The sequence below is a fragment of the Aeromonas sp. R10-2 genome (assembly GCF_040908445.1).
GTDB lineage: Bacteria > Pseudomonadota > Gammaproteobacteria > Enterobacterales > Aeromonadaceae > Aeromonas > Aeromonas veronii.
Genome location: NZ_JBFODS010000042.1, coordinates 1 through 46,241 on the forward strand (window position 1 = coordinate 1; position 46,241 = coordinate 46,241).

Sequence of the window (46,241 nt, forward strand, 5' to 3'; positions counted from 1 at the left end):
ATGATCAAACTCTTCAATTTAAGTTTGGTTGCTTCGAAAAGCGGCTCAATGAATTGCTGAAATAAACTGTTCGACTTCTTATTGCTAAGAAATCGTCTTGGTCACTTCACCAGACATTGAAAATCAAAAATTGTTTTTGATGTTCGATGCTGTGAGTGCCCACACAGATTGCTTGATTCAAATTGTTAAAGAGCGATGCAACAGTGTGTTGCTGCGGGAGTGGCATTCTACTCAACCGCCTTCTCGAGTCAAGCCTTATTTGCAAAGGCTTTTCGAGGTTATCGACGAGGTTGTTTGCGTTGCCGCTTGCTCTGTCGATAGAGGCGCATTATAGGGAACAGATTCTTTCTGGCAACCCCTTATCTGCAATAAAATTGCAAAAAAGGGCACTTTTTTAGTTATTCATATCCAACCACAGCTTTTATACAAACTTATCCACAGAAACACCCTTCTGGTTGCTAGAATGGCCGAAAACAAGGAGGCCAAGATGGACTTGCGACTGAGACCCTATAAGGGAACACGCCCGCAACTGGGCAAACGGGTGTATGTAGATCCCTGCGCGACACTGGTGGGCGATATCGAACTGGCCGATGATGCCAGCATCTGGCCCATGGTGGCGGCACGGGGGGATGTGAACCATATCCGCATCGGCGCCCGCAGCAATATTCAGGACGGCACTGTGCTGCACCTGACTCGCAAGAGCGCCAGCAACCCGACCGGCTATCCGCTGCTGATCGGTGAGGATGTCACGGTCGGTCACAAGGCGATGCTGCACGGCTGCACCATCGGCAACCGGGTGCTGGTCGGTATGGGTGCCATTCTGCTTGATGGCGTCGTGGTTGAAGATGATGTGATGATCGGCGCAGGTTCGCTGGTACCACCGGGCAAGCGACTCGAATCGGGCTTTCTATATATAGGTAATCCCGTCAAACAGGCTCGTCCGCTCAAACCCGCCGAGGTCGCCTTCCTCAAAACCTCGGCGGACAACTATGTCCTGCTCAAGGATGAGTATCTGCAAGAGACCTGATAGAGCTGCCAGAAACAGGAAGCCCGGCATGATACCGGGCTTCGCTTCTTATATAGCTATATAGCAGTGCAAAACGGCTGACCGGAGATCAGTGGGCCTGATCCCAGTTGTCGCCGGTGCCCGCCTCCACCACCAGCGGCACATCCAGTTCAGCTGCGGCAGACATCTTCTCCTTGATGATGGCGATGTACTCCTCCAGCTTCTCTTCGCGGATCTCGAACACCAGTTCATCGTGTACCTGCATCAGCATGCGGATCGACTCATCTTCAATCCCGCGGATCCAGCTGTCCACGTTGATCATAGCGCGCTTGATGATATCGGCAGCCGAACCCTGCATGGGCGCGTTGATGGCGGCCCGTTCGGCAGCCTTGCGCAGACCGGCGTTACGCGACTTGATATCCGGCAGATATAAACGACGGCCAAACAGGGTTTCGACATAACCCTGAGCTTCCGCCTGCTGGCGGGTACGCTCCATATACTCCAGCACGCCCGGGTAGCGTTCGAAGTAGAGATCCATGTACTTCTGCGCCTCGGCACGGCCGATACCCAACTGCTTGGCCAGACCAAAGGCACTCATGCCGTAGATGAGGCCAAAGTTGATCGCCTTGGCGCTGCGGCGCATGTCGCTGGTGACCGCATCGAGCGCTACACCGAACACCTCGGCGGCGGTCGCCTTGTGGATGTCCTTGCCCTCGGCGAAGGCAGTCAGCAGACCCTTGTCACCGGAGAGATGCGCCATGATACGCAGCTCGATCTGGGAGTAGTCCGCCGCCACCAGCTTGTAACCGGCGCACGGGATGAAGGCCTGCCGAATGCGGCGCCCCTGTTCGTTGCGTACCGGGATGTTCTGCAGGTTGGGATCGGTGGAGGAGAGCCGACCGGTCGCCGCCACCGCCTGATGATAGGAGGTGTGCACCCGTCCGGTCTGCGGCTTGATCATCAGCGGCAGCTTGTCGGTGTAGGTGGACTTGAGCTTGGCCAACCCACGGTGCTCCATCAGGAGGCGCGGCAGCTCATAGGTCTCAGCCAGCTCGGCCAGCACCTCTTCCGCAGTGGATGGCGCACCCTTGGGGGTCTTTTTGATGATCGGCAGCCCCAGCTTGGTGAAGAGGATCTCCCCCAGTTGCTTGGGCGAGGAGAGATTGAACTCCTGCCCGGCCAGCTCGTGAGCCTGTTTTTCCAGCTCTGCCAGACGCACTTCGATCTCCTGACTCTGCTGATGCAGCAGCTTGGGCTCGATGGTGGTGCCGAGCAACTCCATCCGCGCCAGCACTGGCAGCAGGGGCAGTTCGATCTCGCTGAATACCTTGGCGAGACCCGGCACGGCCTCCAGCTGACCCCACAGGGTCTGGTGCAGACGTAGGGTGATGTCGGCATCTTCCGCCGCATAGGGGGCCGCCTGCTCCAGCTCGATCTGGTTGAAGGTGAGCTGTTTCACCCCTTTGCCCGCGATATCTTCAAACGAGATGGTCTCGACTCCGAGATAACGCTTGGCCAGCGAATCCATATCGTGACGGCTGGCGGTGGAGTTGAGCACATAGGACTCGAGCATAGTGTCGTAGGCAATGCCCTGCAGGTCGATGTCATGGTTAAGCAGCACGTTGCGGTCGTACTTGAGGTTCTGCCCCACCTTGAGACGGGTCGGATCTTCCAGCAGCGGCTTGAGCTTGCCCAACACCACGGCCTCGCTCAGCTGTACCGGTGCCCCCAGATAGTCGTGGCCAAACGGCACATAAGCAGCCTTGCCCGGCTCAACCGCGAAGGAGACGCCAACAATCCGTGCCTCCATATAGTCGAGACTGGTGGTTTCGGTATCGAAGGCAAACAACGGTGCCGCTTTCAGCTGTTCCAGCCAACCGTCAAGCTCGGCTTCGTCCAGAATGCAGCGGTAATCGGTTTCGATGGCGGCAACCGGAGCTGCGCTCTCATCGCCAGCTTCATCCTGTCCGGCGCTCTCGCTGCCCTCTTCACCACCGGACTCCAGCTCCTTGATCAGGTTGCGCAGCTCGTATTCGCGATAGACCGCCAGCAGGGACTCCTTGTCGACCGGCTTGAGCAACAACTCTTCCAGACTCTGTTCCAGCTCGACATCGGTCTTGATGGTCGCCAGTCGATAGGAGAGACGAACCTGCTCCTCCTGCTCGCGGAACTTGTCGGCGAACGCCTTGGAGCCACGGAAGCCGAGCGCAGCTACCTTGTCGAGGTTGGCGGCAATCTCGTCGATACTGCCAATCCCCTGCAGCAAGGCCAGTGCAGTCTTTTCACCGACGCCGGTCATGCCGGGAATGTTGTCGACCTTGTCCCCCATCAGAGCCAGATAGTCGATGATGAGCTCAGGCGGTACGCCAAACTTCTCGATCACCCCTTCCCGATCGGTCTTCACATCTTTCATGGTGTCGATCAGGGTGACATGGTCGGAGACCAGCTGCGCCATATCCTTGTCACCGGTGCTGATCAGTACCGGCAGCTGCTTCTCGGTCGCCTGGCGTGCCAGGGTGCCGATCACGTCGTCGGCTTCAACCCCTTCCACCATCAGGAAGGGGAAGCCCATCGCCTTGATCATCTGGTGGATTGGAGCGACCTGGCTGCGCAGATCGTCCGGCATGCTGGCGCGGGTCGCCTTGTACTCGGGATAGATGTCGTCGCGGAAGGTCTTGCCCTTGGCATCAAACACCACGGCCACATGACAGTCAGGATATTGCTTGCGCAGGCTGCGCATCATGTTGGCCATGACACGGACGGCGCCGCTCGGCAAACCGGTCGATGTGCGCAGATCAGCCTGCTGGGAGGCGAAGAAGGCGCGGTAAAGATAAGAGGAGCCGTCGACCAGAATAAGGGGGTTGCTAGGGGCCATGAAATCGTCCTGCCAGAGATAAACAGCCGCTAGGATGCCACAGGGCCCCCCTCACACCAAGGGGCGCAGCAACAGCACACAGCGCCTGATAAAGGGACTCAATCTGTGGATAACTCTGTGTTCAAAAATGGGGCGCATCAGAGCGCACAGTGATAAAACTGTGCATAAGAATATAAAAACTCATTAAAAACAATGTATTGAGATCGTAAAAACCGATCGCAAGACAGTTGAAATGATCTCGATCAATGTGGAAAAAGATTTAAGGGAGTAGGTACGGCAGGATCCAAAACGAAACAATCCTAGCACAGCAAGATGACTTGACCAGCGGAGGGCGAGCGATAACCATACAAAAGTACAACAATCCATCCTGGCTCACATTTTCAACAACGAGGAGTTTGCCATGAAAAAAGTGGCCGTGATTTTGAGTGGCTGCGGTGTCTTTGACGGGGCCGAAATCCACGAGGCCGTCATCAGCCTGCTGGCGTTGGCCCGTCAGGGATCCGCCGTCCAGTGCTTCGCCCCGAACGTGGCGCAGCTCCATGTCATCAACCACCTGACCGGTGAAGTGAGCGAGGGAGAGAGCCGCAATGTGCTGGTCGAAGCGGCCCGCATCTGTCGTGGCCAGATAAAGGATGTGGCCGAGCTGGATGCGGCCGATTACGACGCGCTGCTGGTGCCCGGCGGCTTTGGCGCGGCCAAAAACCTGTGCGACTTCGCTATCAAAGGAGCCGAGTGCCAGATCCAGCCCGATGTGCTGAAAGCGTGCCAGAGCTTTGCCAACGCCAACAAACCGGCCGCCTATATCTGCATCGCACCCGCCATGATCCCGCTGATCTATGGTGCCGGGACGCTGGCGACCATCGGCCATGACGAGGGTACCGCCAACGCCATCGAGGCGATGGGGGGCAGCCATCTCAACTGCCCGGTCAACGAATTCGTGGTGGATCAGGAGCGCAAGGTGATCTCCACCCCCGCCTACATGCTGGCCAACAACATAGTCGAAGCGGCAAACGGCATCGAGAAGACAGTCAAGCAACTGCTGGCGCTGTAATTCCCATCCCGCCAAAAACAGACGGGCCGCTCATGGAGCGGCCCGTTTTCAATTCTGCCTGAAGGCGATGAATTAGATGGTTTCGCCCATCTGATCCATTTTACCCAGCAGGGCACGCAGACGCTCCTGCCATGCAGTGTGCTCGTTGCGCAGCTGATGGTTCTCGTCTTGCAGCTTGCTGTTCTGCTCTTTCAGCTCGTCCAGCTCCATCTTCAGCAGGGAGATGTTGTCGACGGCGGATTGTACTTTGGATTCGAGTTGCTCAAGGACTTCTAGTGACATATGCATACCTGTTTGTTCAATTGCGATGCCCCACAGAGGGCGATTCAAGCGCGTGAAGCCAGCATACCCCGAGCGCATCGGCACAAACAAGCCAGTGCGCTGTAAAATGCGCCTTCCATAGATGTATTGTCTAAATATGCGTCTATTTTTCTCGCATCCTGCGCCCGAGCCGCGACAACACACTGAACCGTGCGTAAAAGACCCCGCCGCCCGCGCATCATTTGCACCCTCTCGACGGAATCGCCGTTATCCATGCAAGGCGATATAAGCCCCCAGCAACAGACAGGCGACCACATACATCAGCAGGCCGTAGAGCAGGTTCCAGCGCAGGATCAGCCCGGCACTGAGGTTGTAGCGGGAGGCCAGCGCCAGATTGGATCCGGAGAGCGGACTGGTGCCAGTAGCAAGCCCCCATCCCAGCAGGAAACACATGCCGAGCAGGCTGGGATCCGGCGCCAGCGGCCAGAGCAGTGGCGCCAGCCCGGAGATACTGATGAGCGGATGCACCCCGACGATGGCTACCAGTAGTATCAGCAGCAGAGTGAGGGATGCTTCGAGCCAGCCAAAGTGATTGAACAGCGGCAGGCCGTGACCGGCACCGAGATCGATGACCGACAGCGCACTGTTGATACCTGCCGCCAGCAAACCGGCCCCCAGAAACAGCACCAGCTGACCGCCGATGGCGGGAAAGCGTTCCACCACCTGCCGTTTGAGGGCCGCCTTGCGCCCGGCCCTCGGCATAAAGAGCAGCGCCAGCAGCGGGGCCACCAGCGCGATCACCGCCAGAATGCCGAGCTGGGGCCAGATCTGCTTGATGAGCAGTACCAGCAGCGCCAGCGTGACCGGCAACCCTAGGGTCTGCAGCCGCAGCGGATAACCGGCAAAGTCGGCTACCCCGATCCGCTCCACCTGCCAGGCAGTCAACCCCATCGCCAGCAAGGCGGCGAGGATCCCGAACGGCAGAATATGGGAGAGCTGCAAGCCCGGCGCATAGGTGAGCGCCACCGCCATGGCGACAAAGAAGGGTGACCAGAAGGCGGCGGCACAGAAGATCCGGCTCAGCACCATCACCTGACGCCGCTCCAGGGTACCATTGCGCTCCAGCCGATCGCCGATGATAAAGAGTACCGAGAGGTTGATGACCGCCCCCAGCAGATTGAGGCTGGCCATGGTGCTCCACAGCCCCTTTCGCCCGGTCCAGGAGGTGGTGCCGGTCAAGAGACCCGAGGTGGCGAGGTTGAGGGTGCTCACCGCGGCAAACATGGTGAGCATATTGATGTTGGGCAGCAGCCAGTCACCGGCGGTGAGGGTCGCTCCCCGCCACCAGGAGAAGAAGAGCAGCAACAGCGCCGCGCCATACAAGGCCAGCGCCTGCCGCTTGGCGGCCCCCACCAGCCAGGGCCAGGTGAGCAGTGACGCCCCCCAGGCCGCAATGGCCGCAGGCCAGGGGGAGAGTCCCAGATAGAGATGAAGCAGGTTGAGCAGCCACATCCCCAAAATCAGATAACCCGACCAACGTTTGGCCATCGACTACTCCGGCCGGGAGATCAGAGACACTGATCCATATCCAGTGAAGGCTTGTCGCACTCCGGACGGCCGACGATCTTGGCGGGTACGCCAGCGACCGTGGTATGAGGCGGCACCGGGTTGATCACCACGCTGCCCGCACCGATTTTGGCACCCACGCCCACTTCGATATTGCCGAGCACCTTGGCGCCCGCCCCTATCATCACCCCTTCGCGGATCTTGGGATGGCGATCGCCGCTCTCCTTGCCGGTACCGCCGAGGGTCACGCTCTGCAGGATGGAGACATCATCTTCAATTACCGCCGTCTCGCCGACCACTATGCCGGTAGCGTGGTCAAACATGATCCCCTTGCCGATACGGGCGGCCGGGTGCACATCCACCCCGAACACCACCGAGATCTGGTTTTGCAGATAGAGGGCCAGCGAGCGGCGCCCTTGGCGCCACAGCCAGTTGGCGACCCGATAGCCCTGCAGGGCATGGAACCCCTTGAGATAGAGCAGCGGAGTGGAGAAGAGGTCGACCGCCGGATCGCGCTCCTGCACGGCGCAGATGTCGGCCGCCACTACCGCCAGCAGCTCGGGCTCGCTGCGCAGGGCCAGCTCGATCACCTCGCGCAGGGCGATGGCGGGCATGGTGGCGCTGTCGAGTTTGTTGGCCAGCTGGAAGCTGAGGGCCGAACGCAGATTCTTGTGATTTAGAATGGTGGAGTGGAAGAAGCTGGCCAGCATCGGCTCCTGGGCCGCCATGCACTCCGCTTCTTGCTGAATTTTGTGCCAGGTTTTGGCAACCAGTTCATCCATGTTGCAGCCTACTGTTGTTCTGGGTGAGGGCTCTGTTGTTCTTTTGTCAGCACCGAGATGGGGTCCATATGGATGATGACATCCATCCGCTCGAATGCCTGGCGGACCGCCAGTTCGGCTTCATCGGCGATCTGATGGGCCTTGACCAGGGGGATCTGATCATCCAGTTCCAGATGCAACTGTACGAATCGGGTCGGCCCGGATTGACGGGTGCGCAGGTCATGTACGCCGTGTACACCTTCTACGGCACAGCAGAGCGCCATTATTCTCGCTTGTTCTTCCGCTGGCAACTGACGATCGAGCAGGGCCTGCACCGACTCGTAGCCGATGTGTCCCGCCCCCCACAACAGGAATAGCCCGATCAGGATGGCAAACAGGCCGTCGGCCCAGTACCACCCCTGCCCCGCCAGCACCAGCGCCAGCAAGACACCGGCATTGAGCAGCAGATCGGAACGGTAGTGCAGCATGTCGGCCTTGATGGCCACACTGTTGGTCTTGCGAATAACGAAACTCTGGAAGCTGACCAGCAGCAGGGTCAGCACGATGGATCCGCCGCTGACCCAGAGACCCGCTTCCAGCCGCAGGATAGGCGCCTGATTGAGCAGGGATGAAATTCCGTGCATCACCAGCAGCAGGGCGGAGCCGGAGATAAAGGCCGACTGGATGAGGCCCGCCAGCGACTCCGCCTTGCCGTGACCGAAACGGTGTTCGTCATCGGCTGGGGCCAGCGCATAGCGAATGGCCAGCAGGTTGATGATGGAGGCACTCACATCCATGAAGGAGTCGGTCAGCGACGCCAGCAGGGTCGACGAATCGGTCATCAGCCAGGCGATCAGTTTGCCGATGATCAGCAAGGTAGCGGTGGTGACCGCCGCTATGCTGGCAAAGGTCACCCAACGAGAATATTGTTGATGGCTCAAAACCGGCTTTCCTCTGGCGATGAAAAACTTATTATACCCTGACCCCGGCGTCAGTTTGGCGCGAAAATCTGCGGAATAACACCAGATGAACAGAATACTCCTGGTCGACGACGATCTTGAATTGACCCAACTGCTCACCGAAATTCTGACCCTGGAGGGATTTCAGGTCACGGTCGCCGAGGATGGTGAAGAGGGGCTGCAACGGCTGGCGGAGCAGAGCTTCAATCTGGTGCTGCTCGATGTGATGATGCCCAAGCTCAACGGCTTCGCCATGCTGGCCAAGCTGCGCAAGACCCATGAAACACCGGTACTGATGCTGACCGCCCGTGGCGACAGCCAGGATCGGGTCAACGGTCTTGAGGCGGGGGCCGACGACTATCTGGCCAAACCGTTCGATGATCGGGAGCTGCTGGCCCGGGTACGCGCCATCCTGCGCCGTACCCAGAGCGCCCCGCCCCAGCGTGGCAACTCCTCCGACGAAGTCAGCTTTATGGACATAGTGCTGCAACCCGGCCTGCAGCAGGCACGCTGCGGTGAGCAGCTGCTGGAGCTGACCGCCACCGAGTTCGGCCTGCTGGAGTGCCTGCTGCGCAATCCCGGCCAGATCGTCAGCAAGAGTCACCTCTCCGAGCAGGTGCTCGGCAAGAAGCTGGAACCCTTCGATCGGGCCATCGACATGCACCTGAGCAACCTGCGCAAGAAGCTGCCGGACCGCACCGATGGCCAGCCACGCTTCAAAACCGTACGGGGGCGCGGGTACCTGTGGCTAGAGCAAGAATAGAGCGCATCAACTCCCTCAACGGGATCTCGACCCACATCTTCCTCTGGTTCTGGTTCATGCTGCTGGTGATGCTGGCCGCCGTGATCAGCCTGCCGACCCTGGATCCCCGTAACCAGATCCCGCTGCCGACCCACGAAGTCGCGCGGATGCAGAACAACGTGCAGGCCCTGCTCAACGCCGCCGAGCCGGATCAGGATTTCGATCTGGCCAAGGCGATGGACAAGATCGCCATGCTGCCGGTGGACAACGTCTACCTGCGCGACGAGAAGGGGCAGATCCAGTCCACCACCCATCCGCGCAAGTTCGTGGTGCGCTTTATGGTGGATGCAGATGACCCGGCCAATCCCATGCTGGGCAACGAGGATCGCAAGGCGATCGCCGGCCCCTTCCTGATGGAGCACCACGGTCATCGCTATCACGTCTATTTCGGCCTCAATGCCGAGAACCCCTATCTGTTCCTGTTCATTCAGGTGCTGGATCACCCGATCCGCATTCTGGGCATCTCGATGCTGGTCAGCACCCCGCTCTGCCTGCTGCTCGCCTGGCGGCTGACCCGCCCCATCCTGCAGTTGCAAAAATCGGTCTCCCAACTGGCGGCTGGCAATCTGGAGGTACAGATCCCCAACCTGGGACGGGGCGACGAGATTGGCCAGCTGGCGGATAACGTCAGCCGCATGGTGGAGACGCTCAAGAGCATGATCCAGAAGCAGAAACAGCTGCTTTCCGATATCTCCCACGAACTGCGCAGCCCCCTCACCCGGATGCAACTGGCGCAGGCGCTGATCCGCCGCAAACAGGGTGACAGCGCCGAGCTGGCGCGGATCGAATCGGAGATCGGACGGCTGGACAAGCTGATCGGCGATCTGCTGGATCTGTCGCGAGTACAGCAGCATGTTGAGGCCCCCATCGTGCAGCCGCTGGCCGACCTGCTGGAGCCCATCCTCGAAGATGCCATGTTCGAGGCAAACCAGAGCGGCAAGCAGCTCAGACTGCCGCCACTGCCCGCAGAGTCGATCCAGATGTGGCCCGAGCTGTTGGCCCGGGCGGTGGAGAACCCCCTGCGCAACGCCCTCAAATATGCCCGCGAGTTCATCAAGGTGGACTGGTATCGGGAGGGACTGGAGTGGGTGATGACCATTCGGGATGACGGCCCCGGGGTGCCAGACGAGCAGCAGGCGCTGCTGTTCCAGCCCTTCTTCCGGGTCGATGACGCCCGTAACGCCAAAACTGGCGGCACCGGGCTGGGGCTGGCCATCGCCTCGGAGGCGATCCAGCGCCACGGCGGTACCATTGCGGCCAGCAACAATCACCCGACCGGGCTGACCATCACCATCCGCTTGCCCATCGCCTGATCCTTTTCATCCGGACGGGCGCTGGGTATGCTGGCGCCCCTTCTTGGCTTTACATCTCTTTGCAGGAGCTCGTCATGCTCGATATCGTCCTCTACCAGCCGGAAATTCCGCCCAACACCGGCAATATCATCCGGCTCTGCGCCAATACCGGTTACCGGCTCCATCTAATCGAGCCGCTGGGATTTGAGTGGGATGACAAGCGGGTAAAGCGGGCGGGACTCGACTATCACGAATTTGCCGAGGTGAAGCGCTGGCCGAGCTATGAGGCTTTTCTGGCTGCCGTGGCACCCAAGCGGGTGTTTGCCTGCACCACCAAGGGGCGCACCGCGCACTCGGCAGCACAATATGCCCTTGGCGACGCCCTGCTGTTTGGCCCGGAGAGTCGCGGCCTGCCCATCGAGATCATCGAGAGCCTGCCATTCGAGCAACGGCTGCGCATCCCTATGGTGCCCCAGAGCCGCAGCATGAACCTATCCAACGCGGTGTCTGTCTTTGTCTACGAGAGCTGGCGCCAGCTCGGCTACGACGGTGCCATGTAAGTGCCACCGATGATCAGTGGCGGGCGTCGAGCAGATGCCCGCTGCGCTCCAGCCGCCAGCAAGTGACCCCCAGCGACAGACCGCGCCCCACCATCAGCGCCGCCATCGCCGCCCATAGCGCGGCCACGCCCCACGACTGACAGAGCCACCAGATCGGGAAGAAGCCGCCAAACGCGGCCAGCAACATGCTGTTGCGCATCTCCCGCGCCCGGGTCGCCCCGATAAATACGCCATCCAGCAGGAAGCACCAGACCGCCAGCAAGGGCATGGCGATCAGCCAGGGAAGCTGACGATTTGCCTCCGCCACCACAACCGGAATGTCGGTGATATAGCCGATAAGGTGGGCACCAAAGAGGGCAAACACCAGGGTAAAACCACTGGCGATGAGGGCGGCCCAGCCCAGATTGAGCACAATGGCCTCCCGCAGTTTCTGCCGATCCTGCTGACCGATGGCTCGTCCTACCATGGCCTCCACCGCATAGGCAAAACCATCGAGCCCGTAGGAGATGAGCATCAGGAAGTTGAGCAACACCGCATTGGCGGCCACCGCCACATCCCCCAGTCGTGCCCCTTGCAGAGTCATGAAGGCGAAACAGAGCTGCAAACAGAGGGAGCGCAGGAAGATATCGCGGTTGAGGCCGAGCAACCGCACCATGGGCGCAAGCTGCCGCCAGCGCTGCCAACCATCCTGCCACACCGTCGGTGCCAGTTGCCGCAGTTGACGGCGTACCAGCCAGATGCCGACTGCCAGCGCGCAGTAGTCCGCCATGACCGAGGCCGCCGCCACACCCCGTACCTGCCAGCCGAGCCCCAGCACAAACAGGGCATCGAGCGCCATGTTGACCAGATTGGTGAGGATCAACATCACCATGGGGCTGCGGGCATCCTGCATCCCCAACAGCCAGCCCATGACCACCAGATTGCAGAGCGCCGCCGGGGCGCTCCAGATCCGCACCGCCACATATTGGCCCGCATAAAGCTGCACCTCGGGCGAGCCGCCACTCAGGGCGATCAGTCGTGGCAACAGGGGGAAGAGCAACAACAGCAGCGCCAGGCCAAGAACAATAGCCAGCCCCAGTGCCCGCAGCAGGGTATCAAGCTGGGCACGACCGTCGGCGGCGCCGTGCGCCTGCGCCGTCAGGCCGGTGGTCGACATCCGCAAGAAGCCGAGCAGCCAGAAAATGAGGTTGATCAGGGTTGCACCGACCGAGACGCCCCCCAGAAACCAGGCCTGACCGAGATGACCGATCACCCAGGTGTCCACCAGCCCCAGCAAGGGGGTGGTGATATTGGAGAAAACCATGGGCAGGGCGAGCGCAAAGACAGCGCGGTGGCGAGAGGGATCTCGCCACCAGGGGGCAACAGCTGGGGTCACGCTCAGTGACCTGCCAACTTCAGGATGCGGGCGAAGTCAGAGAGCATGGTGGCCATCTGCACCCGGGGCACCTGACCCGGCGCCACCTGCGGGCGGAATACCGCCTGCAGCTTGCCCTTGGGATTGATGAGCACGATGGAGGCGGAGTGATCGATCAGGTAATCCTTCTCCCCCTGATTGGCGATGGAGTAGATCAGCCCCAGATTGCGCACGAACGGGAACAGCTTGTCGTGGGGGGCAGTGGCCGCCTTGAACTCGGGATTGAAGAAGGCGGTATAGGTCTTGAGACGTGGAATATCATCACGCTGGGGATCCGCCGAGATAAACACCACCTGACTGTCGGGCGCAATCTTCTTCAGTTGGTCATAGACGGAACGCATATCTGCCAGGGTGGTGGGGCAAATATCGGGGCAGAAGGTGTAACCGACAAACAGGAAGGTCCAGTGCCCCTTAAGGTTGGCAGGAGTGAACGGCTGGTTGTCCGCATCGGTAAAGGCGAAATCATTGATGTCCCGCCCCGCCGGATAATAATCGGCCTGTTCCGGCTGCTCTGGCTGCGTGGCGTAGAACACCAGGATCAGGCAGGCTGTCAGCAGCAGAAAGAGCAGGGGATAGCGGAGCTTCATCATAACAAGAGACCCTTTCAGTTCGAGGCAGATGGCCAGCAGTGACCGGACAAGAGGGGGGCATTGTACCCCAGCGAGCCGCCAAGGTGGTTCAACCTTGTGCAACGCCCTGTCAGGAGTCGACCATTTGGCATAATTAATCGCCAATCTCAGCCATAAAAAAACCGGCCCCCTCGGGTGCCGGTTATGGGTGGATTTTTTTGTCTCTTCTGCTCAGGGGCGAGCGTTACGCCCCTGCTGCAACATCTTGCCGATGGCCCGCACGCCGATGGGAATCACGGGGGCCAGCCAGCCCTCTTCCCCCTGGCGATCGCCGTGACCCCGTTTGAACAGCAATACCAGACGCACCACCTTCTCTTTCGGACATCCCAGCCAGAGCGTCCAGTGCGAACCACGATGGTGCAGCCAGAGACCGTAAAACCAGGTCATCCGGCTACCTTTGACAAAACGGGTGATTGACGATTCCGCTGGCGCAGCCCCAGCCTCTGAATCCCATGGCGATCTTGATGCCATACCAGTCCTCCTTGACCGACAGGTCATGTTGCTTCGTCGGCCTGAACTGGGAACAGGCCCGTCACGACTATCTGCAACCATTACGAGTGGTCCCCTTTGCCTGACAAGGCTCGGGATCTCCCCACTCCCCCTTCATATCCCGTGAAGGTGTACTGCCCGATTCTCGTTGTTACCGGCCCTCCCGTCCTGCGCATTGCGATGGTCAGAGGGAGGCGCCAAGCCCTGTCTCGGCGACAGGGCACTGATCTGAGCATATATCTGAAATGGATGATTGGTAGCCGGTCGCGCAGGACAAAAATGCCGCCACCGATGATCTGTTTGATATGACAAGGAAAGTGCGCCAGAAACAGCACGGCCTCCCGAAGGAGGCCGTGTGGCAAACGCAGTTGGCGGGGATGATTACATCCAGTCGGCGTTGCGGATCACGCCGACGGCCAAACCCTCGATAGTAAGGTGCTGGCTGGAGAGATCCACCTCGATGGGGGAGAGCTCTTCGTTTTCCGGCAGTAGCCACACCTGGCTGCCCTTGCGCTGGAAGCGCTTTACGGTGACATCCTCATCGAGGCGAGCCACCACCACCTGACCGTTGCGCACCTCCTGAGTCTTGTGCACCGCCAGCAGGTCGCCATCCAGGATGCCGATGTTCTTCATGCTCATCCCCTGCACCCGTAGCAGAAAATCTGCCCGCGGATGGAACAGGGCGGGATCCACCTGGTAGTGGCTCTCGATATGCTCCTGCGCCAGGATAGGTTCACCGGCAGCCACCTTGCCAATCAGGGGCAGGCCGCTCTCTTCCAGCACCTCTTCCTCCTCTTCAAGCAGCAGGCGGATGCCGCGGGACGTGCCCGGCATGATCTCGATGACCCCTTTTTTGGCCAGGGCCTTCAGATGTTCTTCGGCCGCATTGGCCGACTTGAAACCAAGCTTCTGGGCAATCTCGGCGCGAGTCGGCGGCATGCCGGTTTCGCTCATATTCGCCTTGATCAACTCCAGCACTTCGGCCTGGCGGGGAGTAAGGGGTTTCATAGAATGGGTACCTGTCTTTTTATACAGCACACTGGCAGTATATACAGTGCAGTGACCAAGGCAAGGCAGAGCTGACATTTGTCGCGACAAACCGCTCATTTATCGCTGTTTTGATCCTGCGCAGCTGACTCATCGTACCTCTCGGCGACAAGGGGCCGCCGATTTGCTATGCTCACGCCGCATTTTTTTGGAGAGCAGACGCACATGTCCCTAGGACAGAAGATTTCCAGAGCCATCTTGCAATGGCCGGTCAGCGGCTTGGTCAATCACAAGAGCCTGCCGGAAAATCCCATCACAGAACTCAATCTGGATCCGGCCAGACCCATCGTCTACGCCCTGAAGACCAGTTCGATCACTGACCTGATGACCCTGCAGCAGTGCTGTGAGGATCTCGGTCTGCCCGGCCCCTTCACCCCGCTGGAGCTTAACGGCCAGCTGCTGCCGCGCTATGTCTGTCTGGATCGTCCGCCTCCCCTGTTTGGCAAACGCAGCAAACCGCTCCCCTTCCTGCAGGAGTTCCACCAGCTGCTGGATCTGCACAAGCAGGATCCCGAGCTGGATATCCAGGTGGTGCCCGTCACCCTGTTCTGGGGCCGCGCCCCGGGTCGGGAAGGCGAAGAGGCATCCGGCCTCAACATCATCAGCAGTCTGGCGCCGAACCGGCTGAAGAAAGCGCTCATCGTGATCCTCAAAGGTCGCGAGAATCTGGTGCGCTTCTCGCCGCCGCTCTCCCTGCGCTACATGGCGGACAAACATGGCACCGACGAAGGGATCGCCCACAAACTGGCGCGGGTGGCTCGTACCCATTTCAGCCGCCAGCAGCTGGCCGCCACCGGCCCGAAACTGCCGAACCGCCACCTGCTGTTCAAACAGCTGCTCGACTCCGAAGTGATCCAGCAGGCGATTGAAGAGGAGGCCCAGCGCGAAGGGATCAGCCTCGAGAAAGCCAAGAAGCGGGCTCACGGCTATATGGACGAGATCGCCTCCGACTTCTCCTACCGGCTGATCCGCCTTGGCGAGAGTTTCCTCGGCTGGCTGTGGAACAAGCTCTACCGCGGGCTCTCCGTCAACGGCGCCGAGAAGGTACGCCAGCTGGCACAGGAGGGGCACGAGATCGTCTACGTTCCCTGCCACCGCAGCCACATGGACTACCTGCTGCTCTCCTACGTCATCTATCACCAGGGGATGGTACCGCCCCATATCGCGGCGGGCATCAACCTCAACTTCTGGCCGGCTGGCCCGATTTTCCGCCACGGCGGCGCCTTCTTCATCCGCCGCACCTTCAAGGGCAACCCGCTCTACAGCACGGTATTTCGTGAATACCTCAACCTGCTGTTCGCCAAGGGTTACTCGGTGGAGTTCTTCACCGAGGGTGGCCGCTCCCGTACCGGTCGCCTGCTGCCACCCAAGACCGGCATGCTGGCGATGACCCTGCAGGCGATGATGCGCGGGCTGGACAGACCGGTCACTCTGGTGCCCGTCTATCTGGGTTACGAGCACGTGATGGAGGTGAACACCTACCACAACGAGCTCAAGGGCAGCCGCAAGGAGAAAGAGAGCTTCCTGCAAGTGCTCGGCATCCTGCGCAAGCTGCGCAACTACGGCCGCGGTTTCGTCAACTTCGGCGAACCGCTGACCCTCAACAGCTACCTGAGCGAGCATATTCCCGACTGGAAACAGCACATCGGGGAAGAGGAGCGTCCGGAGTGGATGGCGGGCACCGTCAACGAGCTGGCCGAGCTGCTGATGACTCGCATCAACGGCGCTGCCGCGGTCAATGGCCTGACCCTGAGCGCGCTGGCACTGCTGGCCGCCGAGCGTCACGCCCTGACCCGCGACGAACTGCAGGCCCAGCTCAACACCTATCTGGATCTGCTCAAGCAGGTGCCCTACAGCCCGCACAGCACCATGCCGGCCGAAGATGCCGCCACCCTGCTGGATCAGGCGATGGAGCTCAACAAGTTCGAGGTGAGCGAGGACAAGCTGGGCCAGATCATCAGTCTGGATCGCTATCAGGCGATCCTGCTGACCTACTACCGCAACAACATCCTCCACCTGTTCGCCATGCCCTCGCTGGTTGCGGCCCTGATCGAGCGCTGCGAAGGGATCTCCCACAGCGAGCTGCTGGCCCGTTGCATCGACATCTATCCGCTGCTCAAGACCGAGCTGTTCCTGCGCTACGAAGAGGATGAGCTGCCGGAGCTGGTCGATGCCCTGCTGGCAGAGCTGCAACGTCAGCAGCTGATCGAAGCGCGCGATGGCGGCTACTGGGTCAACCCGGCCAACCAGATGCGCCTGCTGCTGCTGGCGGAGAGCATTCAGGAGACCCTGCAGCGCTACGCCATCGTGCTGACCCGGGTGCTGGCCCAGCCCCATATCGAGGCGGAGCAGCTGGAAGCGGACGGCCTGATGATGGCAGAGCGCCTCGGCACTTTGCACGGCATCAACGCCCCCGAGTTCTTCGACCAGAAGCTGTTCAGCACCCTGATCCACACCCTGCGCAAGGAGGGTTACTTCTCCTCCGACTGCAAGCCGGATCTCGGCCGCTTCCTGGCTCTGGCCGATAACATAGTGCCGCTGCTGAGCAACAAGATCCGCCGTACCATTCAGGCGGGCAACCAGCTCTGATCTGCAACGCAAACAAAGAAGGCCGCATCATGCGGCCTTCTTTTTTATCTGAGTTTGCGCGGGAACAGGTCACGCCAGCAGGTAATCGAGCACCACGCCGATGAAGATCAGCGCCCCAACATAGTTGTTGTTGAGAAACGCCTTGAAGCAGGCTTCGCGTTCGCGCTCGCGGATCAGCCGCTGCTGGTAGACGAAGAGCACGCCAGCCCCCAGCAATCCCCAGTAATACCAGCCCCCCAGCGCCATCAGCTGGCCAACCACCAGCATGATCAGCAGGGTGCCCAGTTGCAACGCCCCGATGATCCGCTTGTCGTTGCGGCCAAACAGGATGGCGCTCGATTTGAGGCCGAGCTTGAGGTCATCGTCCCTATCCACCATGGCGTACTGGGTGTCATAGGCGATGGTCCAGAGCAGGTTGGCCAGGAAGAGCAGCCAGGCAACGAGGGGCAGAGCATTGGCCTGCGCCGCATAAGCCATGGGGATCGACCAGGAGAAGGCCAGCCCGAGCACAAACTGCGGGTTGGAGATGAGCCGCTTCATGAAGGGGTAGCAGACCGCCAGCAACAGAGCGATAAACGACAGGCTGATGGTGAGCGGGTTCATGGTCAGTACCAGGGCAAACGAGATGAGCGCCAGCACAAAGAAGAGCGCCAGCGCCTCGCGCGGATCGACCCTGCCGGTCGGCAGCGGACGCCCGGAGGTGCGTTTGACATGGCCATCGAAGTCGCGATCCGCATAGTCGTTGATGACGCAACCAGCCGAGCGCATCAGAAAAACGCCCACGGCAAAGACGATGAGGTTCCAGAGATTGGGGACACCCCCTGCCGCCAGCCAGAGCGCCCAGAGGGTGGGCCACAGCAGCAGCAGGGTACCGATGGGTTTGTCGATGCGAGCCAACTGCATATAGGCCAGCCCTCGCTCCTTGGTCAACAGATTCACTCCAGCTCCTTGTTACAAACGAGAGAAGGCAGAAACAGCTCGTGCACCAGCAGTGGCCACGGCCCCAGAAACAGGCGGGAGCGGCGCCCCCAGACCACGGCTGCCGGACAGCGGGGATTGGCGGCGATCTCGAAGCGCGCCACTTGCAGATGATCGCGCCGCGCCGGCTCGTGGCCGAATATCCGTTCGCCGAGCGGCTGCTCGCCAAGATCGGCCAGCCCGCTTCCCTCCAGCGCCACATCGGCAAACAGGGTCCAGCCCAGAACCGCCGGCCCCCGATCGCCGTGCAGGATCACCTCGCGGCAGATCCCGGCCGGGGTGGGCGCATCCACCAGCCACTGCTCATCGGCAGTGAGAGAGACCTGATGATTGCCAAGCCACTCGACCGAGAAGTGGCTGTTGTGCTGACGCAGCCGCCGGGTCATGGAGCCCGGCTCCAGCAACCAGGGGCGCAGCGAGGCCGGTAATTCACAACTTTCCGGAGCCAGCCAGCTACCCGAGAGCGTGAGGGGAACAGTCAACTCGGACTTCACAGCTTCACCATCCAGAGATTTCCGTGTTCAGGTTAAAATCCGGTTTATTATCCGTAAATCAATCGCGAAATGTAAGAACATCCGTGCTTGACGGCCCCGATGGCAGCATCAAAAATGGGGTATCTCTTGCTGATGAGCCATCTATATGAAGATCTTCAAAATTCTGCTGGTGTTGTTACTGAGCTGTGGCGCCCTGCAGCAGCAAGCTCTTGCTGAAGATGAGCCGCCCGCTGAGGGCGCAGAGGGGGCTGCCAAGCCTGGTTTCTCCTACCACGCGCTCGATCCCGACATCATCACCAACTACCTGAGTGATAGCAAAACCCTCGGTTATATCCGGGTCACGGTAGAGCTGATGGCGGAAAACGAAGCCGACCTCAAGTTGCTGGAGCAGCATGACCCGCTGATCCGCGATGCCATCATCCGTCTGATTGGCAGCAAAAATGCCGATCAAGTGAAGTCCCTGACCAACCGAGAAGAGCTGCGCAAGGAGTGCGAGACAACCGTCAACGAACTGCTGGTGAAAGAGACCGGCAAGAAAGCGGTGCGCGAGCTCATCTTCACCAAGTTCCTCTACCAGTAATCCCTCCCGAAACAATCGCTTATTGGCATATCGGCCAATAAGCGAGCTTTGCCGGTTTATTCGAAATGAAAATCGATTACAATACGGCCGTCAAGTCGTAGAGGTAGTCGTTATGGGCAGCAAAACCCTTTGTGAATGGCGCCGTCACGAGATCCCCACCGATCTCAAGGCGTTGCGCAAGATAGTCCGCAAACCCAAGTTTGTCTGCAGCAAGTGTGCCCGCAGTGCCAATGACAAGGGTTACCTCTGCCAGCCGCTGCGTTTGAAAGAGGAGTAACGCCCCTCCCTGTCAGGGCGTTATTGATCGGTCCACCCCTGACGCCCCTGTTCGAACAATCTGCGCGCCTGGGTATCATTCGGGCAAACGCCGCGATACTCCTCGCCTGAGCGGCCAGCCAGATAGAGGTGCTCGGGGCGGCAATACCATGCCAATCCCTTCTGATGTCCCTGCTTCCACAGTTCGGCATCTACCTTCTTGCCACACTGACCCTGATGGAACTCGACCCGCTCGGTGGTGAAGCCCAGCTTGCCATCCGCCTCCCCCACCTCACTCCACACCTTCTCGCAGGGATCATCGTTGGAGACACAGCCACCCAGCAGGGCAGCCAACAATATGATGGTGAGTCGCATAGTCATCCTTGAGCGTCATTTGGGCAGTTCATTCTACCCAGCGGCCCGCCCCTGACCAAGGACGAACGCTCAGCCGTGTGAGCGCGGCAAAAAAATCAGGCGGGCCCAAAGCCCGCCTGTTCGTTCAATGCCGTGGTTCACTGGTCATCGAAAGTGTCATCATCCTGCCAGCTTTCATCTTCCCACTGATCCAGCTCTTCTTCCCAGGAATCCGGCTCCCAATCATCATCAGAGGAGTCGTAATCCGGCTTGTGTCCACCCATCTTCACTCTCCTTGGATAGTTCACCCGCACTCCAATTTTATCCGGAATTGTCGGGCTCGCCAGTCAGAGAGAGTTCAAAGTTTGACCAGGGTGCGACCAGCGATCTGGCCTTGCGTGATGGCCTCGGCGGCCTCCACTACCTGCTCCAGCCCAATCTCGGTGACCACCTGTTCAAAGAAGCTGGCGGGCAGATCCCGTACCAATCGCTGCCACGCCAGTTGACGACGTTCAAACGGGCACATCACCGAATCGACCCCCTGCAACCGCACATTGCGCAGGATAAAGGGCATCACACTGGTAGGCAGATCAAAGCCGCCCGCCAACCCGCAGGCCGCCACAGCGCCGCCATAGTTCATCTGAGCCAGCAGCTTGGCCAGCACCTGACTGCCAACGGTATCGATGGCCCCGGCCCACAGCTGCTTCTCCAGCGGTTTGGCGGGCACCAGCAGTTCGCTGCGCGGCACGATGCGGCTGGCACCCAGTGCGGTCAGCATGGCGCCCTGCTCTTCGGGACGACCGGTCAGCGCCGCCACCTGATAGCCAAGGGCTGCCAGCAGGGCAACCGAGGTGGCCCCCACACCGCCTGCTGCACCAGTGACCAGCACCTCGCCGCTTGCGGGAGTAATACCCGCCTCTTCCAGTGCCAGCACGCAGAGCATGGCGGTGAGACCGGCGGTACCGATGCACATGGCCTGCCGTTCATCCAGCCCGGCGGGCAACGGCACCAGCCAGTCCCCTTTGACCCGCGCCTGTTCGGCCATGCCGCCCCAGTGCCCTTCGCCCACGCCCCAACCGGTCAGCACCACCTTGTCGCCGGGCTGATAGCGGCTGTCGGCAGATTCGAGCACTGTACCGGCGAAGTCGATACCGGGCACCAGTGGCCACTGGCGCACTATCTTGCCCTTGCCGGTGATGGCCAGCCCATCCTTGTAGTTGATCGAGCTGTAAGCGACCGCCACCCGCACTTCACCTTCCGGCAACTGGCTCTCGGCCAGCCGGGTCAGAGTCGGTACAGTCTTGCCGCCTTGGTTTTCCAGTAACAGAGCCTTGAACATGGTTGCCTCTTTGATGATGTGTGAAACGGGGATCAGCTGCTTTGACGCTTTTGCAGTTGAAAATCGAGAGCCAGAGTAGTGCCCATCACGGGCTCCCCGGCCAGTTGGCGCAGGATCAGCTCGGCAGCCTCCTGCCCCATTTTGCGATAGGGGATCCTGACCGAAGTAAGGGTCGGATAACAGGCGCGCGCCACATCCAGATCGTCAAATCCGGCGATGGCGAGTTTGCCCGGCACATTCAAATGGCGGCGCTGGCACTCGAACAGCACCCCGGCCGCCAGTTCGTCGTTAACGCAGATCAGCGCGTCCAGCTCGGGCCAGCGCAGCAGAAATTCACCCAGCATGGTGGCGCCGGTGCTGAAGCTGGGCCGCTCCGAGGTGTTGATGATGGCATCGGGGGAGAAGTAGTTGTCGAGCAGCGCCTTCTGCCAGCCCTGCATCCGCTGTTGCAGCATCCACTGCTCCTGACGGGCACAGAGAAAACCGATATTGCGGTAGCCCCGCTCGATCAGGTGGCGGGTGAGCTGATAACCGGCATCGAAGTTGGAGACCCCCACGTTCATGTCGATGGGGCTGCGGGCCATGGCACCCACTTCCACCACCGGCAGGCGGGAGGCTTTCAGGCGGGTACGGATCGTCTCGCCGGGATCGCCACCAAACAGCACCACCGCCGCCGGATTGTGCTGCAAAAAGCTGGTCAGCAGGCTCTCTTCCTGCTGTTTCAGATGCTGGGCATCCCCCAGCATGATCTGGTAACCCTCGTCGAGCAGGGTCTGTTGCAGGCCCGCGATCATCTCGCCACAGCCCGCTTCCGCCAGACTGGGGACGATCACTACGATGGTCTGGGAAGTCGCAGAGGCCAGCGCCCCGGCGGCCCGATTGGGGATATAGCCGAGCTCTTCCACCGCAGCTTCGATGCGCTCGCGCATTCTGTCGGAGACCATCTCCGGCGTGCGCAGGGCACGGGAAACCGTCATGGCCCCCACACCAGCCAGCTGGGCCACATCGTTGAGGGTCACCCGACCCGTGCTACGGCGCTTCTTTGCTTCTGACATCCATCCCATCCTCGACTTGCGGCTGCTCACTTTAAGGCAAAAGAGTGCCACTGACCATTTGCTCAAGGCCGATTCTACCCTCTTTCCCGGATCATGGGGGCAAGATGACTCCCGTTAATGGGTGAAGTGATAGCGCTATCACAGTTTGATGTTAGCGCTATCTGATAGCGCTAACTTTCGCGATCACCCTCACAGTTTCACCACCGCAAGATCGATAGATTGGCGCCATCTTAACTAGCCGGATCACCACCATGCTGACTCAACTGCTGACCGAGGATGTCATCCGCATCGAACCCGCAGCCCGCGACTGGCGCCAAGCCATCGAACTGGCGACGGCGCCCCTGCTGGCCAATGGCACCATCGAGCCCTCCTACGTGGCAGCACTGTTTAGCTCTCATGAAGAGCTCGGCCCCTACTACGTGCTGGGCCCCGGTCTGGCGATGCCCCATGCCCGCCCCGAAGACGGCGTCAACCGGCTGGGTCTGGGGCTGACCGTCATCAAGCAGGGGGTCAACTTCGATTCCGAGGGCAACGACCCGATCCGGCTGCTGATCACCCTGGCCGCCAGCGACAGCGACTCCCACGTGGAGACCATCGCCCAGCTGGCCGAGCTGTTTATGAATGAAGAGGACGTGGCGGCCATCATCGCGGCCGACACCAAAGACGACATCCTGCGCATTCTGGCGCGCTACTGATCTGCGCCACGGCGCACCTGACAGAGGAAGAGACAATGAAAATTCTGGTTGTATGCGGTCACGGTCTGGGCACCAGCCTGATGATGGAGATGAGCATCAAGAGCATCCTGAAAGAGCTGGCGGTCACCGCCGAAGTGGATCACCGCGATCTGGCCTCCGCCGGTAGTGAAAGCGCCGAGATCTTTGTCGCCACCCGCGACATCGCCGAGCAGTTACAGAGCATGGGCGTCAACGGCCGTCTGGTGGCCCTCGACAACATGGTCGACAAGGCCGCGATGAAAGAGAAGCTCGCCACCGCACTGCGCGAACTGGGCGCCCTCTAAGGATCCTCCATGCGGCCTGCGGGCCGCATCTTCCGTTGCCAGGAGCTGACCATGGAATTTTTCAACTTTCTGATGTTTGACGTGCTGTCCGAGCCCGCCGTGCTGGTCGGCCTGATCGCGCTTATCGGCCTGATTGCCCAGAAGAAACCGGTGACCGAGTGCATCAAGGGCACGGTCAAGACCATCATGGGTTTCGTCATTCTGGGGGCCGGTGCCACTCTGGTGATCAACTCGCTGGGTGACTTTGCCGTCATCTTCCAGCACGCCTTCGGCATCAAGGGGGTCGTCCCCAACAACGAAGCCATCGTCTCCATCGCCCAGACCTCGTTTGGCAAGGAGATGGCGATGATCATGTTCTTCGCCATGCTGGTGAATATCCTGATCGCCCGTCTGACCCCGTGGAAATTCATCTTCCTGACCGGTCACCACACCCTGTTCATGTCGATGATGGTAGCCGTAATCCTCTCCGCCGGTGGCATGAGCGGCGTGCCGCTGATCGCGGTGGGCAGTCTGGTGGTCGGTGTCGCCATGGTCTTCTTCCCGGCCATCGCCCACCCCTTCATGAAGCAGATCACCGGCTCCGATGACGTGGCGCTGGGCCACTTCTCCACCTGCTCCTACGTGCTCTCCGCCCTGATCGGCGCCAAGTTCGGCAACAAGGCCCACAGCTGCGAAGATGTGCAGGTACCGAAGAGCTTGCTGTTCCTGCGCGATACCCCGGTGGCCATCTCCTTCACCATGGGCATCATCTTCCTGGTGACCTCCGCCTTCGCCGGCCCAGAGTTTGTCTCCAGCGTCGCCAAGGGCAAGCACTGGTTCATGTTCTCCCTGATGCAGTCCATCACCTTCGCCGCCGGTGTCTACGTCATCCTGCAGGGTGTGCGGATGGTCATCGCCGAGATCGTACCGGCCTTCAAGGGGATCTCCGACAAGCTGGTGCCGAACGCCAAGCCGGCACTCGACTGCCCAATCGTCTTCCCCTATGCCCCCAACGCCGTGCTGATCGGCTTCCTGTCGAGCTTTGCCGCCGGTCTGGTGGGGATGGCGCTGCTCTACGCCATGGGCCTGACCGTCATCATCCCGGGCGTGGTACCGCACTTCTTCGTCGGCGCCGCTGCCGGGGTCTTCGGCAACGCCACCGGTGGTCGTCGCGGCGCGATTTTGGGCTCCTTCGCCAACGGCCTGCTGCTGCTCACCATTCTGCCGGTGTTCTTGCTGCCGGTGCTGGGCGACCTCGGCTTCGCCAACACCACCTTCAGCGACTCCGACTTCGGTGTGGTCGGCATCCTGCTGGGGCTGATCGTTCGCTAATCCCGGCCACCGCCAAAAACAAAACGGAGCGCATCGCGCTCCGTTTTTTTATGGTAGGCCATCGATGATGGATGGCGGGCTGTATGAAAGGCTGACACTCAGTCGTTCTCCAGCGCAGCCAGGCTGTGAGAGAGGGTGCGCGCCAGCGCACCCTGATTGCGCAGCACCACGGCGCGGGCCTGCTCGCCCATCTCGCGGCGGGTGCTCTCGTCGGCAAACAGCTGGCTCACCTGCTCGCCCAGCTCGGCGGCATCGGCCACGATGGCGGCGCCCCCCTGAGCCACCAGCTGGCGGGTAATGTCGCTGAAGTTGAAATAGGCGGGCCCCGTCAGGCAGGGCTTGCCGAGGGCTGCCGGTTCCAGCAGGTTGTGACCGCCGATCTTCACCAGACTGCCGCCGACAAAGGCCACATCGGCCGCCGCCAGCATCAGCGGCAGCTCGCCCATGGTATCGCCGAGATAGACCTTATCCCCGGCACTCACCGCAGCACCATCAGTGCGCCGCACGCAGCCATAAGGGGCGCACAGCTCGGCCACCCGATCGAACCGCTCGGGGTGGCGCGGCACCAGAATGAGCAGCGCGTCGGGATGGCGTTTGAGCAGCAGATCGAAGGCGGCCAGCACCTGCTCGTCCTCACCCAGATGGGTGCTGGCGGCGATCCAGACCGGCCGCTCGGCGCCCAGCAGCTGGCGCAGGGCACGCCCCTTGGTCTGCACCTCGGCACCAAACTGGATATCGAACTTGATGGAGCCGGTCACCGCCAGCCGCGAACGATCGATGCCGAGGCGGGCGAAGCGGTCGGCATCATCCTGATGCTGACAGAGCAGATGGGTCAGCGGCCGGCTCAGGGCGTCGAAGGCGCCGTGGAAGCGGGCATAACGCTGGCAAGAACGCTCGGAAAGGCGGGCGTTGATGATGGTCACCGGCAGATGGCGCGCCTCGCAGGCCGCCAGCCAGTTCGGCCACAACTCGGTCTCCATCACCCAGAGCGCGCGCGGCTTGAAGGTGTCGAGAAAGGCGGCAATGGCCCAGGGATAGTCGAGCGGCGCGTAGCGATGGATCACCAGATCCCCCAGCTTGGCAGCCTGATCGGCGCCGGTGCGGGTGGTAGTGGTGAGCAGGATCGGTAGATCGGGCCGCTCCGCCTTGAGGGCGCGAATGAGCGGCGTGATGGCCAGCGTCTCCCCCACGCTCACCGCATGGATCCAGAGCGGCGCCTCCTGTCCGGTGGCGGGCAGCCGCCCGAGATGCTCGGCCCAGCGCTTGCCAAAGCCGGGCTTGCCTTTCTTAGGCTTGTAGAGGGCCAGCAGCGCCAGCGGCAATCCCAGATGGATCAGCAGGTTGTAGAGCAGGCGGTAGGGCATCTTACTGACTCTGCTCCAGCTTCTTGCAGGCATCGACCACCTGCTCCGGCGCCAGGTCGATCAGGCACTTGAGATGGCCGAACTTGCAGGTGCGCTTGAAGCAGGGGCGACACTCGATGTCGGTGTGAACGATCTCGACCCGATCCGCCAGCGGCGGGGTGTAGAGCGGCGAAGTGGAGCCATAGACGCCCACCAGCGGCCGGTTGAGGGCGGCGGCGATGTGCATCAGGCCGGAGTCGTTGGAGATGACCCGGCTGGCCAGCGCCATCAGATCGATCGCCTCGTGCAGGCTGGTCTTGCCCGCCAGCACGTGGCAGTTGGGGCGAGTCAGCAGATTGACCCGATCCCGGATGGTATTGGCCACCGGCACATCCTTGTTGGAACCGAAGATCCACACCTGCCACCCCTCGTCCAGATGCTGCTGGGCCACCACGGCGTAGTGCCCTTCAGGCCAGCGCTTGGCCGGGCCAAACTCGGCACCGGGGCAGAGCACCAGCACCGGGCGGGCGCGATCCAGCCCCAGCCGCTCCAGCGCCTTGCTCTGGTTGACCAGATCGACGTGCAGAGAGGGGTGCGGAATGGTCGGAATATCGGCCCGGCTCTTCATCTGCACCTTGGGATAAGCGAGCGCCAGATAGCCCTCCACCATCAGCGGGAAGGCGGATTTGTTGCTGCGCATATCGTTGAGCAGGCCGAAGCGGTGCTCCCCTTTCCAGCCGGTACGCACCGGAATGCGGGCAAACCAGGGGATCAGCGCCGACTTCATGGAGTTGGGTTGAACGATGGCCTGATCGTACTTCTCGGCCGCCAGTTGTTTGCCGAGGCGGCGGCGCGCCACCAGCTTGAAGTCACCGTGGCCGAGGGGCATGGTGATCGCCTTGTCCACCTCCGGCATCCGCTCCAGCAGGGCGCAGCACCAGGCGGGGGCCATCACGTGCAGTTCGCTCTCGGGATGGTTGGCCTTGATCGCCTTGTAGAGACTCTGGGACATCACCATATCGCCGACCCAGGAGGGGCCGATCACCAATATTTTCATTACGCGTCTTCTCTCGGGTCTGGCCCGGCGGTTAATCATCACTGGGCGAGATTATGCCCCAAGAATGGTCGGATAAATAACAGAAGATCCTTGGCAAACGCTGCCGTCACCCCATTTTTCCAGCAGTGCCCCGCTTCCAACCGGACGAGACGAGACAGGCAAACAGCTGATAGAAACGGGCAATGGCGGCTCTCTCTTTGACCCGTTTTTCCGTTAGAATGGCCCATCAATACGCATTCGACCCGCCAGCCGGGCAATAACCGTGAGCCCACATTCGTGAAAAAACCGACTCTGGCTGCCGTTCTGATCGTCAAGAATGAAGCCGACAACCTGCGCAAGTGCCTCGCCTCCCTCGACGGACTGGTGGACGAGATCGTCATTCTGGACTCCGGCAGTCAGGACGAGACCCCGGCCATCGCCGCCGAGTTTGGCGCACGCTTCTTCGTCAACGCCAAGTGGCCGGGCTTTGGCAAACAGCGCCGACTGGCCCAGTCCCACGTGCAGTCCGACTGGGTGCTGTGGCTGGATGCCGACGAGCGGCTCACCCCCGAGCTGAAAACCGCCATCGCCAACGTGATGGCCAATCCGGCCAGCGATACCATCTACTCGATCCCGCGCCTCTCCTGGGTGTTTGGCCGCTTTATCCGCCACAGCGGCTGGTATCCGGATCGGGTGCTGCGTCTCTATCCCAAGGCGCTCACCAGCTACAACGAGGCGCTGGTTCACGAAAAGGTAGAAGTGCGGGCCAACATGAAGATCGTCAACATTCATGGCGACCTGCTCCACTTCACCTATCGGGATCTGGAGCACTATCTGGTGAAATCGGCCGGTTATGCCCGCGCCTGGGCCGATCAGCGCACCGCCCGCGGCAAGAAGGGCTCCCTCAGTCAGGGGCTGATTCACGCGGTCGGCTGCTTCCTCAAGATGTACCTGCTCAAAGCGGGCTTCCTCGACGGCAAGCAGGGGCTGCTGCTGGCGATCCTCTCCGCCCACTCCACCTTCGTCAAATACGCCGACCTCTGGGTGCGCCAGCAGCCGCAGCAGCCGGAATAACCGTCATACGAAACAGGGCCCCGCGGGGCCCTGTTTACATTGCTGCATGGGTTACTTGCGCCAGAAGGGCGCCGCCCAGCGGGCCATCACCGGCACCATGGTCTTGGGATCGAGCTGGCTCATATCCTCAGGATGGTCGCTATCCTCCGGCGGGCTGAAGGCGAGGTGACGCCCTTCGCTGTTAAGGGGCTTCCAGCGCAGCGGAGTAGCGGAGCGGCGCATCGGGAAGAAACCGATAGTCGGCACATCGAGCGCACCGGCGATATGGAGCGGGCCGGTACTGCCAGCGATAAACAGGGCTGCGTTGGCCAGCACCTGACAGAACATCGGCAGACCATCGCTGGAGCGGTAGATCCAGCCGTTGCCACCGTGGGCCAGCAACTCGGCCGCCAGCTGTTCGGCCATCTTCTCCTCGCCCGGGCCGGCGGTCAGCACGCACTGCAGCTCGGGGCAGGCCTGATTGAGCTTGATGATGATGCGGGCATACTGCTCGATGGAGAGGTTGTTGGCAGACCCACCGCTACCGGCATGCACCATCAGCCAGGGGCGGCTGGCATCGAGCTTGAGCTTGAGTGCCAACTGCTCGCGCACCTGTAGCAGGGTCTCGTCATCGAACTGCAGGAAGGGGGTCTTGGGCTCCACCACGGCCACCTGCTGATCGGCCAGGAAGCGGCGGATCAGCTCCAGATTGTACTCGGATTCCGGCTTCTGGGAGCGGGAGCGGCGCTGCACCAGACGCTGGTTGTAGAGCACCTGCGCCAGCTTGGTCGCCGGGGCCAGCCGGTAAGGGATATGCGCCTTCCACACCAGCATGGCGTTGCGGGAGTTGGAGAAGAGGCAGATGGACGCGTCGAACGCCGCCGCCTTGATCCGCGCCAGCAGCGCTCGCTGTTGCTCCTTGTCGGCCCGCACGCCCGGATCGATGATAACCTCGTCAATCCAGGGGCAGAGCCGGGCCAGCGGCGCCGTGTAGGCCGGAACCAGGGCAGTCACATGACACTCCATGGAGCCTTTGAGCATGGCGAAGCTAGGCCACGCCAGCATGAAGTCACCAATCTTGTCATTGCGAACGACCAGAATACGTTTCATAAAAAATCCCTTTGCTCCCTGTCACCAATGCAAGGAGGCTTGATGCGCGATGGCGTATTCTTGCCTGATGCACTGCTATTCTCAAGCGACGACCTTATAATGCGACCAAATTTCCAGGTTGCAGGACCGCAAAGATGACTACCAGGGTAATTTATCCCGGGACTTTTGATCCCGTTACCAATGGCCACGCCGATCTCATCGGCCGGGCCGCCAAGCTGTTTGACGAGGTGGTGGTCGGTGTCGCCAACAGCCCGAGCAAGCGCCCGCTGTTCGATCTGGCAGAACGTGTCCAGCTTGTCCAGCAAGTGACCAGCCAGCTTCCCAACGTCAAGGTGGTGGGCTTCTCCGGTCTGCTGGTCGATTTTGCCAAAGAGCATCAGGCTAACGTGCTGATCCGCGGCCTGCGCGCCGTCTCCGACTTCGAGTACGAGTTCCAGCTGGCCAACATGAACCGCCGCCTGATGCCCACGCTTGAGAGCGTCTTCCTCACCCCGGCGGAGGAGAACTCCTTTATCTCCTCCACTCTGGTGAAAGAGGTGGCGCTGCACGGTGGCGACATTCGTCAGTTTGTCGATCCCGTGGTGGCCCAAGCCATCGCAGCCAAACAGCAACAGCGCTAATTCCTCCCCTGATGGCAGAAACGACAAGGGCTACCCACGGGTAGCCCTTGTCGTATCTCTATCGCATGGAGAGGTCAGCCTGCTTGCCGGTTACTGACGGGAAAACCGCTCATTCATCTCCTGCACCAGCAGATCGAGCCACTCGTAGCGGCGCCGATACATGGCCCGCTTCTTGGAGGCGATCTCCTCCAGCGGCTTGCGCGGCTGGGCTTGCAGAGCGACGAAGTTGGCATCCACATCCCGGGCGTCGAACTCCTGCCACAACTCGTCGTAATCGGCCTGCAGGTTGGCTTTCTGCTTGCTGCTGTAGCGCTTGGCCTGAAACACATGGGCCCGCTTGCGAACCGCCAGCACCTCTGCCGCCCCCATGCTCTGCGCCAGTTGCAGCACCAGTTGCACCAGCAGGGATTTGGGCCGCAGGCCATGTCCCTCTTTGGTCAGCTCGCGCACCCGATCCTGGGCATTGTCGACCGCAGGCTCCGGCCCCTGCATGGAGCCGATCATCAGAATCAAACGATCCACGCTGCCCGCCAGCGAAAAGGCGCAGCTGTAGAGGCGCTGTCCCTCGCCGTTGACGATGGAGAGCGCCAGCTCGGCCTCGCGGCGGAAGGTGCCATCGTGACGCAACAGAATGCGGCAGCCGCTCTGGGGATAGTGCCCAAGTTCGATCCCCTCGCCCAGATAGAGGGGGTCGATCAGCTGCGGGTAGCACTCCAGCAGCAAACGGTAGTGATTTTCCAGCATCTCGGCCCGCTCACGGGCGCTGGCACAGGCGAAGCGATAGGGGCGCATCGGCTTGTCGAGCAGCTCGGGATAGACCGCTGGCAGCGCCTTGAGCGAGTCGCACTGAAACAGGCTGAAGACCCGGCTCAGCGACTTGCGATAGAGCAGGCTGCGCAACACGAACTTGCCGCGATTGAAGGTTTTCCGGTCACATCCCTCGGGGTAGAGGAAGCGGGCCATGGATTTTGCGCAATAGCGCTCCTGCCGGGATAAATATTCCCAGTCTATTGATTTAACTGTCATTTTTATATTCTCAAACCGCCTGAACGGTCGGGATACTAGTGACAGCTGTGCAAATCTTCAACAGAGTGGAAATACGCTGTTACAACTTCCCCCGGATCGGGGCAAAAAGTGCGCTCAGCGCTGGCAATGACTGCAAAAAACCGTGGTGCGCTGGCCCATTCTTGTCTCGGTCAGCAGGGTATGACAGTGGAAACAGGGCTGACCGCCACGGCCATAAACCTGCAACTGCTGCACGAAATAGCCCGGCTTGCCATCGGCACTGGTGAAATCCTTGAGAGTGGTGCCGCCCTGGCGAATCGCCTCGGCCAACACCCGCTTGATCTCGGCCACCAGGGTTCCCAGCCGCTCGGCGCTGATATTACCCGCCGCCCGTTTGGGGTGAATGCCGGCAGCATAGAGCGCCTCGTTGGCGTAGATGTTGCCCACCCCGACCACCACCTGATTGTCCATCAGGAACTGTTTGATGGCGGTGCTGCGTCCCTTGGCACGCTCACGCAGGTAATCAGCACTGAAGGCATCGGTGAGCGGCTCGGGCCCCAGCTTGGCGAGCAGCGCATGGGCTTCGGCCGGTTCCCGGGTCCAAAGCAGGGCGCCGAAGCGGCGCGGATCGTTGAGCCGCAGCAGCTTGCCATTCTCCAGCTCGATATCCACGTGGTCGTGCTTCTCGGCCGGGGTGCCGATATCCAGTACACGCAGGCTGCCGGACATCCCCAGATGAAGGATGGCGGTGCCGAAATCGGTCTCCAGCAGCAGGTATTTGGCACGGCGACGCACCCGATGGATGGTGAGGTCCACCAGCTCCTGAATCTCACCGGGGATCGGCCAGCGCAGGCGGCCATCCCGCACCACCACGCGCGTCACCTTGATACCGGTAAGCCAGGGGGAGATCCCCTGACGACTGACTTCAACTTCTGGCAATTCGGGCATTGGCACCTCGCAAGGAAAAGGAACTCAGGGGGCAGGACGCAGCAGATCGCGATACTGTTCGGCAGTGAGGGCGAGCCAGAGACCGGACGGCAGCTGGGCGCCATATTGGCCGCTGTTCTGATAGAGGCCGATCTCGACCGGATCGCTCTGGCCGGCAATCCACACCTTGATGGTCACCGGGGTACCGCGCACCATCTCGCCGGGGGGCAGCAACCAGCTCTGCCAGCGTGCCAGACGGGCATCCAGCTGAGCAGTGTCGAGCCCCAAATCCGGCACGCTGCGCCAGCCCTGACCGATCCGCTCAATCTGCCAACTAGGCCCCTGCCAAGTGAGCACCACGGCCGCATCCGGCAACAAGGGGCGAGCCCGCTTGGCGCTGTTCTCCTGCTGGGCAGTCTCCATACGATGCAACAGGGTGATCACGATCAGCACCACCACAATGATCACGTTATTCCAGCCTTTGCGGCTCAATTTGAACATGGCAAGCCTCCCTTTGAACCGGCAGTGTACTGAATTCGGCGCATAAAAAAACCCGGCACGAAGCCGGGTTTTTGGGAATGCAGCATCAAGTAATTACTTGATTTTGCCTTCCTTGTAGATCACATGCTGACGAACAACGGGATCAAACTTTTTGATCTCCATTTTTTCGGGCATGGTGCGCTTGTTTTTGGTAGTGGTATAGAAGTGACCAGTACCGGCGCTGGAGTTCAGGCGAATTTTCTCGCGAATACCTTTAGCCATGATCTAATTCCTTATACCTTAACACCGCTGGCGCGCAGTTCAGCCAGAACCACTTCAACGCCACGCTTGTCGATGATACGCATGCCTTTTGCGGATACGCGCAGGCTTACGAAGCGTTTTTCACTCTCAACCCAGAAACGGTGAGTGTGCAGGTTCGGCAGGAAACGACGCTTGGTGGCGTTGTTAGCGTGCGAACGGTTGTTACCAACTGCCGGGCGCTTGCCGGTTACTTGGCATACTCTAGACATGTCAGTCTCTCCAAATCTTACTTCATTGCTCGAGCAAATATCTGCCCCGCTGGCCTTCGATTGCGGGGCAAACAGAAGGCGGCATTTTATACAGCATCCGTGATCAAAGATCAACTAATACGGTGCCAGAGCACAGTTATAGCCAACCGCGCTCGGCAAAAGAAACCGTGATGCCATCACCGATCACCAAGTGATCCAGCACTCTGATATCGATCAGGGCCAAAGCGGCCGTGATCCGATCCGTGATCTGGCGGTCGGCCCTGCTGGGCTCGGCGACGCCGGACGGGTGATTATGCGCCAGAATCACCGCGGCTGCATTATGTTTGAGCGCGATCTGCACGATTTCTCTTGGCCAGACGCTCGCCGAATCGATTGTGCCGAAAAAAAGCTCAACAAATTGAATGACTCTGTGCTGATTGTCGAGCAACAGCAGGGCAAACACCTCGCGCGGCCGATCCCGCAACTGGGCCTGCAGATAGTCGCGGGTCAGCTGGGGCGAGGTGAGGGCATCGCCCCGTTGCAACTGCTCGGCCAGATGGCGTCTGGCCATCTCCAGCACCGCCTGCAACTGGGCATATTTGGCCGGGCCAAGGCCGTGCGCCTCGCAGAATGCCCGTTGATCCGCCCCCAGCAAGCTGCGCAAAGAGCCGAATTGATTCAATAGATTACGTGAAAGATCCACTGCACTCAGGCCATTGACGCCGGTGCGCAGAAAGATGGCGAGCAACTCGGCATCGGAGAGCGCCGCAGGCCCCTGACGCAGCAACTTCTCTCTGGGGCGTTCATCTTCCGGCCACTCTTTGATGCTCATTTGTCTCTCCCTCATCCCTGTTGAGAAAAAACATAGCAAAAAATTGCGCGCGCCCGACCACACCCCTTGATGCCAACCCCTGTCGTCATCCATTGCCTGTGGTATCTTAGCCGACCAGTCAGAATGAGCCGGATAGAGAAACAGCAGATGAGATTGGCCGATAAACGCATCCTGTTGGGTGTCAGTGGCGGGATCGCCGCCTACAAGAGTGCCGAGCTGGTACGCCGCCTGAAAGATCAGGGCGCCGAAGTGCGGGTGGTGATGACCCGCTCCGCCAAGGAGTTCATCACCCCGCTGACCCTGCAGGCGGTCTCCGGTCATCCGGTGGCCTACAGCCTGCTGGATCCCTCTGCCGAGGCAGGCATGGGTCATATCGAGCTGGCCAAGTGGGCCGATCTGGTACTGATCGCCCCCGCCAGCGCCAACCTGATGGCGCGGATGGCTGCAGGCATGGCCGACGAACTGCTGACCACCCTCTGTCTGGCCACTCCGGCGCCCATCGCGCTGGCACCTGCCATGAACCAGCAGATGTATCTCAACGCCGCGACCCAGGCCAACCTCAAGACCCTGGCCAGCCGCGGCATTCTGCTGTGGGGGCCGGATGCCGGCAGCCAGGCCTGTGGCGATGTGGGCCCGGGCCGGATGCTGGATCCTCTCGAACTGGTGGAGCGGTGCTGCCGGCAGCTGGCCGCCGAACCCTTGCTGGCAGGCGTCAAGCTGCTGCTGACCGCCGGCCCGACCCGCGAGGCGCTCGATCCGGTGCGCTACATCAGCAACCACAGCTCCGGCAAGATGGGCTACGCCATCGCTCGCGCCGCCCGTGAGGCGGGTGCCGAAGTGACGCTGGTGAGCGGCCCGGTGACGCTGGCTACGCCTGCTGGCGTGACCCGTGTCGATGTGGAGAGCGCCGAGCAGATGCATCAGGCGGTGATGAGCCGGGTCGGCGAGTGCGACCTCTTCATCGGCTGCGCCGCGGTAGCCGACTACCGTCCCGAACAGGTCGCCAGCCAGAAGATCAAGAAGACCGGCGACAACGACCAGATGGTGGTGAAGCTGGTGAAAAACCCCGACATCATCGCGGCCGTCGGTGCCCTTTCAGACAAACCCTTCACCGTCGGATTTGCCGCCGAAACCGTGGATGTGGAACAATACGCCCTCGACAAGTTGCAGCGTAAGCGGCTGGACATGATCGCCGCCAACGATGTGTCCCGCGAGGGGCAAGGCTTCAACGCCGATGACAACGCCCTGACCGTGTTCTGGCAAGGGGGCCAGGCCCCGCTGCCGCTGGCCGACAAGCTGACGCTGGCCCGTCACCTGATCGCCCTGATTGCCCGCCACTACCGGCACTGAGCGTCCCGAAAGAACAAGACTCACGGCGCCCCGCCCTTGCCAAGAGGGGCGCCAATACAAGATCCAACTGAAAAAGCGATTCATGACTACACAAATTGAACTGAAGATTCTGGATGCCCGTATCGGTACCGAGTTCCCGCTGCCCGCCTACGCCACACCGGGCTCTGCCGGCATGGATCTGCGCGCACTGCTGGATGCGCCGCTGACTCTGGCTCCGGGTGATACCACCCTGGTGCCGACCGGTCTGGCCATTCACATCCAGGATCCGGGTCTATGTGCCACCATTCTGCCCCGCTCCGGCCTCGGCCATAAGCACGGCATCGTGCTGGGCAACCTGGTCGGTCTGATCGATTCCGATTACCAGGGTCAGCTGATGGTTTCAGTCTGGAACCGCGGCAAGGATGAGTTCACCATGCAACCCGGCGAGCGCATCGCCCAGCTGGTGATCATGCCGGTAGTTCAGGCCAGCTTCCAACTGGTCGATGAGTTCAATCAGAGCGAACGGGGTGAAGGCGGTTTTGGTTCTTCTGGTCGCCAATAACAGACCACACCAGCCCGATGGGCGGTGCCTAATAATAGAATCAAGCCATTGTTTTTTTAGGGGAATCCATGGCAAGCAGTAATCAGAAACAGAGTCGGCGCGATCAGATCCTGCAGGCGCTCGCCCATATGCTGGAAACCAGTCCGGGTCAGCGTATCACCACGGCCCGTCTGGCGGCCGAGGTCGGCGTCTCTGAAGCAGCCCTCTATCGACATTTTCCCAGCAAGGCGCGGATGTTCGAGGGGCTGATCGACTTTATCGAGGATTCCCTGCTGTCACGGGTCAATCTGATCATGGCGGAAGAGAAGGACACCATGGCACGCTGCCACCACATCCTGCAGCTGCTGCTGGTGTTCGCCGAGCGCAATCCCGGCATCACCCGTATCCTCAACGGCGACGCCCTGCTGGGTGAGCACGATCGGCTGCGGGATCGCATCAGCATCCTGTTCGACAAGCTGGAAACCCAGATCAAGCAGGTGCTGCGCGAAAAGCGGCTACGCGAGGGTCAAGGCTTCCAGCTCGACGAGACCATGCTGGCCAATCTGCTGCTGGCCTACACCGAAGGCCGCATCAGCCAGTTCGTGCGCTCCGAGTTCAAGCTCAAGCCCACCGCCGGTTTCGAAGATCAGTGGCAATTTATCCGCAGCCAACTGCTGCAGAGCTGATGTTTTTTTCGCATCATTCAGCAAAAAGAAGGGAGGCTTTGGCCTCCCTTCTTTTTTGTGTCAGGTTTTTATGGCAGAAAAGAAGTACCAGATGCGACCCGTACTGTCGCGCTGCGGTGTTAGATTTATCCACCATAAACCTTTTAGAACCTGACAGGACATCCTATGGAACCCGAAATCATTACCGAAGCGCAGACCTGGCTGGTCAATAATCAGGGACTGCTGATCGAATACGGCGTCAATATCGCCGCCGCCCTGCTGACCCTGCTGGTCGGCTATATCGCCGCCAACCTCATCAGCGGTGGCGTGGTCAAGGTGATGCAGGCCCGCAAGCTGGACACCACCGTCACCCACTTCGTCGGCAGCATCCTCAAATACGCCATTCTGGTGTTCGTAGTGATCGCCGCGCTGGGCCGTGTCGGCGTGCAGACCGCCTCCTTCGTCGCCATTATCGGTGCAGCCGGTCTGGCCATTGGTCTGGCGCTGCAAGGCTCGCTCTCCAACTTCGCTGCCGGCTTCCTGCTGATCATCTTCCGCCCCATCAAGGCGGGCGAGTTTATCGAAGTGGCGGGCACCGCGGGTGTGGTGCAGTCCGTTCAGCTCTTTACCACTACCCTCACCTCCGGTGACAACAAGATGGTGGTAGTCCCGAACTCCGCCATCCTCAACGGCACCATCGTCAACTACTCGCGTATGGATACCCGCCGCGTCGATATGACCTTTGGCATCGGCTACGGCTCTGACCTGCGCAAGGCCAAACAGATCCTCGAGCGTCTGGTAAGCGAAGAGCCGCGCATCCTGAAAGATCCGGCCGCTACCATCGCCGTTGCCGCGCTGGCCGACTCCTCGGTCAATATAGTGGTGCGCCCTTGGGTGAAAACCGCTGACTACTGGGGTGTCTGGTTCGACTTCCATGAGAAGGTAAAACTGACCTTTGATGCTGAAGGCATCGAGATCCCCTTCCCACAGATGGTGATGCACATGCAAAAACCGCAGGCGTGATCGCGGTTCTGCTGCAACAGACAATGCCAGCCTTCGGGCTGGCATTGTCGTTTCTGGCCCCAGCCCATGGCCATGTCGGTGCATAACCACGCCAACCGGATGAAAACAATTTCAGGCTATCGGGGTGGCCCCAATCATGAGCAAGCGCAAGATCCGCCTTGCTTTCGTGACACATAATCCCAATGTTCTGGTTGTATGCTCCCGGCAGTGACCCATTGCGGTAAAAGACAATCGGTAAAAATCTGTTACACGGGCCGCCCGATCGGCTCGCTATAATGCTCGGATAATAAGGTTTGGCGGGACCTTGCCTGCAAGGTTCAAACACAACTTGGCATTTCAGGAATCCTATGAAAAATATCAATCCAACCCAAACCCAGGCCTGGCAGGCACTGGAAGCCCATTTTGCAGCAAACAAAGAGACCCGACTCAAGGATCTGTTCGCGCAGGACCCGAAGCGCTTTGACAAGTTTTCCCTTACCTTCGGCGGCGACATCCTGGTTGATTACTCGAAGAACCTGATCACCGAAGAAACCCTCAAGTTGCTGGTTGATCTCGCCAAAGAGACCGATCTTCGCAGCGCGATCGATGCCATGTTCAATGGCGAAAAGATCAACATGACCGAAGGGCGCTCCGTACTGCACGTTGCTCTGCGCAACCGCTCCGACCGCCCCATCGAGTGCGACGGCAAGGACGTGATGCCGGAAGTGAATGCCGTACTGGCCAAGATGAAAGGCTTCTGCGAGAAGATCATCTCCGGCGAGTGGAAAGGCTACACCGGCAAGGCGATCCAGCACGTGGTCAACATCGGTATCGGTGGCTCCGATCTGGGCCCGGTGATGATCACCGAGGCACTGCGTCCCTACAAAAACCACCTGCAGATGCACTTCGTCTCCAACGTCGATGGCACCCACATCGCCGAGACCCTGAAGAAGATCGATCCGGAAACCACCCTGTTCCTGGTGGCCTCCAAGACCTTCACCACCCAGGAGACCATGACCAACGCCCTGACCGCCCGCGACTGGTTCATCAACATCGCCGGTGACAAGGCCCACGTTGCCAAACACTTCGCCGCGCTCTCCACCAACGGCAAGGCCGTGGCCGAGTTCGGTATCGACACCAACAACATGTTCGAGTTCTGGGACTGGGTTGGCGGCCGCTACTCCTCCTGGTCTGCCATCGGCATGCCCATCGCCCTGTCTGTCGGTTTCGAGAACTTCGAAGCCCTGCTGCAAGGCGCCTTCGAGATGGACATGCACTTCGCAACTGCCTCCTATGAGCAGAACGTGCCGGTGCTGCTGGCCCTGATCGGCCTGTGGTACAACAACTTCTACGGTGCCGAGTCCGAAGCCATTCTGCCGTACGACCAGTACATGCACCGCTTCCCTGCTTACTTCCAGCAGGGCAACATGGAGTCCAACGGCAAGTACGTGGATCGCAACGGCAAGCCGGTTGACTACCAGACTGGCCCCATCATCTGGGGTGAGCCGGGCACCAACGGCCAGCACGCCTTCTACCAGCTGATCCATCAGGGCACCAAGCTGATCCCCTGTGACTTCCTGGCGCCGGCCATCAGCCACAACCCGATCGGTGACCACCACCCGAAACTGCTGGCCAACTTCTTCGCCCAGACCGAGGCGCTGGCCTTCGGCAAGAGCAAGGAAGAGGTCGAAGCCGAGTTCCTGGCTGCAGGCAAAACCCTGGAGCAGGTCAAGGATCTGGTGCCGTTCAAGGTGTTCGAAGGCAACCGCCCGACCAACTCCATCCTGTTCAAGAGCCTTACCCCGAAAACCCTGGGTGCCCTGATCGCCATGTACGAGCACAAGATCTTCGTACAGGGCGCAATCTGGAACATCTTCTCCTTCGACCAGTGGGGCGTGGAGCTGGGCAAACAGCTGGCCAACAAGATCCTGCCGGAGCTGGGCAACAACGAGGCGGTCACCAGCCACGACTGCTCCACCAACGGTCTGATCAACACCTGGAAAGCGTGGAAAGCCTGATTTATCCGGCCTTTCTGAATGCAAAAGCCCCGCTCGATGAGCGGGGCTTTTTTATGACTGTCAGGCTGATTTTTCTGGCTGGCCGGTCGGGTGTCCAGTCCGACCGGCGACGGGGATCGTCATCCCCGCCCCTTCATCCTCCAGCCCGATGCTGGCTTAACCACCAACAGCGATGCGCTTCATGTCCTTCATGTAGCCACGCAGTACCTGACCGATCTTCTCGATCGGGTGGTTGCGAGTCGCTTCGTTGGCCGCCAGCAGCGCCAGGTTATCCACGCTCTGCCCTTCCGCCTTGCTGGCACCCAGATCGCCCGCTTTCAGGGTCGGCATGAAGCGCTCGCGCAGCAACGGCACGGCGGCGTTGGCGAACAGGTAGTTGCCGTACTCGGCGGTATCGGAGATGACCACGTTCATCTCGTACAGACGCTTGCGAGCAACTGTGTTGGCGATCAGCGGCAACTCGTGCAGGGATTCGTAGTAGGCAGACTCCTCGTAGATACCGGAAGCCACCATGGTCTCGAACGCCAGCTCGACACCCGCCTTGACCATGGCCACCATCACCACGCCATTGTCGAAGTACTCCTGCTCGGCAATCTTGCCAGCGAACGCCGGAGCGTTTTCGAAGGCAGATTTGCCGGTCTCTTCACGCCAGGTGAACAATTTGACGTCATCTTCTGCCCAGTCGGCCATCATGCCGCGGGAGAACTCACCGGCGATGATGTCGTCCATATGCTTCTCGAACAGCGGGCGCATCAAGGTCTTGAGCTGCTCGGAGAGCTCGAAGGCGCGCAGCTTGGCCGGGTTGGAAAGGCGATCCATCATCAGGCTGATGCCACCCTGTTTCAGGGCTTCGGTGATGGTCTCCCAGCCGAACTGGATCAGCTTGCCGGCGTAGGCCGGGTCGGTGCCTTCGGCAACCAGCTTGTCGTAGCAGAGCAGGGAACCGGCCTGCAGCATGCCGCAGAGGATGGTCTGCTCGCCCATCAGGTCAGATTTCACTTCCGCCACGAAGGAGGACTCCAGCACGCCGGCACGGTCGCCGCCGGTAGCAGAGGCCCACGCCTTGGCGATGGCCATGCCTTCGCCTTTCGGGTCATTTTCCGGGTGAACGGCGATCAGAGTCGGTACGCCGAAACCGCGCTTGTACTCTTCACGCACTTCGGTACCCGGGCACTTGGGCGCCACCATCACGACGGTGATGTCGGAGCGGATCTGCTGACCCTCTTCCACCACGTTGAAGCCGTGGGAGTAACCCAATGCGGCGCCCTGCTTCATCAGCGGCATCACGGTTTTCACTACGTCGGAGTGCTGTTTGTCCGGGGTCAGGTTGAGCACCAGATCGGCGGTCGGGATCAGCTCTTCATAGGTGCCGACCGCGAAGCCGTTGTCGGTAGCCTTCTGCCAGGAGGCGCGCTTCTCGGTGATGGCGGCCTTGCGCAGGGTGTAGGAGATATCCAGCCCGGAGTCGCGCATGTTCAGACCCTGGTTCAGCCCCTGGGCACCACAGCCCACAATCACCACCTTCTTGCCCTTCAGCACGTTGCAGCCGTCCGCGAACTCTTCGCGCTGCATGAAACGACACTTGCCCAGCTGGGCCAACTGCTGACGCAGGTTCAAGGTGTTGAAATAGTTAGCCATGGTGATTGCTCCGTTCGATTGATTCCATGCCGGATAGCGGCGTTGTCTGAACCACTATAGCGCGGGACACTTATTGCCTGAACTGATATATTCGAAACAGTACGTTGCAATAACTGAAACGCTAGCCTTTCATAATCGCCTGCTGAATGTACCGCGAGATGGCAGAAGCAAGCCGCCAACCGCTGGATATCGGGCACACAAGCCGCGCCAGGAGCTGAAAGATGGACCTTCGCAATCTCGAGCTGTTTCTCCACCTCGCCGACTCCCTCCACTTCGGCAAGAGTGCCGATGCCATGGCGGTCAGCCCTTCCACCCTGAGTCGCGCCATCCAGCGACTGGAGCAGGAGACCGGCTGCATCCTGTTCGAGCGGGACAACCGCTCGGTACGGCTCACCCCCGCCGGCGAGAAGCTGCGCGAATTCGGCGGCGGCCTGTTGCAGGAGTGGCGTCAGCTCAAGCAGGAGCTCAAACGCAGCGATGAACCACTGCAAGGTCGTCTGCGGGTCTTCTGTTCGGTCACCGCCAGTTACTTTCTGTTGCCCGAGGTACTGGAGCGCTTTCGCCGCCGCTACCCCCAGCTGGAGATCAAGCTGGAGACCGGCGACCCGGCGCTGGCGGTGGACAAGATCCTGGCCGACGAAGCCGATCTCGCCATCGCCGCTCGCCCCGATGCCCTGCCCGCTAAGCTGGAGTTCGCCAGCCTGCAGCTGGTGCCGCTGGTCTTTATCGCACCGCGCAACGCCCCGCAACTGAACCAGTGGTTCCGTCAGGGCGAGCCGGATTGGGAGCAGTTGCCAGTCATCCTCTCCGAGCAGGGGCTGGCCCGCAAACGCAGCGATCAATGGTTTCGCAACAAGGGGATAGCGCCCAACATCTACGCCGAAGTGGCGGGTAACGAGGGAATCGTCGCCATGGTGGCGCTCGGCTGTGGCGTGGGGCTGGTGCCGGCAGCGGTGATCGACCATAGCCCGCTCGGCGACAAGGTGCGGATCATCGACCTCAAGCCAGCCTTCAAACCATTTGATGTGGGGATCGGGGTACTCAAGAAGCGGCTGGAGGAACCGCTGATCCGCGCCTTCTGGGATACCGCGCAGAATCAGGGCTCACTGCGCTGACACCGGATTATAGATGAGGGCCGGATCGACCATCATCATACGGCTGGGCAGCGGCAAGTCGGGGTTGTGCAGCTCGAGGCGCACCCGCTCATCCAGTTTCAGCCGCCGAATGGTGCTGCCAAATCCCTCTTCAAAAACCCGGTCAAAAGCACCAGACTGCCGCGCCCGCAGCAGGCCAAGCTCGATGCGTTGGGCCAGCTCTGGATATTTTGGCGAAACAAAGAAGAGCAGCGCCAGCGGATAGCGAAACACCAGACGGGGCTCGATGGCGAGATCCGGATGCTGCCTGAGCTCATCCTCGATCTCGATGACCGAACGCAGGAAGCAGTCAAAGCGCTTCTTGCGCAGCATGTTGAAGAGCACCTCATAAAGATTGCCCACCGTCACCTTGAGGCCGTTAGCCCGCAGCAACTGGGTGTCTGGCCAGGATCTGTGCTGACCGATGGAGAGCCCGGCGCGATGCCAGTCCGCCAACGATCCGATCGCGGCAAAACGCCCCTCATCCCCCTGCCGAACCAGACACACCCGCCATCCCAGCAGCCCCTTGGCCAGCGGAATGTGGATTGCCAGCAACTCCCGTTCTCGCTCCCCATCCGGGGCAAAGACACCGACCTGAACCAGCTCGCCGCTGCGCAGCTCCTTCACCGCCCGCCCCTGCTCCATCTGCGGGCTGGAAACCAACTGGTAGGGGCCATATTCGGGCACGGTGAGATCGAGAGAGAGGCGCAGCAACTGGACGACGGCGGGGTTGGGGTGATCCAGCAGCAGATTCCAGGCGCGGATAGGCTGCTCGGTTGCCGATACGCCAACCGTCCACAGTGCCATGCACCACCACCAGACTCTGATCATCCTGCGCACCATCCGTGCCTCATGCTCCTCGCCATACTATAACGTCAGCCAGCACCTCAACGGCGCCCTCTTTGAAAGATGTGTGAGCGCTCTCGTGTCAAATCTCGTGTCAAAAGTGACAATAGGCAAACCCGGCAGGTCATCGCAGACTGGGCGTTCATCAACAAACGCCAAGGCGCAGGGAGGAGAGCCATGAAACAGCATCTGGTAGAGATCAAGGGTTCAACCCTGTTTGACGAGTATCTGCAAAGCATGGGCGTACCCAGCACGGCGCTCGATCGGGAGCAGGATATCTATCTGCAGGAACGCCACCTGGGAGCCATTCGCCGGGTGCAGGGCGAACTGCGCTTTTATCTGCGTGCCAATGCCCTCAACAAACGGTGATCAGGATCCGGTCACAGAACCCGCAGCAAAGGCGTATTAGACTGGTATCTTCCCCCTTTTGTCGGGAGTGCCCATGAAAGCAAGCGGTCTGGATCGGCTGTTCAAACCCCACTCAATCGCCGTGATCGGCGCCTCGACCGACCCGCTCAAGGCGGGTCATGTGATCGTGCGCCACCTGCTGGCGGGCCAGTTCAAAGGGCCCATCCTCCCTGTCACCCCGCGCAACAAGTCCATCGCCGGCGTGCTGGCCTATCCCGATATTGCCAGCCTGCCGCTGACCCCGGATCTCGCCATCATCTGCACCAGACGGGAGCGGGTCTTGCCGCTGCTGGAAGCGCTCGGCCAAAAGGGCGCGGGAGCTGCCATCATACTGGCCGCCGACTTTTCCCCCGAGGAGCGGCTGGAGCTGAAACGGGTCTGCCAGCAATATGGCATTCGCCTGCTCGGCCCCAACAGCATGGGGATGCTGCTGCCCGGCCAAGGGATCAACGCCAGCTTTTCCCCCATTGCCGCCAAGCCGGGGCAGGTCGCCTTTCTGTCGCAATCCGCCGCCGTCAGCACCACCATTCTGGATTGGGCCAAGCAGCATGAGCTGGGCTTCTCCGCCTTCATCTCCCTTGGCGATCACTGCGATATCGACTTCGGCCAGCTGCTGGATCAACTCTCCCGCGATAGCGTCACCCGCGCCATTTTGATCTATATGGACAAGTTGCACGACGCCCGCCACTTTCTCTCGGCGGCGCGGGCAGCCTCGCGCAACAAGCCGATCCTGGTACTGAAAAGCGGGCGCCACGAACCGGCCCACGGTCTCGACAATGTCTATGATGCCGCCATCCGCCGCGCCGGCATGTTACGGGTGCGGGATACCCACGAACTATTCGCCGCGGTAGAAACCTTGAGCCACTCCATGACCCTCAAGGGAGAGCGGCTCGCCATCATCTCCAACGGCCGCGGGCTGGCCAATATGGCGGTGGATGTGCTGCTGGAGCGGGGCGGCAAGCTGGCTCGCCCGCCGCTCGATATCGGCAGCGATGCTACCATCACCACCTATCAGGAGGCGCTGGGCAACGTGTTGCAGGAAGATGGCATCGACGCCATCCTGATCATCCACGCCCCCTCGCTCACGGCACCGAGCGCGCCGCTGGCCAGCCATCTTATTGCCCATCTGAAACAGCACCCCAGAGCGCGCCGTTTCAACATCCTCACCAACTGGGCGGGTGAATACTCGGCGCAGGAGGGACGCAAACTCTTTACCGAAGCGGGCTTCCCGACCTACCGCACACCGGAAAGCGCCATGGCCGCCTTCATGCACATGGTGGAATACCGCCGCAACCAGAAGCAGTTGATGGAGACACCGGCGTCACTACATGGCAACCAGCTCAATGTCGAGCTGTGCCAGCAGCTGATCCGCCAAGCGCAGGAGCGCAAACAGCTAAGATTGGATACCCATCTGGTGCACCCAATTTTACAAGCCGCCGGTCTCTCGACCCTGCCAACCTGGATCGTCACCGACGCCATCGAGGCGACCCTGACCGCCGAGCAGATCGGCTATCCGGTAGCGGTAAAACTGCGCTCGCCCGATATCCTGCACAAGTCTGCCGTACACGGGGTGGTGCTCAATCTGCGCACCTCGACCGAAGTGGCACAGGCTGCCGATGCCATTCTGGACAGGGTCAAACAGCATGATCCGAGCGCCCGTATCGAAGGGCTGCTGGTACAGCGGATGGCTCGCCGTAGCGGCGGCCTCGAACTGCGGGTACGTATCCAGCAAGACGCCATCTTTGGCCCCGTCATTCTGTTGGGTGAATCTGGTGCGGAACCGCAGGAGATGGTCGCGGCGCTACCCCCGCTCAATCAGGCGCTGGCCCGTTACCAGATCATCGGGGCACTCAAGAGTCGCAAGATCCGTGAGCAGGCCACACCGGAGCGACTGGATATCGATGCCCTTGGTCAAGTGCTCTGCCAACTATCCGAACTATTACTCGCCTTTCCTGAGATTCAGGAACTGGACCTGCACCCGCTGCAAGCGTGCGGTGCCGAAATGGTGGTGCTGGATGCCAGCCTCATGCTGGCTGACCCCACCATCCCGACCAGCAACCAACTGGCGATCCGTCCCTATCCTACCGAACTGGAGGAGGGTGCCTGGCTTAAGGATCAGCGCCATATCCTGCTGCGCCCGATCCGGCCGGAAGATGAACCGGCTCACAAGCAGTTCGTTCTGCAGGTCTCCGATGAAGACAGGTACAAACGCTTCTTCGCCGATGTAGGCGAACTGGGCCATGAAGAGCTGGCTCGCATGACCCAGATCGATTACGACCGGGAGATGGCCTTCGTAGCGGTGGGGCAAGATGGCGAGCTGCAGGATCAGATCCTCGGCGTGGTACGCGCTATCTCGACCCCGGACCTCAGCGATGCCGAGTTTGCCATTCTGGTGCGATCTGACCTGAAAGGGGTGGGTCTCGGCAAATTAATGATGGAGAAGATCATCCGCTACGCCAAAGAGCAAGGGATTGGCCAGCTATCCGGCATGACCATGCCCAGCAATCGCGGCATGGTCAACCTCGCCAAACGGCTTGGCTTCAAGATCGATGTCCAGATGGAAGAGGGGGTGGTCAATATGGAACTTCCCTGCAACCAGCAGGCGGCAGAAGGCTGATTTAGCCGCCTGTAAACTCGCTCAAATGGCTGATAAGGCTCGGATATAGCCAGAAAATGGTGGAAATAACCGGCTATCTGGCACTCTTACTTGGCAGGGAAAAGCCAGATATCGGTGGTTTAACGCGCTAAAAATACAAAAGCCCGGTCGTGAAGCCGGGCTTTTGTATTCGTTCTGGTATGCAAACCTGTGGGTCTTATGGACAAAAACGCCCATAGTAAAAAGGCCTTCCCATTCGGGAAGGCCTTCAAATTAGTGGCGGAGCGGACGGGACTCGAACCCGCGACCCCCGGCGTGACAGGCCGGTATTCTAACCGACTGAACTACCGCTCCGCATTCGGTTAGCTTGCGCTAAATCTTCTGCTGCTTCTTTTGAGGTGTCATCCTCGCAGCCGGCTGTGTGTTTTCACATCACCGTTTAATTGGGTGCCTGGCAGTGTCCTA

At 60.5% G+C, this 46,241-nt stretch carries 47 protein-coding genes and 1 tRNA gene; 21 read left to right on the plus strand and 27 right to left on the minus strand.

Annotation, left to right across the window (positions count from 1 at the left end):
- The first annotated feature begins 487 nt into the window (after positions 1-487).
- Positions 488-1,027 carry a gamma carbonic anhydrase family protein gene (locus AB5Y97_RS10255; protein WP_274161666.1) on the plus strand — a complete coding sequence of 180 codons (540 nt, stop codon included), beginning with the start codon at positions 488-490 and terminating at the stop codon, positions 1,025-1,027.
- 88 nt (positions 1,028-1,115) lie between these two features.
- On the opposite strand, the gene polA is transcribed toward AB5Y97_RS10255, so the two are convergent.
- Complete coding sequence (gene polA / locus AB5Y97_RS10260) at positions 1,116-3,881, minus strand: DNA polymerase I (protein ID WP_368157810.1); 2,766 nt, start codon at positions 3,879-3,881, stop codon at positions 1,116-1,118.
- Positions 3,882-4,281: 400 nt separating this feature from the next.
- Here polA and elbB point away from each other — a divergent pair, with 400 nt between their 5' ends.
- Positions 4,282-4,932: an isoprenoid biosynthesis glyoxalase ElbB gene (gene elbB / locus AB5Y97_RS10265; protein ID WP_368157812.1), complete on the plus strand. Its 651-nt coding sequence runs from the start codon at positions 4,282-4,284 to the stop codon at positions 4,930-4,932.
- 72 nt (positions 4,933-5,004) lie between these two features.
- On the opposite strand, the gene AB5Y97_RS10270 is transcribed toward elbB, so the two are convergent.
- The 4 genes from AB5Y97_RS10270 to AB5Y97_RS10285 form a co-directional block, all read right to left on the minus strand.
- The gene (locus tag AB5Y97_RS10270) at positions 5,005-5,214 is read right to left on the minus strand and encodes a cell division protein ZapB (RefSeq protein ID WP_005339554.1); all 210 of its coding nucleotides are present in this window, start codon (positions 5,212-5,214) and stop codon (positions 5,005-5,007) included.
- A gap of 246 nt (positions 5,215-5,460) precedes the next feature.
- Positions 5,461-6,741, minus strand: a complete 1,281-nt coding sequence (locus AB5Y97_RS10275) for a hypothetical protein (RefSeq protein WP_368157814.1) — start codon at positions 6,739-6,741, stop codon at positions 5,461-5,463.
- A gap of 20 nt (positions 6,742-6,761) precedes the next feature.
- The gene (gene cysE, locus AB5Y97_RS10280; RefSeq protein WP_144716153.1) at positions 6,762-7,541 is read right to left on the minus strand and encodes a serine O-acetyltransferase; all 780 of its coding nucleotides are present in this window, start codon (positions 7,539-7,541) and stop codon (positions 6,762-6,764) included.
- 8 nt (positions 7,542-7,549) lie between these two features.
- Positions 7,550-8,461 carry a cation diffusion facilitator family transporter gene (locus AB5Y97_RS10285; protein ID WP_005339551.1) on the minus strand — a complete coding sequence of 304 codons (912 nt, stop codon included), beginning with the start codon at positions 8,459-8,461 and terminating at the stop codon, positions 7,550-7,552.
- An 85-nt stretch (positions 8,462-8,546) separates the two neighbouring features.
- Here AB5Y97_RS10285 and AB5Y97_RS10290 point away from each other — a divergent pair, with 85 nt between their 5' ends.
- The 3 genes from AB5Y97_RS10290 to trmL all read left to right on the plus strand — a co-directional run bounded on the left by AB5Y97_RS10290 (position 8,547) and on the right by trmL (position 11,133).
- Positions 8,547-9,242 carry a response regulator gene (locus AB5Y97_RS10290; RefSeq protein WP_368157816.1) on the plus strand — a complete coding sequence of 232 codons (696 nt, stop codon included), beginning with the start codon at positions 8,547-8,549 and terminating at the stop codon, positions 9,240-9,242.
- On the plus strand, positions 9,224-10,594 hold the full coding sequence (locus AB5Y97_RS10295; protein WP_005357421.1) for an ATP-binding protein: 1,371 nt from the start codon (positions 9,224-9,226) through the stop codon (positions 10,592-10,594). The genes AB5Y97_RS10290 and AB5Y97_RS10295 overlap by 19 nt, the downstream gene beginning before the upstream one ends.
- Positions 10,595-10,668: 74 nt before the next feature.
- On the plus strand, positions 10,669-11,133 hold the full coding sequence (gene trmL / locus AB5Y97_RS10300; RefSeq protein WP_005339545.1) for a tRNA (uridine(34)/cytosine(34)/5-carboxymethylaminomethyluridine(34)-2'-O)-methyltransferase TrmL: 465 nt from the start codon (positions 10,669-10,671) through the stop codon (positions 11,131-11,133).
- A gap of 13 nt (positions 11,134-11,146) precedes the next feature.
- Here the strand turns inward: trmL and dinF are convergent, their stop codons facing one another.
- The 4 genes from dinF to lexA all read right to left on the minus strand — a co-directional run bounded on the left by dinF (position 11,147) and on the right by lexA (position 14,673).
- On the minus strand, positions 11,147-12,508 hold the full coding sequence (gene dinF, locus AB5Y97_RS10305; protein ID WP_201948249.1) for an MATE family efflux transporter DinF: 1,362 nt from the start codon (positions 12,506-12,508) through the stop codon (positions 11,147-11,149).
- Between the two features lie 2 nt (positions 12,509-12,510).
- Positions 12,511-13,137, minus strand: coding sequence for an SCO family protein (locus tag AB5Y97_RS10310; protein WP_151286371.1), 627 nt, complete (start codon positions 13,135-13,137; stop codon positions 12,511-12,513).
- A gap of 210 nt (positions 13,138-13,347) precedes the next feature.
- The gene (locus AB5Y97_RS10315; protein WP_019446524.1) at positions 13,348-13,563 is read right to left on the minus strand and encodes a hypothetical protein; all 216 of its coding nucleotides are present in this window, start codon (positions 13,561-13,563) and stop codon (positions 13,348-13,350) included.
- Positions 13,564-14,046: 483 nt separating this feature from the next.
- Positions 14,047-14,673, minus strand: a complete 627-nt coding sequence (gene lexA, locus AB5Y97_RS10320) for a transcriptional repressor LexA (RefSeq protein ID WP_033113613.1) — start codon at positions 14,671-14,673, stop codon at positions 14,047-14,049.
- A gap of 204 nt (positions 14,674-14,877) precedes the next feature.
- Between lexA and plsB the strand changes: the two genes are divergently transcribed.
- The gene (gene plsB / locus AB5Y97_RS10325) at positions 14,878-17,301 is read left to right on the plus strand and encodes a glycerol-3-phosphate 1-O-acyltransferase PlsB (RefSeq protein ID WP_151286370.1); all 2,424 of its coding nucleotides are present in this window, start codon (positions 14,878-14,880) and stop codon (positions 17,299-17,301) included.
- A 69-nt stretch (positions 17,302-17,370) separates the two neighbouring features.
- On the opposite strand, the gene ubiA is transcribed toward plsB, so the two are convergent.
- Together ubiA and AB5Y97_RS10335 are read right to left on the minus strand one after the other, a co-directional pair.
- The gene (gene ubiA / locus AB5Y97_RS10330; RefSeq protein WP_071914913.1) at positions 17,371-18,240 is read right to left on the minus strand and encodes a 4-hydroxybenzoate octaprenyltransferase; all 870 of its coding nucleotides are present in this window, start codon (positions 18,238-18,240) and stop codon (positions 17,371-17,373) included.
- Entirely contained in the window at positions 18,237-18,773 is a 537-nt protein-coding gene (locus AB5Y97_RS10335; protein ID WP_043851864.1) for a chorismate lyase, read from the minus strand. The genes ubiA and AB5Y97_RS10335 overlap by 4 nt, the downstream gene beginning before the upstream one ends.
- Before the next feature lie 145 nt (positions 18,774-18,918).
- On the opposite strand from AB5Y97_RS10335, the gene AB5Y97_RS10340 reads away from it, so the two are divergent.
- On the plus strand, positions 18,919-19,353 hold the full coding sequence (locus AB5Y97_RS10340; RefSeq protein WP_005339527.1) for a flagellar basal body-associated protein FliL: 435 nt from the start codon (positions 18,919-18,921) through the stop codon (positions 19,351-19,353).
- 112 nt (positions 19,354-19,465) lie between these two features.
- On the plus strand, positions 19,466-19,630 hold the full coding sequence (locus AB5Y97_RS10345) for a hypothetical protein (protein WP_005339525.1): 165 nt from the start codon (positions 19,466-19,468) through the stop codon (positions 19,628-19,630).
- A gap of 20 nt (positions 19,631-19,650) precedes the next feature.
- On the opposite strand, the gene AB5Y97_RS10350 is transcribed toward AB5Y97_RS10345, so the two are convergent.
- The 4 genes from AB5Y97_RS10350 to AB5Y97_RS10365 form a co-directional block, all read right to left on the minus strand.
- On the minus strand, positions 19,651-19,983 hold the full coding sequence (locus AB5Y97_RS10350; protein ID WP_204382342.1) for a DUF2799 domain-containing protein: 333 nt from the start codon (positions 19,981-19,983) through the stop codon (positions 19,651-19,653).
- Positions 19,984-20,120: 137 nt separating this feature from the next.
- Complete coding sequence (locus tag AB5Y97_RS10355; RefSeq protein WP_005339521.1) at positions 20,121-20,246, minus strand: hypothetical protein; 126 nt, start codon at positions 20,244-20,246, stop codon at positions 20,121-20,123.
- Positions 20,247-20,320: 74 nt separating this feature from the next.
- A complete protein-coding gene (locus tag AB5Y97_RS10360) occupies positions 20,321-21,301 on the minus strand; it encodes an MDR family oxidoreductase (protein ID WP_368157822.1) in 981 nt (326 codons plus the stop codon).
- Positions 21,302-21,333: 32 nt separating this feature from the next.
- Positions 21,334-22,356, minus strand: coding sequence for a LacI family DNA-binding transcriptional regulator (locus AB5Y97_RS10365; RefSeq protein WP_201948245.1), 1,023 nt, complete (start codon positions 22,354-22,356; stop codon positions 21,334-21,336).
- A 251-nt stretch (positions 22,357-22,607) separates the two neighbouring features.
- Here AB5Y97_RS10365 and AB5Y97_RS10370 point away from each other — a divergent pair, with 251 nt between their 5' ends.
- Genes AB5Y97_RS10370 through AB5Y97_RS10380 form a run of 3 tightly spaced genes read left to right on the plus strand, consistent with a single transcriptional unit; the run spans position 22,608 to position 24,685 of the window.
- The gene (locus tag AB5Y97_RS10370; RefSeq protein WP_201948243.1) at positions 22,608-23,051 is read left to right on the plus strand and encodes a PTS sugar transporter subunit IIA; all 444 of its coding nucleotides are present in this window, start codon (positions 22,608-22,610) and stop codon (positions 23,049-23,051) included.
- 35 nt (positions 23,052-23,086) lie between these two features.
- The gene (locus AB5Y97_RS10375) at positions 23,087-23,374 is read left to right on the plus strand and encodes a PTS sugar transporter subunit IIB (RefSeq protein ID WP_139406838.1); all 288 of its coding nucleotides are present in this window, start codon (positions 23,087-23,089) and stop codon (positions 23,372-23,374) included.
- Between the two features lie 51 nt (positions 23,375-23,425).
- A complete protein-coding gene (locus AB5Y97_RS10380; protein ID WP_005357405.1) occupies positions 23,426-24,685 on the plus strand; it encodes a PTS ascorbate transporter subunit IIC in 1,260 nt (419 codons plus the stop codon).
- A 98-nt stretch (positions 24,686-24,783) separates the two neighbouring features.
- Here AB5Y97_RS10380 and waaA read toward each other — a convergent pair whose 3' ends face one another.
- Positions 24,784-26,049, minus strand: a complete 1,266-nt coding sequence (waaA, locus tag AB5Y97_RS10385; protein ID WP_368157826.1) for a lipid IV(A) 3-deoxy-D-manno-octulosonic acid transferase — start codon at positions 26,047-26,049, stop codon at positions 24,784-24,786.
- Between the two features lies 1 nt (position 26,050).
- Complete coding sequence (gene waaF / locus AB5Y97_RS10390) at positions 26,051-27,085, minus strand: lipopolysaccharide heptosyltransferase II (RefSeq protein WP_368157828.1); 1,035 nt, start codon at positions 27,083-27,085, stop codon at positions 26,051-26,053.
- 276 nt (positions 27,086-27,361) lie between these two features.
- Between waaF and AB5Y97_RS10395 the strand changes: the two genes are divergently transcribed.
- Positions 27,362-28,138, plus strand: coding sequence for a glycosyltransferase family 2 protein (locus tag AB5Y97_RS10395; protein WP_005339515.1), 777 nt, complete (start codon positions 27,362-27,364; stop codon positions 28,136-28,138).
- A 51-nt stretch (positions 28,139-28,189) separates the two neighbouring features.
- Here AB5Y97_RS10395 and AB5Y97_RS10400 read toward each other — a convergent pair whose 3' ends face one another.
- Positions 28,190-29,227 carry a glycosyltransferase family 9 protein gene (locus AB5Y97_RS10400; protein ID WP_005339514.1) on the minus strand — a complete coding sequence of 346 codons (1,038 nt, stop codon included), beginning with the start codon at positions 29,225-29,227 and terminating at the stop codon, positions 28,190-28,192.
- A gap of 134 nt (positions 29,228-29,361) precedes the next feature.
- On the opposite strand from AB5Y97_RS10400, the gene coaD reads away from it, so the two are divergent.
- On the plus strand, positions 29,362-29,847 hold the full coding sequence (gene coaD, locus AB5Y97_RS10405) for a pantetheine-phosphate adenylyltransferase (RefSeq protein WP_005357393.1): 486 nt from the start codon (positions 29,362-29,364) through the stop codon (positions 29,845-29,847).
- A gap of 90 nt (positions 29,848-29,937) precedes the next feature.
- Here coaD and AB5Y97_RS10410 read toward each other — a convergent pair whose 3' ends face one another.
- From AB5Y97_RS10410 to radC, 6 genes are all read right to left on the minus strand, one after another.
- On the minus strand, positions 29,938-30,873 hold the full coding sequence (locus AB5Y97_RS10410; RefSeq protein WP_335827616.1) for a VirK/YbjX family protein: 936 nt from the start codon (positions 30,871-30,873) through the stop codon (positions 29,938-29,940).
- A gap of 114 nt (positions 30,874-30,987) precedes the next feature.
- A complete protein-coding gene (gene mutM, locus AB5Y97_RS10415) occupies positions 30,988-31,800 on the minus strand; it encodes a bifunctional DNA-formamidopyrimidine glycosylase/DNA-(apurinic or apyrimidinic site) lyase (protein ID WP_021231536.1) in 813 nt (270 codons plus the stop codon).
- Positions 31,801-31,824: 24 nt separating this feature from the next.
- Positions 31,825-32,280, minus strand: a complete 456-nt coding sequence (locus tag AB5Y97_RS10420; protein WP_257697376.1) for a hypothetical protein — start codon at positions 32,278-32,280, stop codon at positions 31,825-31,827.
- A 93-nt stretch (positions 32,281-32,373) separates the two neighbouring features.
- Positions 32,374-32,541 (minus strand): 50S ribosomal protein L33, encoded by a 168-nt coding sequence (gene rpmG / locus AB5Y97_RS10425; RefSeq protein WP_005307500.1) that lies wholly within the window; start codon positions 32,539-32,541, stop codon positions 32,374-32,376.
- 11 nt (positions 32,542-32,552) lie between these two features.
- Positions 32,553-32,789, minus strand: coding sequence for a 50S ribosomal protein L28 (gene rpmB / locus AB5Y97_RS10430; protein WP_005307492.1), 237 nt, complete (start codon positions 32,787-32,789; stop codon positions 32,553-32,555).
- A 136-nt stretch (positions 32,790-32,925) separates the two neighbouring features.
- A complete protein-coding gene (gene radC, locus AB5Y97_RS10435) occupies positions 32,926-33,600 on the minus strand; it encodes a DNA repair protein RadC (RefSeq protein WP_005339502.1) in 675 nt (224 codons plus the stop codon).
- 147 nt (positions 33,601-33,747) lie between these two features.
- Between radC and coaBC the strand changes: the two genes are divergently transcribed.
- From coaBC to pgi, 5 genes are all read left to right on the plus strand, one after another.
- Positions 33,748-34,950 (plus strand): bifunctional phosphopantothenoylcysteine decarboxylase/phosphopantothenate--cysteine ligase CoaBC, encoded by a 1,203-nt coding sequence (gene coaBC / locus AB5Y97_RS10440; RefSeq protein ID WP_201948234.1) that lies wholly within the window; start codon positions 33,748-33,750, stop codon positions 34,948-34,950.
- Between the two features lie 82 nt (positions 34,951-35,032).
- A complete protein-coding gene (gene dut, locus AB5Y97_RS10445) occupies positions 35,033-35,491 on the plus strand; it encodes a dUTP diphosphatase (RefSeq protein WP_005355985.1) in 459 nt (152 codons plus the stop codon).
- A gap of 68 nt (positions 35,492-35,559) precedes the next feature.
- A complete protein-coding gene (gene slmA, locus AB5Y97_RS10450) occupies positions 35,560-36,156 on the plus strand; it encodes a nucleoid occlusion factor SlmA (protein ID WP_005339495.1) in 597 nt (198 codons plus the stop codon).
- Positions 36,157-36,321: 165 nt separating this feature from the next.
- Positions 36,322-37,158, plus strand: a complete 837-nt coding sequence (locus AB5Y97_RS10455) for a mechanosensitive ion channel domain-containing protein (RefSeq protein WP_005339493.1) — start codon at positions 36,322-36,324, stop codon at positions 37,156-37,158.
- 347 nt (positions 37,159-37,505) lie between these two features.
- Complete coding sequence (gene pgi / locus AB5Y97_RS10460; RefSeq protein WP_139477812.1) at positions 37,506-39,155, plus strand: glucose-6-phosphate isomerase; 1,650 nt, start codon at positions 37,506-37,508, stop codon at positions 39,153-39,155.
- A 156-nt stretch (positions 39,156-39,311) separates the two neighbouring features.
- Here the strand turns inward: pgi and ilvC are convergent, their stop codons facing one another.
- Positions 39,312-40,793 carry a ketol-acid reductoisomerase gene (gene ilvC / locus AB5Y97_RS10465; protein ID WP_368157834.1) on the minus strand — a complete coding sequence of 494 codons (1,482 nt, stop codon included), beginning with the start codon at positions 40,791-40,793 and terminating at the stop codon, positions 39,312-39,314.
- Positions 40,794-41,014: 221 nt separating this feature from the next.
- Here ilvC and ilvY point away from each other — a divergent pair, with 221 nt between their 5' ends.
- Complete coding sequence (gene ilvY / locus AB5Y97_RS10470) at positions 41,015-41,908, plus strand: HTH-type transcriptional activator IlvY (protein ID WP_005342097.1); 894 nt, start codon at positions 41,015-41,017, stop codon at positions 41,906-41,908.
- Here ilvY and AB5Y97_RS10475 read toward each other — a convergent pair.
- Entirely contained in the window at positions 41,897-42,757 is an 861-nt protein-coding gene (locus AB5Y97_RS10475; RefSeq protein WP_139429831.1) for an ABC transporter substrate-binding protein, read from the minus strand. The two genes, ilvY and AB5Y97_RS10475, sit on opposite strands and share 12 nt — an antisense overlap.
- Before the next feature lie 192 nt (positions 42,758-42,949).
- Here AB5Y97_RS10475 and AB5Y97_RS10480 point away from each other — a divergent pair, with 192 nt between their 5' ends.
- Entirely contained in the window at positions 42,950-43,141 is a 192-nt protein-coding gene (locus AB5Y97_RS10480; RefSeq protein ID WP_005339486.1) for a hypothetical protein, read from the plus strand.
- 73 nt (positions 43,142-43,214) lie between these two features.
- Positions 43,215-45,797, plus strand: coding sequence for a GNAT family N-acetyltransferase (locus AB5Y97_RS10485; RefSeq protein WP_368157837.1), 2,583 nt, complete (start codon positions 43,215-43,217; stop codon positions 45,795-45,797).
- Between the two features lie 256 nt (positions 45,798-46,053).
- Here AB5Y97_RS10485 and AB5Y97_RS10490 read toward each other — a convergent pair.
- A tRNA-Asp gene (locus tag AB5Y97_RS10490) sits at positions 46,054-46,130 on the minus strand.
- Between the last annotated feature and the right edge of the window lie 111 nt (positions 46,131-46,241).

Coding starts and splice junctions, on each gene's coding strand:
- AB5Y97_RS10365 (WP_201948245.1), bottom strand. CDS start 22,356: ATGTCAGAAGCAAAGAAGCGCCGTAGCACGGGTCGGGTGACCCTCAAC.
- AB5Y97_RS10290 (WP_368157816.1), top strand. CDS start 8,547: ATGAACAGAATACTCCTGGTCGACGACGATCTTGAATTGACCCAACTG.
- AB5Y97_RS10420 (WP_257697376.1), bottom strand. CDS start 32,280: ATGTTCAAATTGAGCCGCAAAGGCTGGAATAACGTGATCATTGTGGTG.
- AB5Y97_RS10270 (WP_005339554.1), bottom strand. CDS start 5,214: ATGTCACTAGAAGTCCTTGAGCAACTCGAATCCAAAGTACAATCCGCC.
- AB5Y97_RS10375 (WP_139406838.1), top strand. CDS start 23,087: ATGAAAATTCTGGTTGTATGCGGTCACGGTCTGGGCACCAGCCTGATG.
- ilvY (WP_005342097.1), top strand. CDS start 41,015: ATGGACCTTCGCAATCTCGAGCTGTTTCTCCACCTCGCCGACTCCCTC.
- AB5Y97_RS10350 (WP_204382342.1), bottom strand. CDS start 19,983: ATGCGACTCACCATCATATTGTTGGCTGCCCTGCTGGGTGGCTGTGTC.
- radC (WP_005339502.1), bottom strand. CDS start 33,600: ATGAGCATCAAAGAGTGGCCGGAAGATGAACGCCCCAGAGAGAAGTTG.
- AB5Y97_RS10455 (WP_005339493.1), top strand. CDS start 36,322: ATGGAACCCGAAATCATTACCGAAGCGCAGACCTGGCTGGTCAATAAT.
- AB5Y97_RS10410 (WP_335827616.1), bottom strand. CDS start 30,873: ATGACAGTTAAATCAATAGACTGGGAATATTTATCCCGGCAGGAGCGC.
- AB5Y97_RS10480 (WP_005339486.1), top strand. CDS start 42,950: ATGAAACAGCATCTGGTAGAGATCAAGGGTTCAACCCTGTTTGACGAG.
- slmA (WP_005339495.1), top strand. CDS start 35,560: ATGGCAAGCAGTAATCAGAAACAGAGTCGGCGCGATCAGATCCTGCAG.
- AB5Y97_RS10255 (WP_274161666.1), top strand. CDS start 488: ATGGACTTGCGACTGAGACCCTATAAGGGAACACGCCCGCAACTGGGC.
- mutM (WP_021231536.1), bottom strand. CDS start 31,800: ATGCCCGAATTGCCAGAAGTTGAAGTCAGTCGTCAGGGGATCTCCCCC.
- rpmB (WP_005307492.1), bottom strand. CDS start 32,789: ATGTCTAGAGTATGCCAAGTAACCGGCAAGCGCCCGGCAGTTGGTAAC.
- waaF (WP_368157828.1), bottom strand. CDS start 27,085: ATGAAAATATTGGTGATCGGCCCCTCCTGGGTCGGCGATATGGTGATG.
- AB5Y97_RS10400 (WP_005339514.1), bottom strand. CDS start 29,227: ATGAAACGTATTCTGGTCGTTCGCAATGACAAGATTGGTGACTTCATG.
- cysE (WP_144716153.1), bottom strand. CDS start 7,541: ATGGATGAACTGGTTGCCAAAACCTGGCACAAAATTCAGCAAGAAGCG.
- coaD (WP_005357393.1), top strand. CDS start 29,362: ATGACTACCAGGGTAATTTATCCCGGGACTTTTGATCCCGTTACCAAT.
- AB5Y97_RS10370 (WP_201948243.1), top strand. CDS start 22,608: ATGCTGACTCAACTGCTGACCGAGGATGTCATCCGCATCGAACCCGCA.
- AB5Y97_RS10355 (WP_005339521.1), bottom strand. CDS start 20,246: ATGGGTGGACACAAGCCGGATTACGACTCCTCTGATGATGATTGGGAG.
- AB5Y97_RS10315 (WP_019446524.1), bottom strand. CDS start 13,563: ATGACCTGGTTTTACGGTCTCTGGCTGCACCATCGTGGTTCGCACTGG.
- waaA (WP_368157826.1), bottom strand. CDS start 26,049: ATGCCCTACCGCCTGCTCTACAACCTGCTGATCCATCTGGGATTGCCG.
- rpmG (WP_005307500.1), bottom strand. CDS start 32,541: ATGGCTAAAGGTATTCGCGAGAAAATTCGCCTGAACTCCAGCGCCGGT.
- lexA (WP_033113613.1), bottom strand. CDS start 14,673: ATGAAACCCCTTACTCCCCGCCAGGCCGAAGTGCTGGAGTTGATCAAG.
- plsB (WP_151286370.1), top strand. CDS start 14,878: ATGTCCCTAGGACAGAAGATTTCCAGAGCCATCTTGCAATGGCCGGTC.
- ilvC (WP_368157834.1), bottom strand. CDS start 40,793: ATGGCTAACTATTTCAACACCTTGAACCTGCGTCAGCAGTTGGCCCAG.
- AB5Y97_RS10340 (WP_005339527.1), top strand. CDS start 18,919: ATGAAGATCTTCAAAATTCTGCTGGTGTTGTTACTGAGCTGTGGCGCC.
- AB5Y97_RS10275 (WP_368157814.1), bottom strand. CDS start 6,741: ATGGCCAAACGTTGGTCGGGTTATCTGATTTTGGGGATGTGGCTGCTC.
- AB5Y97_RS10485 (WP_368157837.1), top strand. CDS start 43,215: ATGAAAGCAAGCGGTCTGGATCGGCTGTTCAAACCCCACTCAATCGCC.
- AB5Y97_RS10475 (WP_139429831.1), bottom strand. CDS start 42,757: ATGATCAGAGTCTGGTGGTGGTGCATGGCACTGTGGACGGTTGGCGTA.
- polA (WP_368157810.1), bottom strand. CDS start 3,881: ATGGCCCCTAGCAACCCCCTTATTCTGGTCGACGGCTCCTCTTATCTT.
- dut (WP_005355985.1), top strand. CDS start 35,033: ATGACTACACAAATTGAACTGAAGATTCTGGATGCCCGTATCGGTACC.
- AB5Y97_RS10360 (WP_368157822.1), bottom strand. CDS start 21,301: ATGTTCAAGGCTCTGTTACTGGAAAACCAAGGCGGCAAGACTGTACCG.
- AB5Y97_RS10380 (WP_005357405.1), top strand. CDS start 23,426: ATGGAATTTTTCAACTTTCTGATGTTTGACGTGCTGTCCGAGCCCGCC.
- trmL (WP_005339545.1), top strand. CDS start 10,669: ATGCTCGATATCGTCCTCTACCAGCCGGAAATTCCGCCCAACACCGGC.
- AB5Y97_RS10345 (WP_005339525.1), top strand. CDS start 19,466: ATGGGCAGCAAAACCCTTTGTGAATGGCGCCGTCACGAGATCCCCACC.
- elbB (WP_368157812.1), top strand. CDS start 4,282: ATGAAAAAAGTGGCCGTGATTTTGAGTGGCTGCGGTGTCTTTGACGGG.
- AB5Y97_RS10310 (WP_151286371.1), bottom strand. CDS start 13,137: ATGATGAAGCTCCGCTATCCCCTGCTCTTTCTGCTGCTGACAGCCTGC.
- coaBC (WP_201948234.1), top strand. CDS start 33,748: ATGAGATTGGCCGATAAACGCATCCTGTTGGGTGTCAGTGGCGGGATC.
- pgi (WP_139477812.1), top strand. CDS start 37,506: ATGAAAAATATCAATCCAACCCAAACCCAGGCCTGGCAGGCACTGGAA.